The following is a 57671-nucleotide window of genomic DNA, read 5'->3' as shown; positions in this document are numbered from 1 at the left end:
AGCGCCTCGACCTGCTGCACCGTGGTCATTTCCTGCAGCCCCAGCTCCAGCCCGGTGTCGCCGCGCAGCTCGCGGATCAGCTCGGGCAGCCCGTCATACAGCGTCGAGGGCGCGAAGCCGATGCCGAACCACTGGCGTTCGCCGCGGCCGATGCGCCGGGTGCTCTCGCAGATGCCTTCCAGCTGCGCCAGCAGGGTGCCGGTCTGCTCGTGGAAGTAGCGCCCGGCGTCGGTCAGGCGCAACGGCCGGCCACGCTCCAGCAGGGGCACGCCGAGCAGTTCCTCGAGCTGCTGGATCTGCCGGCTCAGCGGCGGCTGGGCGATGTGCAGGCGCTCGGCGGCTCGGGTGAAGTTGAGGGTGCCGGCCACTTCGCGGAAGTAGCGCAGGTGTCGCAGCTCCATGATACCTCCAGGGTATGCAACAAGATGGCAACGATATTGGACTGCCTGCAGGCCCCGGCGCAATCCTTCGTCAATCGTGAAAAGACCTTCCGGGTATCGCCACTGCGCTGCCCGGCCCATTCAGAAATCCCACACCGGAACGCCGTCCATGAGTAGCCCCGTCATCGAACGCATCGAGTCGATCATCGTCGACCTGCCGACCATCCGCCCGCACAAGCTGGCCATGCACACCATGCAGCAGCAGACGCTGGTGATCATCCGCCTGCGCTGCTCCGACGGCGTCGAGGGCATCGGCGAAGCCACCACCATCGGCGGCCTGGCCTACGGCAACGAGAGCCCGGAAAGCATCAAGGCCAACCTCGACGCGCACTTCGCGCCGCTGCTCAAGGGCCAGGACGCCAGCAACATCAACGCCTGCATGCAGCGCCTGGACAAGTCGATCAAGGGCAACACCTTCGCCCGCTCCGGCATCGAGAGTGCGCTGCTGGACGCGCAGGGCAAGCGCCTCGGCCTGCCGGTCAGCGAACTGCTCGGCGGCCGCGTGCGCGACAGCCTCGAAGTGGCCTGGACTCTGGCCTCCGGCGACACTGCCCGCGACATCGCCGAAGCCGAGCAGATGCTGGACATCCGCCGGCACCGCATCTTCAAGCTGAAGATCGGCGCCAACCCGCTGGAGCAGGACCTCAAGCACGTGGTGGCGATCAAGAAGGCGTTGGGCGAGCGCGCCAGCGTGCGCGTGGACGTCAACCAGGGCTGGGACGAATCCCAGGCCATCCGCGGCTGCCAGGTGCTCGGCGAGAACGGCATCGACCTGATCGAACAGCCCATCGCGCGCATCAACCGCAGCGGCCAGGCGCGCCTGAACCAGCGCAGCCCGGCGCCGATCATGGCCGACGAATCCATCGAGAGCGTGGCCGATGCCTTCAGCCTCGCCGCTGACGGGGCGGCCAGCATCTTCGCCCTGAAGATTGCCAAGAACGGCGGCCCGCGCGCCGTGCTGCGCTCCGCGCAGATCGCCGAAGCCGCCGGCATCGCGCTGTACGGCGGGACCATGCTCGAAGGCGCGGTCGGCACCCTGGCTTCGGCCCACGCCTTCCTCACCCTGGAGAAGCTGACCTGGGCCACCGAGCTGTTCGGTCCGCTGCTGCTCACCGAGGAAATCGTCACCGAGCCGCCGGTCTACCGCGACTTCCAGCTGCACGTGCCGCGTACTCCCGGCCTGGGCCTGACGCTCGACGAAGAGCGCCTGGCGCGCTTCCGCCGCCACTGATTTGCAACCTTTCCCGACTGCCCGATAGAGGAGAAGACCCGATGCTGTTCCACGTGAAGATGACCGTGAAATTGCCCGTCGACATGGATCCGGCCAAGGCCGCCCAGCTCAAGGCCGACGAGAAGGAACTGGCCCAGCGCCTGCAGCGCGAGGGCAAGTGGCGCCACCTGTGGCGCATCGCCGGGCACTACGCCAACTACAGCGTGTTCGACCTGGCCAGCGTCGAGGAGCTGCACGACACCCTGATGCAGCTGCCGCTGTTCCCCTACATGGACATCGAGGTCGACGGGCTCTGCCGCCATCCGTCCTCGATCCATTCCGACGACCGCTGATTTCCGTCCCGAACGAATCAACAAGAACAAGACTTGAGGATCGCATCATGACCGTGAAGATTTCCCAGACCGCCGACATCCAGAAGTTCTTCGAAGAGGCCAGCGGCGCCCTGAACGATCAGGGCAACCCGCGCGTGAAGAACCTCGTTCTGCGCATCCTGCAGGACACCGCCAAACTGATCGAAGACATGAACGTCACCCCCGACGAATTCTGGAAGGCGGTGGATTACCTCAACCGCCTCGGCGCCCGCCAGGAAGCCGGCCTGGTCGTTGCCGGCCTGGGCATCGAACACTACCTCGACCTGCTGCTGGACGCCCAGGACGCGGCGGCCGGCATCGGCGGTGGCACCCCGCGCACCATCGAAGGCCCGCTGTACGTGGCCGGAGCACCGCTGTCCGAGGGTGAAGCGCGGATGGACGACGGCAAGGACGCGGGCACCGTGATGTTCCTCTCCGGCCGCGTCTTCGACCCGCAGGGCAAGCCGCTGGCCGGCGCTGTGGTCGACCTCTGGCACGCCAACACCCAGGGCACCTACTCGTACTTCGACAGCACCCAGTCCGAGTTCAACCTGCGCCGGCGCATCGTCACCGACGCCGAAGGCCGCTACAAGGCGCGCAGCATCGTGCCCAGCGGCTACGGCTGCCCGCCGGATGGCCCGACCCAGGAACTGTTGAACCAGCTCGGCCGCCACGGCCAGCGCCCGGCGCACATCCACTTCTTCATCTCCGCGCCGGGGCATCGCCACCTGACCACGCAGATCAACCTGGCCGGTGACCAGTACCTGTGGGACGACTTCGCCTACGCCACCCGTGACGGGCTGATCGGCGAGGTGCGCTTCGTCGAGGACGCAGCCGCCGCCAAGGCCCGCGGTGTGGAAGGGCGCTTCGCCGAGATCGAGTTCGACTTCCAGCTGCAGCAGGCCGTTTCCGCCGACGCCGAAGACCGCAGCAACCGTCCTCGTGCGTTGCAGGAAGCCTGATTCCCGCCAACGTCCGGCCTTGCCGGTAACCCCGCCGTAGGATGGCGTGGAGCGAAGCGATACCCATCAATCCGTACACCGACAGCATGGGTATCGCTGCGCTCCACCCATCCTACTCGGAGCGCCCTGTTGCTCCGCAGTTGGGGCTGTCGCAGGCATGGCCAGCTCCTACAACAGGCCGGCACGTCGCTTCCCTGTAGGAGCGGGCCATGCCCGCGATCCGCGGACAACGTCCGCGCCCACCTCAAATACTCCTCACACCACGAAAACCAGCCGTTAGCCCCCTAAGAGAAGTGTTCGATATTCGCACCAATAGTCGATTATCGCATTGTTCGCCCATCCCCCCGACGGTACTGTTTTCCCATCGGCACCCCCTACACAACGAGACCGACCATGGCTGAACTCCTGACTCTCCGCGAAGCGGTCGAGCGCTTCGTCAACGACGGCGACACCGTCGCGCTCGAAGGCTTCACCCACCTGATCCCGACCGCCGCCTCCCACGAGCTGATCCGCCAGGGCAAGAAAGACCTGCACCTGGTGCGCATGACCCCCGACCTGGTCTACGACCTGCTGATCGGCGCCGGCTGCGTGCGCAAGCTGACCTTCTCCTGGGGCGGCAACCCTGGCGTCGGTTCGCTGCATCGCCTGCGTGACGCGGTGGAGAAGGGCTGGCCGCGCGCGCTGGAGATCGACGAGCACAGCCACGCCGACCTCGCCAACTCCTACGTCGCCGGCGCCTCGGGCCTGCCGTTCGCCGTGCTGCGCGCCTACGCCGGTTCCGACCTGCCGAAGGTCAACCCGAACATCAAGTTCATCAACTGCCCGTTCACCGGCGAGCAACTGGCCGCCGTGCCTTCGGTGCGCCCGGACGTCACCGTGATCCACGCGCAGAAGGCCGACCGCAAGGGCAATGTGCTGCTGTGGGGCATCCTCGGCGTGCAGAAGGAAGCCGCCCTGGCCGCCAAGCGCTGCATCGTCACCGTGGAAGAAATCGTCGACGACCTCAACGCGCCGATGAACTCCTGCGTGCTGCCGACCTGGGCGCTGTCCGCCGTCTGCCTGGTGCCCGGCGGTTCGCACCCGTCCTACGCCCACGGCTACTCCGAGCGCGACAACCGCTTCTACCAGGCCTGGGACCCGATCGCCCGCGACCGCGACACCTTCAACGCCTGGATCGATACCTACATCCGCGGCACGAAAGATTTTGCTGAGTTCAAAGCCAAACTCGCGGAGGCCAAGTAATGAGCGCCTACAGCACCAATGAAATGATGACCGTGGCCGCCGCCCGCCGCCTGAAGAACGGCGCCGTCTGCTTCGTCGGCATCGGCCTGCCGTCCAAGGCCGCCAACCTGGCGCGCCTGACCGCCTCGCCCGACGTGGTCCTGATCTACGAATCCGGCCCCATCGGCGCCAAGCCCAGCGTACTGCCGCTGTCCATCGGTGACGGCGAGCTGGCCGAAACCGCCGACACCGTGGTGCCCACCGGTGAGATCTTCCGCTACTGGCTGCAGGGCGGACGTATCGACGTCGGCTTCCTCGGCGCGGCCCAGGTCGACCGCTTCGGCAACATCAACACCACCGTCATCGGCGATTACCACTCGCCGAAAGTGCGCCTGCCCGGCGCCGGTGGCGCGCCGGAGATCGCCGGTTCCGCCAAGGAAGTGCTGATCATCCTCAAGCAGTCCCACCGCACCTTCGTCGACAAGCTGGCCTTCATCACCTCGGTCGGTTTCGGCGAAGGCGGCGACCACCGCCAGCAGCTCGGCCTGCCCGGCAAGGGCCCGGTGGCGATCATCACCGACCTGTGCATCATGGAGCCGGAAGCCGGCAGCAACGAATTCATCGTCACCACCCTGCACCCGGGCGTGACCCGCGAGCAGGTGGTCGAGAACACCGGGTGGGCGATCCGCTTCGCCGAGCAGGTGAAGGAAACCGTCGCGCCGACCGAAATGGAGCTGGAAGCCCTGCGTGCCCTCGAAGCCCGCACCGCCGCCGCCCACGGCCAGCTCGGAGGTGAGGAATGAGCCGCGAGGTCTTCATCTGCGACGCCGTGCGTACGCCCATCGGCCGCTTCGGCGGCTCGCTCTCCGGCGTGCGCGCCGACGACCTCGCCGCCGTGCCGGTGAAGGCGCTGCTGGAACGTAACCCGCAAGTCGACTGGGCCGCGCTGGACGAGGTCTACCTCGGCTGCGCCAACCAGGCCGGAGAAGACAACCGCAACGTCGCGCGCATGGCGCTGCTGCTGGCCGGCCTGCCGGAAAGCGTGCCGGGCGTGACCCTCAACCGTCTCTGCGCCTCGGGCCTGGACGCGGTGGGCACCGCCTTCCGCGCCATCGCCAGCGGCGAGGCTGAACTGGTCATCGCTGGCGGCGTGGAATCCATGTCCCGCGCGCCCTACGTGATGGGCAAGGCCGACAGCGCCTTCGGCCGTGGCCAGAAGATCGAGGACACCACCATCGGCTGGCGTTTCATCAACCCGCTGATGAAGGCGCAGTACGGCGTGGATGCCATGCCGCAGACCGCCGACAACGTGGCCGACGATTACCACGTCAACCGCGCCGACCAGGACGCCTTCTCCCTGCGCAGCCAGCAGCGTGCCGGCGTCGCCCAGGCCAGCGGCTACTTCGCCGAGGAAATCGTCCCGGTGGTGATCAAGGGCCGCAAGGGCGACACAGTCGTCGATACCGACGAACACCCGCGCCCGGACACCACCCTGGAAGCGCTGGCCAAGCTCAAGCCAGTCAACGGCGAAGGCAAGACCGTCACCGCCGGCAACGCCTCGGGCGTCAACGATGGCGCCGTGGCGCTGATCCTCGCCAGCGCTGAAGCCGTGAAGAAACACGGCCTGACGCCGCGCGCGAAAGTGCTCGGCATGGCCAGCGCCGGCGTCGCCCCGCGCGTAATGGGCATCGGCCCGGTGCCGGCGGTGCGCAAGCTGCTGGAGCGGCTGAACCTGTCGATGGATCAGTTCGACGTCATCGAGCTGAACGAAGCCTTTGCCGCGCAGGGCCTGGCGGTGACCCGCGAACTCGGCATTGCCGATGACGACGCGCGGGTGAACCCCAACGGCGGCGCCATCGCCCTCGGCCACCCGCTGGGCGCCAGCGGCGCACGCCTGGTGCTGACCGCTGTGCACCAGTTGCAGAAGTCCGGCGGCAAGCTCGGCCTGTGCACCATGTGCGTGGGCGTAGGGCAGGGCGTGGCGCTGGTGGTCGAGCGCGTATAGCTCCTTGCTCTTCGTAGGAGCGAGCTTGCTCGCGAACCTGAGCCCCGCAGCGGGGTTTGTTCGCGAGCAAGCTCGCTCCTACAGAAAGCAACTCTCCGGTCATACTGTCCGACTACGCCTGCCGATCTCCGGAGCCACCCCAGTGAGCACCAACCTTCTGTTCGACGCCTACTTCACCCAGCCCGCCATGCGCGCGATCTTCAGCGACCACGGCCGGGTACAGGGCATGCTCGACTTCGAGGCCGCATTGGCCCGTGCCGAGGCCCGCGTCGGCGTCATCCCGGCGAGCGCCGTGGCGCCCATCGCCGCCGCCTGCCGTGCCGAACTCTATGACTTCGAGGCGCTGGCCCAGGCCATCTGCAGCGCCGGCAATTCCGCGATCCCGCTGGTGAAGGCGCTGGGCAAGCGCATCGCCGCCGAGGACGCCGAAGCCGAGCGCTACGTGCATCTGGGCGCCACCAGCCAGGACGCCATGGACTCCGGGCTGGTCCTGCAACTGCGTGCCGCCATCGAGCTGCTGGAAAGCGATCTCGCCCAACTGGCCGATGCACTCGCCGTTCAGGCACAAGCCCACGCCGGCACGCCCATGGTCGGCCGTACCTGGCTGCAACACGCCACGCCGGTCACCCTGGGCATGAAGATCGCCGGCTGGCTGGGCGCGATCACCCGCCATCGCCAGCGCCTCAACGAACTCAAGCCGCGCCTGCTGTGCCTGCAATTCGGCGGCGCGTCCGGCAGCCTCGCCGCCCTGGGCGAGCAGGGCTTTGCCGTGGCCGAAGCGCTGGCCGAGGAACTCGATCTGCAATTGCCCGAGCAACCCTGGCACACCCAGCGCGACCGCCTGGTGGAGTTCGCCAGCCTGCTCGGCCTGATCGCCGGCAGCCTCGGCAAGCTGGGCCGTGACCTCAGCCTGCTGATGCAGACCGAGGCCGGCGAAGTCTTCGAGCCGTCCGCGCCGGGCAAGGGGGGTTCCTCCACCATGCCGCACAAGCGCAACCCGGTGGGCGCCGCCGTGCTGATCGGCGCGGCCGCCCGTGCGCCCGGCCTGGTCTCGACCCTGCTTGCCGCCATGCCCCAGGAACACGAGCGCAGCCTCGGCCTGTGGCACGCCGAATGGGAAAGCCTGCCGGAGCTGTGCTGCCTGGTTTCGGGCGCGCTGCAACAGGCGCTGAGCCTGGTGCCGGGGCTGGAAGTGGATGCCGGGCGCATGCTCGCCAATCTCGATCTGACCCGTGGCCTGGTGCTCGCCGAAGCCGTGAGCATCGCCCTGGCCCAGCGCATCGGCCGCGACGCCGCGCACCACCTGGTGGAGCAATGCTGCAAGCAGGCGGTGAAGGAGGGCGCGCACCTGCGCGCGGTGCTCGGCGCCAATGCCGAGGTGGCCGCTCAACTGAATGCCGAAGAACTGGATCGCCTGCTCGATCCCGCCCATTACCTGGGCCAGGCGCGCCGCTGGGTCGAGCGCGCACTGGCCGAACATCTACAACTTTTCTCGCGCAAAGAGTGCCGATAGGAGCCTTGCATGCCTGCCGTACGTCTCGTCGATGGCGACCTGAACTATCAACTGGAAGGCCCGGCCGGCGCGCCGGTGCTGGTGCTGTCCAATTCCCTGGGCACCGACCTGCACATGTGGGACGCGCAGGTTGCGGCCTTCGCCGAGCACTTCCGCGTGCTGCGTTATGACACCCGTGGCCACGGTGGTTCGCTGGTCACCCCTGGCCCCTACAGCATCGAGCAGAACGGCCGCGACGTGCTGGCCCTGCTGGACGCGCTGGACATCCCGCGCGCGCATTTCTGCGGCCTGTCCATGGGCGGACTGATCGGCCAGTGGCTGGGCATCCATGCGCCGGAGCGCATCGGGCGTCTGGTGCTGTGCAACACCGCCGCCAAGATCGGCACCCCGGAAGTCTGGAACCCGCGCATCGAGACCGTGCTCAGCGGCGGCGCCGAGGCCATGCGCAACCTGCGCGATGCGTCGATCTCGCGCTGGTTCAGCGCCGACTTCGCCGAGGCTGAGCCGGGCAAGGTCGAGCCCATCGTCGGCATGCTGGCGCAGACCTCACCCGAAGGTTACGCGGCCAACTGCGCGGCTGTACGCGATGCGGATTTCCGTGGCGAGATCGGTGCGATCAGCGCGCCGACGCTGGTGGTCTGTGGCGTCGCCGATCCGGTGACTACGACTGAAGATGGCCGTTTCCTGCAGGCGCGCATTTCAGGTGCCGAGCTGGTGGAGTTCCGTGCCGCGCACCTGTCCAACGTGCAGGCCGCCGATGCCTTCAGCCAGCGCGTGCTGGACTTCCTGCGCGCCTGATTGCTTTTCCTTGTAGGAGCGGGCCATGCCCGCGATCGCGCGCATGGCGCGCTCCTACAGGCTCACTTCGGAGTTAGAGATGGACGAAAAAGAACGCTACGAAGCCGGCATGCAGGTGCGCCGTGCGGTGCTGGGCGATGCCCATGTCGACCGCAGCCTGCAGAACCGCACGGCCTTCAACGAAGAGTTCCAGGAAATGATCACCCGCCACGCCTGGGGTGACATCTGGACCCGCCCGGGCCTGCCGCGCCACACCCGCAGCCTGATCACCATCGCCATGCTGATCGGCATGAACCGCGAGGGTGAGCTCAAGCTGCACCTGCGCGCCGCGCGCAACAACGGCGTGAGCCGCGAGGAGATCAAGGAAGTGCTGCTGCAGAGCGCGATCTACTGCGGCATTCCCGCTGCCAATGCGACGTTCCACCTTGCCGAGGAAGTGTGGAGCGAGCTGGGCACCGAGTCGCTGGGCGACGCCTGATCAGCACCGCCCGGACCACGCATCCGGGCGGTGTCTGATTGGCTGACGTACGGTCCGCTCTGGTAGGGCGGATAACGCGTCAGCGTTATCCGCCGCAGGATTGCCGGCGGATAACCTGTTCCAGGTTATGCGCCCTACGACGCTGCGGGCAGGGTTCGCGAGCAATAACGATGGCGTCCCCCTCGCTCCTACAGACATACGCCGCGGCGCTCTTCGTAGGAGCGAGCTTGCTCGCGAACCAGAGCCTGCATGGCGTTGCGGCCTGAAAACGATCGCGGACGGAGTCCGCTCCTACGAGAGCAAGAGCCCCTCACCCTAACCCTCTCCCGCACGCGGGAGAGGGGACCGTTCGGTGCAGTGAGCGGCCATGGTGTCAGTCGGCACAATCTGCCCCCTCTCCCTCTGGGAGAGGGTTGGGGTGAGGGGATAGCGTCGGCACCGCGTCACCTGAGAACCTCAGCTCTCCAACTCCTTCCGATCCCTGAACAGCTCCAGCGCCTGCGGGTTGGCCAGCGCGTCGGTGTTCTTCACCGGTCGCCCGTGCACCACGTTGCGCACTGCCAGTTCGACGATCTTGCCGCTCAAGGTGCGTGGGATGTCCGCCACTTCGAGGATCTTCGCCGGCACATGGCGCGGGGTGGTGTTGGCGCGAATGGTCTGGCGGATGCGCTCCTGCAACGCTTCATCCAACGCCACGCCCTCGCGCAGGCGCACGAACAGCACCACGCGCACGTCGCCCTGCCACTCCTGGCCGATGGCGATGGATTCCAGCACCTGCTCGATCTTCTCCACCTGGCGGTAGATTTCCGCCGTGCCGATGCGCACGCCGCCGGGGTTGAGGACGGCATCGGAGCGGCCGTGGATCACCAGGCCGCCGTGCTCGGTCTCCTCGGCGTAGTCGCCGTGGGCCCAGACGCCGGGGAAGGTAGCGAAGTAGGCGTCGAGGAATTTCTCGTTGTTCTCGTCGTTCCAGAAGCCCACCGGTATTGACGGGAAGTGCCGCACGCAGACCAGCTCGCCTTTCTCGCCGTGCACCGGTTTACCGGCCTCGTCCCAGACTTCCACCGCCATGCCCAGGCCCTTGCACTGCAACTCGCCACGCCATACCGGCGCAGTCGGGTTGCCCAGGGCGAAGCAGGAGACGATGTCGGTGCCGCCGGAGATCGACGACAGGCAGAGGTCGGGTTTCACGTCGCGGTAGACGTAGTCGAAGCTCTCGTGGAGCAGCGGCGAGCCGGTGGTGAGCAGGGTCTTCAGGCGCTCCAGCGAATGGGTCTGGCGTGGCCGTACGTTGGCTTTTTCCAGCGCGGAGACGTACTTGGCGCTGGTACCGAAGACGCTGATGCCCTCGGCGTCGATCAGGTCGATCAGCCGCTCCGGGCCGGGGTGGAAGGGCGAGCCGTCGTAGAGCACCAGGCTGGCGCCCTGGGCAAGGCCCGAGACCAGCCAGTTCCACATCATCCAGCCGCAGGTGGTGTAGTAGAACAGCGTGTCGTTCGCTCCCAGGTCCGCGTGCAGGCCATGTTCCTTCAGGTGTTGCAGCAGCACGCCGCCGGTGCCGTGGACGATGCACTTGGGCACGCCGGTGGTGCCGGAGGAATAGAGGATGTACAGCGGGTGGTCGAAGGGCACCGGGGTGAACACCGGTTCGCCACCGGGTTGGTAGAAGTCCTGCCAGAGATCCACCCGGGCCAGGGTCAGGTAATCGGCCGGCCGCGCCTCCGGGTGGGCGTAGGGCACGATCAGCAACTGCTCCAGGCTGTGCAGCTGGGAAAGGATTTCGTTGAGCTTGGCCGTCAGGTCCAGGGTCTTGCCGGCGTAGCGGTAGCCGGCGCAGGCGATCAGCACCTTGGGTTCGATCTGGCCGAAGCGGTCGATCACGCCGTGGGTGCCGAAGTCCGGCGAGCAGCTCGACCAGGTGGCGCCCAGGCTGGTGGTGGCGAGCATGCCGACCACGGTCTGCCAGGTGTTGGGCATGAAGGCCGCGACGCGGTCGCCGACACCCACCCCGGCCTCGCGCAGGGCGCGCTGCAGGCCGGCGACATGGGCGGCCAGGTCGGCGTGGCTGAGCACCTCGCGCTGTTCGTCCTCGCTGATGGCGATCAGCGCCGGCTTGTGGTCGCGGCGGCGCAGCAGATGTTCGGCGAAGTTCAGGGTGGCGCCGGGGAACCAGTGCGCATCGGGCATCTCCGGGCCCTCTTCGAGCACCGCCGTGGGCGCTTCGTGGAACTGCACGCCGAAGGTGTCGACGATGGCCAGCCAGAAGGCCTCGCGCTCGGCGACGCTCCAGGCGTGCAGGGCGGCGTAGTCGGGCAGGTCGAGCCCGTGCTCCTGCGCCACCTTGCGGCGGAAGGCGTCCATCCGGGTGGCGGCGACGCGTTCGGGGGAGGGTGTCCAGAGCGGTGGGTTCATTGACGACTCCAGCAAGGATCGGTGGGCGCCGTTTGTCGGACGACGCCAGGCAACTTGACCGGAGGCCTTCGCGGTCATTGGGCGACCCAGCCGCCATCCATGTTCCAGGCGGCGCCACGGACCTGAGCGGCAGCCTCACTGCACAAGAATAGCGCCAGCTCGCCGAGCTGGTCGGCGGTGACGAATTCCAGCGACGGCTGTTTTTCCGCCAGCAGGTCGTGGCGCGCCTGCTCGGGGCTGGCTCCGGCCGCGATGCGCGCATCGATCTGCTGCTGGACGAGCGGCGTCAGCACCCAGCCGGGGCAGATGGCGTTGCAGGTGATGGCGCTGGTGGCGGTTTCCAGGGCGGTGGTCTTGGTCAGGCCGATCACCCCGTGCTTGGCCGCCACGTAGGCGCTCTTGCCGGCGGAGGCGACCAGGCCGTGGGTGGACGCGATGTTGAGGATGCGCCCCCAGCCGCGCTGGCGCATGCCCGGCAGCGCCAGGCGGGTGGTGTGGAACACCGAGGAGAGGTTGATGGCGATGATCGCGTTCCAGCGCTCCACGGGGAACTCTTCCAGAGCCGCGACGTGCTGGATGCCGGCGTTGTTGACCAGGATGTCGAGGCCGCCGAACTCGCGCTCGACGTAGGCGATCATCTCGGCGATCTGCTCGGGTTGTGCCATATCGGCCCCATGGTGGCCGATGCGCGTGCCGTGCACCGACAGCTCGCGCACCGCAGCATCGATATCGCCGAAGCCGTTGACCACCACGTTGGCGCCCGCCTGCGCGAGGCGCGCGGCGATGCCCAGGCCGATGCCGCTGGTGGAGCCGGTGACCAGTGCGGTCCTGCCTTTGAGAGTCATGCAAATCTCCTCTGGAACGGGGCGGTCGCCGCGCGGCGACCGCTTGAAGACAACCGGCTTATACAATCCCGGTGGCATAGAAAGTGCCGATCACCACGAACACCGCGAGGGTCTTGATCAGGGTGATGGCGAAGATGTCCTTGTAGGCTTCGCGGTGGGTCAGGCCGGTGACCGCGAGCAGGGTGATGACCGCGCCGTTGTGCGGCAGGGTGTCCATGCCGCCGGAGGCCATGGCCGCGACCCGGTGCAGCACTTCCAGCGGGATGTTGGCGGCGTGGGCGGCGGCGATGAACTGCTCGGACATGGCCGCCAGGGCGATGCTCATGCCGCCCGACGCCGACCCGGTGATGCCGGCCAGGCTGGTGACGGTGATGGCCTCGTTGACCAGCGGATCGGGAATCTTCTTCAGCGCGTCGGCCAGCACCAGGAAGCCCGGCAGGGAGGCGATCACCGCGCCGAAGCCGTATTCCGAGGCGGTATTCATGGCCGCCAGCAGCGCGCCGGACACGGCGGTCTTGCTGCCTTCGGCGATCCTGCTGCGGATCACCGCAAAGCTCGTCACCAGCACCAGCAGGATGCCCAGCAGCAGCGCCGCCTGCACTGCCCAGATGCCGGTCAGCTTGGCCACGTCGCTGGCCACCGGCGCGGCCATGCCGGCCAGTTGCAGGCTGTGGGTCTTGCCGTAGACCTGCGGAATCCAGTGGGTGAACAGCAGGTTGGCGATGCCCACCAGCACCAGCGGCGAGAGCGCCAGCAGCGGGTGGGGCAGCTTGATGTCGTCGGCGGTTTCCGGCTCGTTGCGCAGCTCGGTGCCATAGCCCTCGCCGACGGCGCGCGCCTTGCCGGCCTGGCGGCGGAGGAACAGCATGCCCACGGTGAACACGAACAGGCTGCCGATCAGCCCCAGCCAAGGCGCGGCCCAGCCGGTGGTATTGAAGAAGGCGGTGGGGATGATGTTCTGGATCTGCGGGGTGCCGGGCAGGGCGTCCATGGTGAAGCTGAACGCGCCCAGGGCGATGGTCGCCGGGATCAGCCGCTTGGGAATGTCGCTCTGGCGGAACATCTCGGCGGCGAAGGGGTAGACCGCGAACACCACCACGAACAGCGAGACGCCGCCGTAGGTGAGCAGGGCGCAGACCAGCACGATCACCAGCATCGCCTGGCTGGTGCCGAGCAGGCGGATGGCGGCGGCGACGATGGAGCGCGAGAAGCCCGACAGCTCGATCAGCTTGCCGAACACCGCGCCGAGCAGGAACACCGGGAAGTAGAGTTTGACGAAGCCGACCATCTTCTCCATGAACACCCCGGTGAAGGCCGGGGCGACGGCGGAGGGATCGGTCAGCAGCACCGCGAGCAGCGCGGCGATGGGGGCGAAGAGGATCACACTGTAGCCGCGGTAGGCGGCGAGCATCAGCAGGGCGAGGGCCGCGAGGGCGATGACCACGCTCATCGAAGTATCTCCAGGTTCAGCGCGGCCAGGGCCGCGCGTCGTTCTTGTTGTAATGGGAACGCGTGACGATCAGGCGGTTACCAGAGCGGCAGCACGTAGCTGACGATCAGGCGGTTCTCGTCCAGGTCGTTGCCGAAGTGGCTGGTCCGTACGGTTGCATTGCGCCATTTCACCCCGACGTTCTTCAGCGGGCCGCTCTGCACCACGTAGCCGATGTCGGTATCGCGCTCCCATTCCTCGCCTTCGGGGCGGTTCGCACCCAGGTCGATGCTGTCGCCGGACAGGTAGCGCGTCATGAAGGTCAGGCCGGGCACGCCGAGGGCGGCGAAGTCATAGTCGTAGCGGGCTTGCCAGGACTTCTCGTCGCGGTTGGCGAAGTCGCCGATCTGCACGAAGTTGACCAGGAAGGCGTCGGTGCCGCCGATATAGGCGAAACCGGTGTCGCCGCTCATGGACTGGTAGCCGGCGCCGAAGCCGTGGCCGCCCAGGGTGTAGGTGAGCATGGCGCCGAAGGCGCGGTTGTCGACGTTGCTGTGGCCGTCGTCGTCGGAGCGGGCGTAGCGCAGGTCGGTCTTCAGCGACTGGCCGGCGGCGACGGGCAGCACGTGCACCAGGTTGATGATGTGCTGATCGTAGAGCCCGTCGAGCTTGGCGTAGTTGTAGCCGGTGGTCAGTTGCGGCGTCCACTTGTAGCTCAGGCCGGCGAAGTCGAACTGGTCGCTGGTATCGGTGGCGACGATGCCGCGCGCGTTGCCGGTGGTGACGGTCATGTCTTCGCGGTTGGACGAGTCGCGCTGGCTCACCTGGCGCAGGCGGCCGCCGTCGAAGGTCAGGCCGGCGAACTCGGCGGAATTCAGGTGCGCGCCTTCGAAGGTCTGCGGCAGCAGGCGTGAATCGTTGGCCAGCACGGTGGGCAGCTTGGGCAGCAGGGTGCCGATCTTCAGTACGCTCTTGGAGGCGCGCAGCTTGGCGGTCAGGCCCAGTTCGCTGTAGTCGTCGGGCGCGCCGTTGACCTTCTGCCTGTCGCGCGGGAGCAGGCCGGAGCCGGCGCGGTCGGGGCTCGAATCGAGCTTCACGCCGAGCAGGCCGAGGGCATCGACACCCACGCCGATGGTGCCTTCGGTGTAACCGGATTCGTAGCGCAGCAGGAAGCCCTGGGCCCATTCGTCCTGCTTGGACTGCGCGGCGTTGTCCTGGCGGAAATCGCGATTGAAATAGAAGTTGCGCAGTTCGACGCTGGCCTTGCTGTCGGCGAGAAATTCGGCGAAGGCCTGGGGCGAAAGGGCGAGGGCGGAACCGAGGGCGGTCAGAACGGCGGCATGATTGAGCGTGGAACGGCTCATCGGTGATCTCCTGACGCGGCGCCGTGTGCGAAGCGGGACTGGCCGTGATGTCCGCTGGGGTGTGTTCGCGTTTGGGCAGCGTTGATTGTTGTTATGTCGGCTGTGCGGCGGGTGGCCGCGAAAGGCGACATAGCGAGTACCGTGCCAGGATTGTAACTATTTGATTTATAAGTCTTATTTTGAGATTGGCGGTTGCCGAGGCATGACATTTGTCTCTGAATGGAGACGGATGTCAGGAGGCTTTGCCAGAAGGTGCGAAATCCAGCGGGATAGGGCTTTGTCTCTATTTTGAGATATGTCTCTTTTTTGAGACTTCAGGTCAGGCTTGCAGGCCCAGGGCCGCCATCTTCTTGTAGAGCGTCGAGCGCCCCAGGCCAAGGCGCTGCGCGGCCGCGTCGACATTGCCGCCGTGCTCGGCCAGGGTGTTGGCGATCAGCTCGCGCTCGAAGGCATCCCGCGCGGCGTAGAAGTCCTGTCCTTCGGCCAGCCTGGCTGACGGCACTGTCGGGCCTGCCGGCAGCGGTTGCAGTTCGCCCAGAGCCGAGCGCAGGGCGGCGGCGTCGATCTGCGGGCGATCGCCCAGCAGCACGGTGCGTTCCAGCAGGTTGCGCAGCTCGCGCACGTTGCCTGGCCAGGCGTGCCGGGCGAGCAGCGCGAGGCCACCGGCATCCAGTTCATAGAGGGTCTGGCGGTCGTCGCGCAGGCCGTCGAGGATGGCTTCGCACAGCGCCGGCAGGTCTTCCAGGCGTTCGCGCAGCGGCGGGATCTCGATGGGCAGGACGTTGATGCGGTAGAACAGGTCGGCGCGGAAACGCCCTTCGCGCACGGCAGCGTCGAGGTCGATGGAGGTGGCGGCGATCAGGCGGATGTCGCTGCGCAGCACCTCGTTGGAGCCCACCGGTTCGAATTCCTTTTCCTGCAGCACGCGCAGCAGCTTGCTCTGCAGGGGCAGCGGCATGTCGCCGATCTCGTCGAGGAACAGCGTGCCGCCCTGGGCGATCTGCAGCTTGCCGGCGCGGCCCTTGCGGTCGGCACCGGTGAAGGCGCCCGGCGCGGTACCGAAGAATTCGGCTTCCAGCAGGGTTTCAGGGATGGCGGCGGCGTTGAGGCTGACGAAGGGCTTGTCCGCGCGAGGGGATGACGCGTGAATGGCATGGGCCAGCAGCTCCTTGCCGGTGCCGGTCTCGCCCAGCAGCAGGATCGGCGCCTCGCTGGCGGCGCCCCGGCGGGCACGGCGCTTCACTTCCAGGCTGGCCGGGCTGGTGCCGATGAAATGCGCGAAGCTGTACTTGGCCTGGCGCGCCTGCAGCAGCGAGCGGGTCGATGCGAGTTCGGCCTGCATTCGCTGGTAGCGGGTGAGCAGTGGCGATAGGGCGCGCAGCTCGTCGAACAGGGCGAAGCCGATGCCGCCGATGACAACGCCTGCGTCGTCGCGGATCGGCACGCGCATGACCACCAGCGGGTCCTTGGCCATGTCGAGGATGTCCAGCAGCATCGGCCGGCCGCTGCTGACCACCTCGCGCATCAGGCTGCCGGGGATCACCTGTTCCACCGGGCGGCCGATGGCCTGCTCGGCGTTGTCCAGGCCGAAGCGCTGGGCGTAGCGCTGATTGATCCAGACGATGCGCGCCTCGCGGTCGACGATCACCGTGCCTTCGCTGAACTGCTCGAAGATCTCGAACAGCGAGCGGATCGCCAGTTGGCGAACGCTGGGGTAGTCCTTGAGGCTGTCGGTAGCGGTCATAAGCGGGCCGTGCGCGAGGAGGGCAGAGGGCGCACTGTACCGGGATGCGGCGGCAGGGTCAGCAGTGATGAATGGGTGAGAGTTTCGTAGGAGCGGACTCCGTCCGCGATTGACCTGAAGCCGGCACCTTCCTGCCAGACGGTGCCGGGCCGACCCATCGCGGACAGAGTCCGCTCCTACGGTGTGCGCCGGCTCAGCGCTTGGACAGCTGCGCCTTGGCCACGCGCGAGCCGTTGGGTTTGTCCAGCACCGCGCAGATACGCTGGCCGGCGTCGATCAACTGGTCCAGGTCAATGCCGGTGTGGATGCCCAGGCCGTTGAGCAGGTAGAGCACGTCCTCGGTGGCGACGTTGCCGGTGGCGCCCTTGGCGTAGGGGCAGCCGCCCAGGCCGGCGACCGAGCTGTCGAACACGGCGATGCCTTCCAGCAGGCTGGCGTAGATGTTCGCCGTGGCCTGGCCGTAGGTGTCGTGGAAGTGCCCGGCCAGTTGCGCGCGTGGCACGCGCTGGCCGACCACTTCGAACATGCGGCGGGTGGCGCCGGCGGTGCCGACGCCGATGGTGTCGCCCAGGGAGACCTCATAGCAGCCCATGGCATGCAGTTCCGCGGCAACGGCGGCGACCTGTTCCGCGTCCACTTCGCCCTGGTAGGGGCAGCCGAGCACGCAGGAGACGTAGCCGCGCACGCGCACGCCGTGCTGGCGGGCCGCTTCCATCACCGGGACGAAGCGCTCCAGGCTTTCCTTGATCGAGCAGTTGATGTTCTTCTGCGAGAAGGCCTCGGAGGCGGCGGCGAACACCGCGACTTCCTTGACCTGGGACTCCAGCGCGGCTTCGAAGCCCTTCAGGTTCGGCGCCAAGGCGGCGTAGGTGACGCCGGCCTTCTGCTGGATGCCGGCGAAGACTTCCGCCGAGCCGGCCATCTGCGGCACCCATTTGGGCGAGACGAAGCTGCCGACTTCGATGTAGCTCAGGCCGGCGGCGGTCAGGTCGTCCACCAGGCGTACCTTGTCGGCGACGGCGATGGGCTGTTTCTCGTTCTGCAGGCCGTCGCGCGGGCCGACTTCGACCAGGCGGACGGATTGGGGCAGGGTCATGGAATGTCCTCGTTGGATTCGTGCGAAGGGCAGCTTTGGCTCTTCGTAGGACCGAGGGGGACGCCTAGTCCTTGCTCGCGAACGCATGGCACCCTGAGTGACCGGAGTGATGCGGGTTCGCGAGCAAGCTCGCTCCTACAAAAAGCGGCATCGGTATCAGGCGGAAGTCATGTAGGGCGCATAAAGCGGAACGCTTTATCCGCCGTAACTGCGCGGCGGATAACGCTGGCGCGTTATGCGCCCTACAAGAGCCGGCGTCAGGCCGGCGCTTCTTCCAATTCGACCAGTGCGGTACCTTCCGACACCAGTTCGCCTTCGCTGCAATACAGCGATTTCACCACGCCAGCGTGCGGCGCGCGAATGCTGTGTTCCATCTTCATGGCTTCGAGCACCACCAGCGCGGCGCCGGCTTCGACGCTCTGGCCGGGCTCGACCAGGATGCGCACGATGCTGCCGTTCATCGGTGCGCCCAGCCCGCCATGGTGGGCGTGGGCCGCTTCGGCTTCGGCAATCGGGTCGAAGCGCTGCACGCTGACCAGCTCGCCGTTCCATTCCAGGTAGAGGCTGTCGCCCCGGCGGATCACCTGGTGACGACGACGGATTTCGCCGTCCTTCACATCCAGCCACTGACCGTCGAGCTTGGCGATACGCTGGCCGTCGGCATGACGCAGGCGTACCACCTGCGATTCGCCCTTGGCCAGCAGGTGCAGGTCGGTTTCCCCCGGCAGGCCGCTGCGCCAGCCGCTCTGGGCGGACCAGGGCGAGTGGGCGTCGTCGCCACGCACGCGGGCGGCTTCGCTCTGCACCCAGGCCTCGGCGGCGAGCTGCCAGAAACGCTCGGGCAGGGCGGAGGGGGCGGGCAGCAGGTCTTCCTGGTAGCGGCCGATGAAGCCGGTATCCAGTTCGCCCGCGGCGAAGGCCGGGTGGGCCAGCACGCGGCGCAGGAACGCGAGGTTGGTCTTGAAGCCGCCAACGGCGGTTTCGCCGAGCATCGACAGCAGGCGCTGGCGCGCTTCCTCGCGGTTCTCGCCCCAGGCGATCAGCTTGGCCAGCATCGGGTCGTAGAACGGCGAGATGTCGTCGCCCTCGCGGATACCGCTGTCCACCCGGCGGCCGGGGCCGGCGGCGGGTTCTCGGTACAGCGCGAGGTGGCCGCTGGCGGGCAGGAAGCCGCCTTCGGGGTCTTCGGCGTAGAGGCGCACTTCGATGGCGTGGCCGATCAGCGGCACCTGTTCCTGGGTGATCGGCAGCGGCTCGCCACGAGCGACGCGAATCTGCCAGGCCACCAGGTCGAGGCCGGTGATGGCTTCGGTGACCGGGTGCTCCACTTGCAGGCGGGTGTTCATTTCCATGAAGAAGAACTGGCCGCTGCCTTCGTCGTAGAGGAATTCCACGGTGCCGGCGCCGACGTAGCCGATGGCCTGGGCAGCGCGCACGGCGGCTTCGCCCATGCCCTGGCGCAGTTCGAGGGAGAGGCCCGGAGCCGGCGCTTCCTCCACCACCTTCTGGTGGCGGCGCTGGATCGAGCAGTCGCGCTCGTTGAGGTACAGGCAGTTGCCGTGCTTATCGGCGAATACCTGGATTTCCACGTGGCGCGGCTTGGTCAGGTATTTCTCCACCAGCATGCGCGAGTCGCCGAAACCGGACTGCGCTTCACGCTGGGCGGATTCCAGCGCCTCGGCCAGTTCGGCCTCGCGCTCCACCACCTTCATGCCCTTGCCGCCACCGCCGGCGGCGGCTTTCAGCAGCACCGGGTAGCCGATGCGCTGCGCCTCGCGCTGGAAGGTGGCGTAGTCCTGGGCCTCGCCGTGGTAGCCGGGCACCAGCGGCACGCCGGCGGTTTCCATCAGCGCCTTGGCGGCGGACTTGCTGCCCATGGCGTCGATGGCGCTGGCCGGCGGGCCGAGGAAGATCAGCCCGGCCTCTTCGCAGGCGCGGGCGAAGCCGGCGTTCTCCGAGAGGAAGCCATAGCCGGGGTGGATGGCCTGGGCGCCGGCGGCTTTCGCGGCGGCCAGCACGGCGTCCGCGCGCAGGTAGCTTTCGGCCGGTTTGGCGCCGCCCAGGTCGATGGCGATGTCCGCCTCTTCGACGTGGCGGGCGTTGCGGTCGGTGGCGCTGTGCACGGCCACGGTGGTCAGGCCCAGGGCCTTGGCGGTGCGCATCACGCGGCAGGCGATCTCGCCGCGGTTGGCCACCAGCAGGGTATCGATCTTGCTCATCAGACTTGCTCCTGCCAGGCCGGTTTGCGTTTTTCCAGGAAGGCGCGCAGACCTTCCTGCCCCTCGGGGCTGATGCGGATGCGGGCGATGGCCGCTTCGGTGTAGCGGCGCAGTTCGGGGTTGAGCTCGGCCGCGCCGACTTCGTGGAACAGCGCCTTGCAGGCCACCAGGGCCGCCGGACTGTTGTTCAGCAGGTTGGCGATCCAGGCGTCGGCTTTCTCGTCCAGCTCGGCGGCCGGGAAGTGCTCGTCCACCAGGCCCAGTTCGCGGGCGCGGACGCCGCTGAAGCGTTCGGCGGTCATGGCGTAGCGGGTGGCGGCGCGCTGGCCGATGGCTTTGGTGACGAACGGGCCGATGGTGGCCGGGATCAGGCCGATGCGCACTTCGGACAGGCAGAACTGCGCGTCCTCGGCGGCCAGGGCCATGTCGCAGCAGGCCACCAGCCCCACGCCGCCTCCGAAGGCCGCGCCCTGGACGATGGCGAGGGTCGGCTTGTTCAGCTGGTGCAGGTTGTAGAGCAGTTCGGCGAGCTGCTGGGCGTCGTCGAGGTTGCCCTGGTAGTCCAGCTGCACGGATTCCTGCATCCAGGAAAGGTCCGCGCCGCCGCAGAAGTGCTTGCCGCGCCCGCGCAGCACCACGAGGCGCACGCGCTCGTCGTTGGCCACGGCGGCCAGCGCCTGGATCAGCTCGGCGATGGTCCGGGCGTTGAAGGCGTTGTTCTTGTCCGGGCGGTTCAGCCAGAGGCTGGCGACGCCGCGCGGGTCGATGTCGAGTTCTATGTTCTGGAAGTCGGTCATGGCGGCGGCCTTACATGCGGAAGACGCCGAAGCGCGTGGCTTCGATGGGCGCGTTGAGCGAGGCGGAGAGGGCGAGGCCGAGTACGTCGCGGGTCTGCGCCGGGTCGATCACGCCGTCGTCCCACAGGCGGGCGCTGGAGTAGTAGGGGTGACCCTGGCGCTCGTACTGTTCGAGGATCGGCGCCTTGATCTTCGCCTCGTCCTCGGCGGACAGCGCGTGGCCGGCGCGTTCGGCCTGCTCGCGCTTGACCTGGGCCAGCACGCCGGCAGCCTGCTCGCCGCCCATCACGCCGATCCGCGCGTTGGGCCACATCCACAGGAAGCGCGGGTCGTAGGCGCGGCCGCACATGCCGTAGTTCCCGGCGCCGAAGCTGCCGCCGATGATCACGGTGAACTTCGGCACCTGGGCGCAGGCCACGGCGGTGACCAGCTTGGCGCCGTGCTTGGCGATGCCGCCGGCCTCGTACTTCTGGCCGACCATGAAGCCGGTGATGTTCTGCAGGAACACCAGCGGGATGCCGCGCTGGCAGGCCAGTTCGATGAAGTGCGCGCCTTTCTGCGCGGCCTCGGCGAAGAGGATGCCGTTGTTGGCGAGGATCGCCACCGGGTAGCCGTGCAGGTGGGCGAAGCCGCACACCAGGGTGGTGCCGAACAGCGCCTTGAACTCGTCGAATTCGCTGCCGTCGACCAGGCGCGCGATGATCTCGCGCACGTCGAAGGGCTGCTTGCTGTCCACCGGGATCACCCCGTACAGCTCCTCGGCGGCGTACAGCGGCGCGCGCGGGGCGCGGGTGTTGAGCTGGCCCTGCTTGGTCCAGTTGAGGTTGGCGATGCAGCGGCGGGCGATGGCCAGCGCGTGTTCGTCGTCCTCGGCGTAATGGTCGGCCACGCCGGAGGTCTTGCAGTGCACGTCGGCGCCGCCCAGGTCCTCGGCGCTCACCACCTCGCCGGTGGCGGCCTTCACCAGCGGCGGGCCGGCGAGGAAGATGGTGGCCTGGTTGCGCACCATGATGGTCTCGTCGCTCATCGCCGGCACGTAGGCGCCGCCGGCGGTGCAGGATCCCATCACCACGGCGATCTGCGGGATGCCCTGGGCGCTCATGTTGGCCTGGTTGAAGAAGATGCGGCCGAAGTGTTCGCGGTCGGGGAACACCTCGTCCTGGCGCGGCAGGTTGGCGCCGCCGGAGTCCACCAGGTAGATGCAGGGCAGGCGGTTCTGCTGGGCGATGGTCTGGGCGCGCAGGTGCTTCTTCACGGTCAGCGGGTAGTAGCTGCCGCCTTTCACCGTGGCGTCGTTGCCGACGATCATGCATTCCACGCCTTCCACGCGGCCGATACCGGCGACCACGCCGGCGGCGGCGACGTCTTCGCCGTACACCTCATGGGCGGCGAGGGCTGAGACTTCGAGGAAGGGCGAGCCGGCGTCCAGCAGGCGATTGATGCGCTCGCGCACCAGCAGTTTGCCGCGCGCGGTGTGCTTGGCCTGGGCGGCAGCGCCGCCGCCTTCATGGACGCGGCCGAGCAGGGCGCGCAGGTCCTGGACGTTCTCCAGCATGGTCGCGGCGTTGGCGGCGTATTCCGGGGAGCGGGTGTTGAGTTGGGTGCCGAGGATGGTCATAGGGTCTCCACGAGCGAGTATCTTTTGTAGGAGCGAGCTTGCTCGCGAACAACCTCCGCTGCGGGGGCTGGTTCGCGAGCAAGCTCGCTCCTACAGAGGCGGAAGCGGGTGGGTTCAGCGGGTCTCGTTGAACAGCTCGCGGCCGATCAGCATGCGGCGGATTTCGCTGGTGCCGGCGCCGATCTCGTAGAGCTTGGCGTCGCGCAGCAGGCGGCCGGTGGGGAACTCGTTGATGTAGCCGTTGCCGCCGAGGATCTGGATGGCGTCCAGGGCCATCTGGGTGGCGCGCTCGGCGGTGTAGAGAATCACCCCGGCGGCGTCCTTGCGGGTGGTCTCGCCGCGGTCGCAGGCCTGGGCCACGGCATACAGGTAGGCGCGGCTGGCGTTGAGCTGGGTGTACATGTCGGCGACCTTGCCCTGGATCAGCTGGAACTCGCCGATGCTCTGGCCGAACTGCTTGCGGTCGTGGATGTAGGGGACGATCACGTCCATGCAGGCCTGCATGATGCCGATGGGGCCGCCGGCGAGCACCACGCGCTCGTAGTCCAGGCCGCTCATCAGCACCTTCACGCCGCCGTTGACCGCGCCCAGCACGTTCTCTTCCGGCACTTCCACGTCATCGAAGAACAGCTCGCAGGTGTTCGAGCCGCGCATGCCCAGCTTGTCGAACTTGCTGCCACGGCTGAAGCCCTTCCAGTCGCGCTCGACGATGAACGCGGTGATGCCGTGGGCGCCTTTCTCCGGCTCGGTCTTGGCGTAGATCACGTAGGTGTTGGCGTCCGGTCCGTTGGTGATCCAGGTCTTGCTGCCGTTGAGCACGAAGCGGTCGCCGCGCTTCTCGGCGCGCAGCTTCATCGACACCACGTCGGAGCCGGCGTTGGGCTCGCTCATGGCCAGGGCGCCGATATGCTCGCCGCTGATCAGCTTGGGCAGATACTTGGCCTTCTGCTCGGCATTGCCGTTGCGCTTGATCTGGTTGACGCACAGGTTGGAGTGCGCGCCATAGGACAGGCCGACCGAAGCCGAGCCACGGCTGATTTCCTCGATGGCGATGACGTGGGCCAGGTAACCCATGTTGGCGCCGCCGTATTCCTCCGCGACGGTGATGCCGAGCAGGCCCATATCGCCGAACTTCTTCCACATGTCCATGGGGAACAGGTTGTCGGCGTCGATCTGCGCGGCGCGCGGGGCAAGTTCGCTGGTGACGAAGCCTTGCACCTGCTCGCGCAGCATGTCGATGGTTTCGCCGAGGCCGAAGTTGAGGGAGGGGTAGCTCATGGGGTCACCTATTGTACTTGTAGTCGGAGTGAGGGAGCGGACCTGCTGCGCGTCGGTCAGGCTGCGTTGAAAGCCGCCTCGAACTGCTCATTAACAAGTGTTAACTCCGCGTTCTCGGCGTCTTGATTCGCTGGCGCTCTCCCTTCGGGCCAGCCTGCGGCTGTTACTCCCGTTGGTCGTTCGCCTTGCCTGCCTCTAGCTCGCAAGGTCCGGGCTTGTCTTAGTTCGTGGCCGGCTGCTTCCGGGGTTTGTCGGTCTCGGCCATGGCCGCCAGGCAGCGCTCCTCGGCCGTGTCCAGTTCCAGTTTCATCTGCTCGATGTCCAGCAGCTGCTGTTCCAGCTGCGCACGGCGGGCGGTGATCTTGCCGAGGAAGGTCTGCAGCTGCTTCTGGTTGCCGCTGCTGGGGTCGTAGAGGTCGATCAGCTCCTTGCACTCGGCCAGCGAGAAGCCGATGCGCTTGCCGCGCAGGATCAGCTTCAGGGCGACCAGATCCTTCGGGCTGTAGACGCGCTCCTGGCCTCGGCGCTCGGGGCTGAGCATGCCTTGCTCCTCATAGAAGCGGATGGCGCGGGTGGTGACGTCCAGTTCGCGGGCCAGCTCGGAGATGGTGTAGGTCGTGGACATGGGAATGCTCTTGCTTGGATGTTTACCTTTACGTTAACGTAAACCTGCCTTGAGTCACTGTCAACACACTCGAAGGCGGCGTAGGAAGAAGGGTAGGCGCAGGAATTGTCCCCGGTAGTGAAGACTATTCTTCCTGGCAGGGTCTTCCCCTTTACTGACGCTGCCGGGGGGTGTACACAGCCCTGACCAGCCTGCTAGTTCCGTAATTGAGCTTGGCGACGGAACCTACCGGAGCGATGCATGACCACAAGAACAATAAGCAGCGACCTGCTGCGCGAAGCCCACCTGGCCCGGGAACGCCTGCAACAGGAGGGCGAAGTCCCCAGCGGCGTGCTGCGCGAGGAAATCGACGCTTCCTGGCGGCGCAGCCTCGACCACGGTCTGGACTGCGCCAGCGGCACCGAGCAGGGCCTCGATACCCGCATCAAGCCGGACGTCCTGCTGGCCGGCAACCGCCTGCTGCTCGACGCGGCGACTCCCGAACTCGACTACCTGCAGCAGCGCCAGGGCCACGACGGCGTGATCATTCTGGCCAACGCCGACGCCACCATCCTGTCCGTCGAAGGCGCCCGCGACCACATGCAGAGCAGGGGCCTGGCCGATATCGTCCAGGGTGCCTGCTGGAGCGAAGCCGCCCGTGGCACCAACGCCCTGGGCACCGCGCTGGTGGAAAAGCGCGCCACGCAGATCGACTGCGGCGAACACTTCCTCGACCGCCTGAGCCGTTTCTCCTGCACCTCGGTGCCCATCGAGGGGCCGCAGGGCAATTTCCTCGGCGTGCTCGACATGACCCGCGAAGGCCCGCTCTCCGGCCCGCGGGAAAGTCTCTCGCTGCTCAGCCTCGCGGTGTTCCAGATCGAGGCGCGGCTGTTCGCCGTCAGCCATCCGGGGCAGGTGGTGATCGCCTTCCATTACCGCCGCCAGTACCTGGACTCCGCCTGGCAGGGCCTGCTGGCGCTGGGGCTGGACGGCAAGGTGCTGGCCGTCAGCGGCCAGGCCTGCCAGTTGCTCGGCGCCACCCGCGAAAGCCTGGTGGGCCGGCGCAGCGAAGACTTCCTCGGCCTGCGCGGCGACCAGCTGCTCGGCCGGCTCTACCAGGGCGGCGTCGGCAGCCTGCAGACGCCCAAGGGCGAGCTGTTCTACAAGACGCTGCAGGCGCCGCTGCGCAGCCATGGGGTGCCGGTCAGCAACCGCGCGCCGCGCCAGGCCGCCGGCCCCGACCTCGAAGCCCTGGCCGGTAGCCACCCGCGCTACGCCCGTGCCCTGCGCATGGCGCGCCAGGGGCTGGTCAACGAACTCCCGGTTCTGCTGCTGGGCGAAACCGGCAGCGGCAAGGAAGTGGTCGCCCGCGCCCTGCACCAGGCCAGCGCGCGCAGCGACAAGCCCTTCGTCGCGGTGAACTGCGCGGCGATCCCCGAGGGGCTGATCGAATCCGAGCTCTTTGGTTACCGCGACGGCGCCTTTACCGGCTCGCGGCGCGGCGGCATGGTCGGCCGGCTGCAACAGGCCCATGGCGGCACACTGTTCCTCGACGAAATCGGCGACATGCCCCTGGCCCTGCAGGCGCGCCTGCTGCGCGTGCTGCAGGAGCGCAAGGTGGCGCCGCTGGGCGCCGGCGAGGAGCAGGACATCGACGTCGCGCTGATCTGCGCCACCCACCGCGACCTCAAGCGCCTGGTGGAAGAGAAGCAGTTCCGCGAAGACCTCTACTACCGCGTCAACGGCATCAGCGTGAAGCTGCCGGCGCTGCGCGAGCGTGACGACCTCGCCGAGCTGGCCGCCAGCCTGCTGGCGCGCATGGGCGCGCCCAAGGTGAAGCTCTCCGCCGAGCTGCTCGGCCTGCTGCGCGAGTACCACTGGCCGGGCAACATCCGCCAGCTGGAGATGGTCCTGCGCACTGCGCTGGCCATGCGCGAGGAGGGCGAGGATGTGCTCGGGCTGGACCATCTGCCGGACAGCACCCTGGATGAACTCAGCGCCGGCGAGCGCCCGCAGAGCGGCAGCATTCGCGAGAACGAACTGGAGCTGATCCGCCAGGCGCTGGAACGCCACCAGGGCAACGTCTCCGCCGCCGCCGACGCGCTGGGTATCAGCCGCGCCACGCTGTACCGCAAGCTCAAGCAACTCAAGGTGGGATGATGTTCTTCACCCGCCTGATCGAGAGCGACGATCCGCAGGCGCTCAAGGCCTCGCTGCACTGGCTGTACGGCTTCGTGCGCCCGCACCGGCTGGCGATTGCCGGCTTGCTCGGGCTGTCGTTCTGCGCGTCCTTGCTGGTGCTGGCGCAACCCTGGCTGACCAAGACGCTGATCGACGACGGCCTGCTGGCGAAGGACTTCCCGGTACTGGTGATGGTGGCCGGGGCGATGATCGTCGTCGGGCTGGTCGGCACGGCGTTGTCCGGCCTGAACCGCTACCTGCACACACGCCTGTCCGGGCGCATCCTGTTCGCCCTGCGTGACGCGCTGTATCGCCACCTGCAGACCCTCTCGCCGAGCTTCTTCGGTCGCCGTCGCATCGGCGACCTGATGTCCCGGCTCGACGGCGACGTTGCCGAGATCCAGCGCTTCGCCGTGGACTCGCTGTTCTCCGCCGTCTCCAGCGCGATCGGCCTGGTCGGCGCGCTGGTGCTGCTGCTCACCCTGTCCTGGAAGCTCTCGCTGCTGGTGGCGCTGCTGATCCCGCTGGACGTGCTCTGGCTGCGCTGGATGCGGCGCAAGGTGGAGCGCGAGGCGCGCGGCCTGCGCGAGCGCTCGGCAGACCTTTCGTCGTTCTTCGTCGAGACGTTGCCGGCGATGAAGTTCATCCAGTCCGCCGGCCAGCAATCCCGCGAATCCGGGCGCCTGGAAGGGCTGGGGCAGGGCTACCTCGGCCAGCTGCTGCGCCTGCAACTCACCGAGTTCTTCACCCAGGCCGTGCCCGGCACGCTGATGTCGCTGTCCCGCGCCTGCGCCTTCCTGGTCGGCGGCTACTGGGTGGTGCAGGGCACCTGGCAGCTGGGTTCGCTGATCGCCTTTTCCACCTACCTCGGCATGGCCATCGGGCCGGTGCAGAGCCTGCTTGGCCTCTATGTCGCGCTACAGCGCATGACCGTCAGCCTTGGTCGGGTCATGGAATTGCGCGGCGAGGAAGCCACCATCGTTTCCCCGGCTTCGCCACGACCGATGCCGCACGACGGCGAGCTGCGCCTGGAGAATCTGCACTACGCCTGGCCGGGCCGCGCGCAACCGGTCCTGCAGAATGTGCAGGCGGTGATTCCCGCCGGCCTCAAGGTCGCGCTGAGCGGCCCGTCCGGCGTCGGCAAGACTACCCTGATCGACCTGCTGCAACGCTTCTACGACCCCGACCAGGGCCGCATCCTGCTCGATGGCGTGGACCTGCGCGAACTGGACCTGCACGCCCTGCGTCGGCGTGTGGCGGTGGTCAGCCAGGACATCGTGCTGTTCCGTGGCAGCCTCGCCGACAACCTCGCTTACAGCGCGCCCGAGTCGACGCGCGAAGCCATCGAGAAAGCCGCCCGCGCCGCGCAGCTCGACGGCCTGGTCGCCAGCTTGCCGGAGGGCTTCGACAGCCCATTGGGCGAGCGTGGCCAGCAGCTGTCCGGCGGGCAGAAACAACGCATCGCCATCGCCCGCGCGCTGCTGCAGGACCCGCTGATCCTGGTGCTCGACGAAGCCACCTCGCAGGTCGACGAAAGCACCGAGCGCGAGGTGATCGCCGCCATCGACCAACTGTTCGCCGGCCGCACGCGGCTGCTGATCAGCCACCGCGCCTCCACCCTGGCCGCTGCCGATCTGCATCTGGAATTGCAGGATGGGCAGATGCGGGTGCGCGAGGCTCAACCGGTACAGCGACATGAAGCCTGAACTGCGCATCGGCGTGATCGACAGTGGCCATTCCGAAAAGCAGGCGCGCTTCGTGCGCGGCGGGCAACGCTTCTGTCTTACCCATGACGGATTGGACCGGCTGCCACTGACGACTGATCTGCTGGGGCATGGCAGCGCGGTGTGCGAAGCGATCCTTTCCCGCGCGCCGGAGGCGCGCTTGTGCGTGGCCCAGGTGTTCGACGAACGCGGCGTGACCAGTCCGTTGCAGATCGCAGCGGCGCTGAACTGGCTGGCCGGGCAGGGCGTGCGCTTGATCAACCTGAGCCTGGGGGTGCGTCAGGACCGGCCGATCCTGCACGATGCCGTGGCTGATCTGGTGGCGGCGGGCGTGCTGATCTGCGCGTCGAGCCCGGCCCAGGGCGATCCGGTGTTTCCCGCCAGCTATCCGGGGGTGATCCGGGTGACGGGGGACGCGCGTTGCCGTGACGGGGAGTGGTCCTGGCTCGACAGCTCGCAGGCGGATTTCGGCGCGGCGGTGTCGCTGGCCGGGCGCTCGGGTGCGAGCCTGGGGTGTGCGGCGTTCTGTGGGCACCTGGCATCGATGCTGGCCGAGAGCCCGGAATTGTCGAACCTGGAGCTGATCGAGCTGATGCGTGAGCGGGCGCCTTATCACGGCGTCGAGCGGAAGATGGATATATGAGGGCCGTCCAGGCATGATCGACGCCGCCATCCTGATCCTTGGCGCCGGCCCTGCCGGAGCGGCGGTCGCCCTTGGCCTGCGGCGCCTGGGCCACGCCGTCATCGTCATCAGCGAATGGCGCCGCTTCGCCGCCGTGGAAGGAGTCTCCCAGCGTGTGCTGGAGGGCCTGCGCGGTGCCGGCCTGAACCATGCCCTGAGCTGCGCCGCACCGCCGTCGCAACGTCGCGTGCACTGGAACGGCGTGGAAAGCGCCCGGAACATTGAATGCATCCTCGACCGCCCGCGCTTCGATGCGGGGCTGCGTGAGGACCTGAAATCGGCCGGTGTGGAACTGATCGAAGCCCAGGTGCTGGCCGTCGACGCGGACGGCACCGGTTGGCGCGTGAGGCTCGAAGGCGGCCGAGAGGTGCAGGGTGCTTTCCTCGTGGAAGCCCGTGGCCGTCAGGCGCCGTTGAACCAGAAGGGGATGAAGGCGCGACGCGGCCCGGAAACCCTGAGCCTGCTCAACCGCTGGCAGGGCGAGCCCTGTCCGCTGGCCAGCGCGGTGGAAAGCCTGCCCGATGGCTGGGCCTGGATGGCGCGGCTGGCCGATGGGCGCTGCTATTGGCAGCTGACCCTGGATGTCGCCAGCAGCCAGTTGCCGCCGCGCGATCAACTGCTCGATTACTGCCGTGAGCGCCGCGCTGCTTCGGCCCTGGTGCGCGAGTTCTTCGCTGGCGCCGAGGAGCGCGAGCTGGACCTGCACGCCCGCAGCAGCACGGCGATCCTCTGCCTGGAAGCCTGCGGCGACAACTGGATTCGCGTGGGCGATGCGGCGATGGCGGTGGACCCGCTGTCCGGCAATGGCATCTTCCAGTCGCTGTCCTCTGCGTTGCAGGCGCCGGTGGTGATCAACACCCTGCTGCGTGCGCCGGAGCGCGCGGCCTTGGCCCGGCGTTTCCATCAGCAGCGGGTCGAGCAGCTGTTCCTGCGCTTCGCCCGTGTCGGACGCGACTTCTACGCCAGTGAAGAACAGTGGATCGACCAGCCCTTCTGGCGAGCCCGCCGGGCCTGGCCGGATGAGCAGCCGAGCCATCTGCCGAGCGATTTCGCCAGCCTGCGCATCGAGCGTGCGCCGGTGCTGCGCGGGGAGTTCGTCGATGAGGCCGAAGTGGTGGTCAGCGCCGACCAGCCGCTGGGCATCTGGCACCTCGATGGGCTGGAGCTGGCGCCCTGGTTGCGCCGCCTGCGTGCGGAGCCCGAAGCGAAGGTGCTGGCGGACCTGCCGCCGGAACGCCGCCGGGCGTTCCAGGGCTGGCTGCTGGCGCAGGGATATCGTCCAGGGTCGTAGGAGCGGGCCACGCCCGCGATCGCGCGCATGGCGCGCTCCTACAGTGGAATGTCCTCGGTTCACCCGCATCACGAATTGCCGATCCACGGAGAACCCCATGGCCCTGCTGCGACATACGTTTGCGCTCTTGCTGATCCTGCTGACGATGACCGATGCGTCGATGGCCGCTACCGCGCCTTCCGCGGTCGACAGCGCCAGTGCCGAGCAGTTTCTGCGCCGGGTCTATGCCAGTTACGCCAACGATGGGCCTGGTGTACCGAGCGACAAGCTGCAGGAGTCGGATGTCTATGACGCCTCCCTGATCGCCCTGATGGAGGCGGATCAGGACGCCGCCGATGGCGAGGTCGGCTTCCTCGATGGCGACCCCTTGTGCGATTGCCAGGACTGGGGCGACATCCGGATACAGTCGCTGGCCCTCACCGCTCTGGAGGGGGATCGGCTGAAGGCCAGCCTGGCGCTCAAGGACGCATCGACCGGCGAGGGCCGCAAGCTCGACCTGCTTCTGCATCGCACCGCTCAGGGCTGGCGGATCGAGGATTGCATCAGCGGGCAGGGCAGCCTGGCCGAGAACCTGCGGCGCAGTACGCGCAAACTGCTGCAGGAGAAGAAGGACGCGGCGCCGACCTGATCACCACCGTGTAGGAGCGGGCCATGCCCGGGATTCGCGCGCATGGCGCGCTCCTACAAGGTGGAATTTCGCACGAGTCTTTTGTGTAGGAGCGGATCTTATCCGCGAAATCCCGGCGAAGCCGGGACAAACATTGCCGCCAGTGAGTTCGAGGTTGGGCGGTTCGCGAGCAAGCTCGCTCCTACAAAAGCTGCGCGTCCACGTCAGTGCCATCCCGGCGCAGGCTCAGTCGTCCTTGCCCAGGCTCGCCGCCGTCTGCCCGAACAGGATCTTCTTGCCTTCCTCGGTCACCGAGGGGCGCGACTGGAAGGGTTTGCCCTGCTCGTAGGCGCGCACGGTGGCCGGGCGCGCGGCGATGCTTTCGAACCAGCGCTTGAGGTGCGGGAAGTCGTCGAGGTTCTGCTGCTGGCGCTGCCACGGCACCACCCACGGGTAGCTGGCCATGTCGGCGATGCTGTAGTGCTCGCCGCCGAGGAAGGGCACCTTCTTCAGGCGCCGGTCCAGCACGCCGTAGAGGCGGTTGGTCTCGTTGATGTAGCGCTGCATGGCGTAGGGCAGCTTCTCCGGCGCGTACTGCACGAAATGGTGGTTCTGCCCGGCCATCGGGCCGAGGCCGCCGACCTGCCAGAACAGCCATTCCAGCACCGTCTTGCGCCCGCGTACGTCGGCCGGCAGGAACTGCCCGGTCTTCTCGGCGAGGTAGACGAGAATGGCGCCGGATTCGAACACCGTGATCGGCTCGCCGCCATCGGCGGGCGCGGTGTCGATGATCGCCGGCATGCGGTTGTTCGGCGAAAAGGCGAGGAAGTCGGGCTTGAACTGGTCGCCGGCGCTGATATCGACCGGGTGGATGCGGTAGTCGAGGCCGGTTTCTTCCAGGAACAGGGTGATCTTGTGGCCGTTGGGCGTGGGCCAGTAGTACAGCTCGATCATGGAACCTCCTAGGGTGGAACGCCCCGACAGGGTGTCGGGGCGTACAACGCCCGCGCCGAGGAGAACGGCGTAGGGCGAGGGGCTGAGGATAAGCCTTTACTTGCGGTCGATCCAAACGGTCTGCGGGTTGAGGAACTCGCGCAGGCCGAAGTGCGACAGCTCGCGACCGAAGCCGCTCTTCTTCACGCCGCCGATCGGTACACGGGGATCGGAGGCGGAGAAGCCATTGATGAACACGCCACCGCTGACCAGGCGTCGGGCCATCTGTTGAGCCTTGGTCTTGTCGGCAGTCCAGATGGCGCCGGAGAGACCGAACTCGCTGTCGTTGGCCAGTTCCAGGGCGTGCTCGGCGTCGCGGGCGACGATCAGCGAGGCCACTGGACCGAAGATTTCCTTCTTGAAGGCGGTGTTGCCCGGCTTCACGTCGGCCAGCACGGTCGGCGCGTAGTAGTTGCCTTCGCCGTCGAGCTTGTGGCCGCCCAGCAGCAGGGTGGCGCCGTCGGCGATGGCCTGTTGCACCTGGCCGTCCAGCTCGTCGCGCAGGTCGAAGCGGGCCATGGGGCCGACGAAGGTGTCGTCCGCCAGCGGGTCGCCGATCTTCAGCGCCTTCACGGCGGCCAGCAGCTTCTCGGTGAAGGCCGGGGCGATGGATTCTTCGAGGATCATGCGCTTGGCGGCGATGCACACCTGGCCACAGTTGCCGAAGCGGCTGGCGACGGCGGCCTTGACGGCGGCGTCGAGGTCGGCGTCGGCCAGCACGATGAAGGCGTCGGAACCACCCAGCTCCAGCACGCATTTCTTCAGCGCTGCACCGGCCTGGGAGGCGATGGCGGCGCCCGCGCCCACGCTGCCGGTCACGGCGATGGAGGCGATGCGGTCATCGGCGATGGCCTTGGAAACCAGCGGCGGCTCGACGTTCAGCACTTCGAACACGCCTTCGGGCAGGCCAGCATCCCGCCAGGCTTTTTGCAACTGATAGGCGCAGCCCATGACGTTCGGCGCGTGCTTGAGCACGTAGGTGTTGCCGCCCAGGATGATGCTCACCGCGCCACGCATGACCTGCCAGGTGGGGAAGTTCCATGGCATCACGGCCAGCACCGGGCCCAGCGGCAGGTAGGAGATGTAGGCGCCGTCGATCGGGGTCTTCTCGTCTTCGAGCATGGCCGGGCCGTTTTCGGCGTACCAGTCGCACAGGTTGGCGCACTTGTTGATCTCGCCACGGGCCTGGGTGACCGGCATGCCCATTTCCTGGGCTTCCATGCGGGCCATCGGCTCGACGTTGGCGCGCAGGACTTCGGCCATCTTGCGCAGCACGGCGACGCGCTCGGCGATGCTGGTTTCGCGCCACTGGCGGAAGGCGGCGTCGGTGCGGGTCAGCGAGGCTTCCAGCTGGGCGGCGTCTTCGAAGGTGTAGCGGGCCAGTTCCTGGCCGGTGGCGGGGCTGCGGGAGATGGCAGCGGGGATGGCGGCGATCTGGTTCATGGTGAGTCCTGCTTGTTCTGTTGGGCCGCAAGGCCGGTCGTTCGTCCGGGCACGCTGGCGCCGGGATGGAGCAGAAATTAAGATGCGGACTCATTCATGTAAAATGAATAATCAAGAAAGACTCTTTCTCTCGGAGAGAATCATGGACCTCACCCAGCTGGAAATCGTCCGCGCCGTCGCCCAGGAAGGCAGCATCACCGCCGCCGCGGCCCGTCTGCACCGCGTGCCGTCGAACCTGACCACGCGGATCAAGCAGCTGGAAGCGGAGCTGGGCGCCGAGCTGTTCATCCGCGAGAAGCTGCGCCTCCGTCTGTCGCCTACCGGGCGCAGCTTCCTGGATTACGTCGAACGTATCCTCGACCTGGTGGATGAGGCCCGGCAGGTAGTGGTCGGCGCCGAACCCCACGGCAGCTTTTCCCTGGGCTCCATGGAAAGCACGGCGGCGGTGCGCATCCCCGAGATGCTGGCGCGTTACCACCAGCAATGCCCGAAGGTGCAACTGGACCTGTCCACCGGCCCCTCCGGCGAGATGATCGACGGCGTGCTCTCCGGGCGCTTCATCGCCGCCTTCGCCGACGGCCCGGCCAACCACCCGCAGCTCGACGGCCAGCCGGTGTACCGCGAGGAACTGGTGCTGATGAGCGCCAGGCACCACGCGCCGGTGTCTGACGCGCGGGATGTGGCGGGGGAGACGGTGTTCGCCTTCCGCGACACCTGCTCCTACCGCAAGCGCCTGGAGGCCTGGTTCGCCGAGCACAGGGTGGTCCCGGGCAAGATCGTCGAGATGGAGTCCTACCACGGCATGCTCGCCTGCATCGCGGCGGGAGGCGGCGTCGCCATCATCCCGCGGGCGATGTTCGACAGCCTCGCCGGCGGCCGCAACGTGGCGATCCACCGGCTGGCGCCGCACCATGCCGACGCTACCACCTGGCTGTTCTGGCGGCGCGGTACCGATACGCCGGCGCTGCGCGCGTTTATCGGACTACTGGACGACGTGCGGCCCGAAGCTGAAGTGGCCTGACGACGGGGCCTTCCGGGCGCTGTTTCAGCGGCGCTACGTTTCGCGGCGGATACAGTCGCGAAATACTCGCAATTGCCTCTTGCACAGCCACCGTGCTGCGCTAACGTGTGTTTCTCTGTCCGTCGTGCGAAGGCGGCAAACGCTCTTCGCGGCAGGGCGCTTTCCTCCCGTTGGGCCACTGCCCGGAGCGCATGATGGACACACGCAGCAAGAGCCGCCGTGCCAACTCGTTTCAGATCAGTGTCATGGGCGCGGGGCTGGTCTGCCTTGCGCTCCTGCTCGCCGGCCTGCTGGTCGCGCTATGGCCGCATTACTATCCGAAGTTCCCGCCGCCGGGTGTGCTCGGCGACCCCGACGTGCAGTGCCTGGCCGGCTGGTGTCCGGGGCCGGATGCGCGGCTGCTGGTGATGGTCATGGCCGCAGGCGGGCTGGGCAGCATCGTGCATGTCGCCAAGTCCTTCAGTGACTTCGTCGGCAACGAACGCTTCATGACCAGCTGGATCTGGTGGTACGTGCTCAAGCCGTTCATCGGCATGATCGTCGCCATGTTGCTGTACCTGTTCATCCGCGGCGGCTTTCTCACCGTCAGCGCCACCGGCGACGAGACCAACGTCAACCTGCACGGGCTGATGGGCATGGCCGTTCTGGCCGGCATGTTCGCCAAGCAGGCCACCGACAAGCTCGGCGAGGTCTTCGATACCCTGTTCCGCACCCGCCGCGCGGCGAGCGACGCCAAACGCAAGGACGTGCTGGAAAACCCGGTCGCCTACATCATCGAGGCGCAGCCGCCGATTGCCGGCCCGCACGCGACCTACATCTGTCTGCGCGGGGTGGGGTTCGCCCGTGGGGTGCGCGTGCAGGTGAATGGCACTGGCCGCGAGACGACGCTGGCCGACAGTACCCGGCTGGCCTTCCAGCTGCTGCCCGGGGACGTCGCGCAAGCGGGCGTCCTGAATGTGCAGGTAGTCAATCCGCCTCCCGGCGGCGGGCCCTCGGCGCCGCTCATGCTGGCGGTCGGCGAAGCGCCGGCCGTGGTTGACGACGCCACCGTGGTGCCCCTGAGGGCACCGGCACCCATCGAGGAAGAAATGGCGATCTACGATCACCGGTAGGGTCTGCCTGGGGCGAGTGGCTGTACGGTAGGAGCGAGCTCGCTCGCGAATTGGAATTTCCGGCAGCACCAGCATCAGGCGGTTCGCGAGCAAGCTCGCTCCTACAAGAGCCAAAGAAAAAGCCCCGCTGATGCGGGGCTTTTTCGTTCATGTCGCCAGGTCAGACGTGGCTGTTTTCCGCCTCGCGCACCTGCCGCTTATGACCGGGAGCGTGGTGGTCATCGTGGTCATCGTTGACCAGCGGGACTTCCTTGCCATCGCAGTCGTACAGCTTGCCGTTCTGGAAGTAGTCACCTTCGTTCAGCGCGGCGATGTCGCGGTAGCGCAGGGTGCGCTCCTCGGCGGCGACGAACACCGACTGCTGGTCCGAGTTACCGGTCTTGAAGTGGTTGAACAGCAGGTTCAGGCCGATGGCCATGATGGCCGCGGAGCTGATGCCGGAGTGGAAGATGGTGGCGAACCAGCTCGGGAAGTGCTCGTAGAAGCTCGGAGCCGCGATCGGGATCATGCCGAAGCCGATAGAGGTGGCGACGATGATCAGGTTCATGTTGTTGCGGTAGTCCACGGTCGCCAGGGTGCGGATACCACTGGCCGCCACGGTGCCGAACAGCACGATGCCGGCGCCGCCGAGGACGGAGGTGGGCACGGCGGCGATCACGCGGCCCATCACCGGCAGCAGGCCGAGGGTGACCAGGATCAGGCCGCCGGTGGCCACCACGTAGCGGCTCTTCACGCCGGTCACGGCGACCAGGCCGACGTTCTGGGCGAAGGCGCTCTGGGTGAAGGAACCGAAGATCGGCGCGATGATGCTCGACGCCATGTCGGCGCGCAGGCCGTTGCCCAGGCGCTTGGAGTCGACCTTGGTGCCGATGATCTCCCCGACCGCGAGGATGTCCGCCGAGGTTTCCACCAGGGTCACCATGATCACGATCAGCATCGAGATGATGGCGGAGATGTGGAAGGTCGGCATGCCGAAGTGGAACAGCGACGGCATTGCCACCATCGAGCCTTCGGCCACGCGGGAGAAGTCGGTCATGCCCAGTGCGGCGGCGATCAGGGTGCCGATGATCATCGCCAGCAGGATCGACAGGCGCGAGATGGTGGAACTGCCCAGCTTGCTCAGCAGCAGGACGATCACCAGGGTCATGGCCGCCAGGCCAATGTTGGCCATGCTGCCGAATTCCGGCGCCTTGGGATTGCCGCCCATGGCCCAGCGCGCCGCGACCGGCATCAGCGTCAGGCCGATGGTGGTGATCACGATACCGGTGACCAGGGGTGGGAAGAACTTGGTGATGCGTGAGAACACCGGTGTGATCAGGAAACCGATGAACGACGCCGCCATCACCGCGCCGAGCACGGCGGGCATGCCGCCGCCCTCGTAGCCACCGCCCAGGATGGCGATCATGGTGGCCACACCGGCGAAGGACACGCCTTGCACCAGCGGCAACTGACAGCCGAAGAAGGGGATACCGAGGGTTTGCAGCAGGGTGGCCAGGCCACCGGCGAAGAGCGAGGCGGCGATCAGCATGCCGATCTCGCTGGGTGAGAGCCCGGCCGCCTGGCCGAGGATCAGGGGCACGGCGACGATGCCGCCGTACATGGTCAGAACGTGTTGCAGGCCGTACGCCAGATTGGCGCCGATACCGAGGTTCTCGTCTTCCGGGCGTGCTCCGACGGACGCTACAGCTGAACGATCATTCATGACTGAGGACTCGCTTGTTTTTGTTGTGGAGCCACTGTAGACAAAATCCATGGGAAATATCTACTAGTTTGTATACATGTTTTTGTCCGGTGGTCCGAAAACTGACCGATCGGTTACACGATGGAGAATTGCGAGAGGCTCTGGAACGGGGATTCCGGACGGTCGATGGTATTGCTTATGCTGTACACGATGTGGATATTATTTTGTATCCAATGATCGAGGCGGATAGCGTGATCTGGCATACAGGCTGCTGTTTCCGGGCGCTGGCGAGGGCCTGCCCAGTACGTGCGTCGTTCGCTTTCCATCACGGAGAAGCGAAGGAATGGGTGTCCTGAAGGAGCGGCCAGGCCCGCGCTGATAGCCGTGCCGATCCCATCGGCCGACTCTTCGTGCCAGCGGACTGCGTCCATGACGTATCTGTGCCGGTTCTCCCGCAGACATGGCTCGCTGCTACGAGATATATCCGCGCTCGGGCTGGCCCTCACCCTAACTCTCTCCCAGAAGAAGACAGTTGCTCCTACAGGCTGCCCTTGTAGGAGCAACTGTCTTTTGGGCTATTCGCTGCGCTTACCCTTCGGGCCGCACTGAAGTGCGTTCAGCGCAAGCGCTGTCCCGCGTTCGCGGGAGTGACGGTGCAAGGTATCGTCCCCGCACACGTAATCCCCGCGAACGCGGAAGGTAGGAGCGGACTTTGTCCGCGATGCTTGGGGTTGGGCATTTCTGCGCCGCTTCGGCGTGTGCTGTGAGATTTTGTTTCGCCCCCTCGGGCGACCTACTTTGCCAAACGACGCAAAGTAGGCAAAAGTCTCTGCCCCATCATCCGGGTCCCGCTTCGCGGGACTTCCCTCGCTCCATCGAAGTTTCAGGGGCCCGCGTCGACGGGCCATCCATGGCCCAACGACGCTCTCGCGGCATCCATGCCGCTCAACCCCTGAAACTCCGATTTCACTCGGCCTCCTGAAGGGGCGCTCCGGCGCGTGCGGACGTTTCTCTGGAAATCCTCAAAGCGAAAGCCAGAGCAATGAGTGGAACTCCTGTAGGAGCGGGCCATGCCCGCGATCGCGCGCATGGCGCGCTCCTACGGTGGGGATCGGCGTCGGCCCCACGACTTGAATCGGACTGACTCGTTCGCCCCAGCTGGCCATGTTGCGCAAGTTTCGTGCGGTTGGAGTACAGGCCTTCTGAAGCCCGGTTCGACGCCATTAGCGCTCCTGATTTTTACCGGGCCTCATAAGCAGGACTAATCATTCATTCGGAGGTTTCATGGCAGCAGCGGGAAGCCCGGTGTTAGAAATGCCCGGACGAGCCCTGCAACACCCAACCAAGGACCCCGCCATGCAACCGGTCACTCCCATCATCGACTCCGCCATCACCGATATCGCACCGGGCTTTCGCGCCCTGAGCATCACGGTGGAGGCCGCTCCGATCACCCATCCGGAAGTGGCCGAAGCGGCGCTGCAGCGCGCCTGCCAGGAGCTGGCGGCGGACGCGCCGGCCTGGGCGGAGGCGCACCTGGAGGCCTGGGGCGAGGTGTTCCGCCGTTTCGGCGCCAAGCCCCAGCGCACACCTTGCTCGGCACTGGCCCTGCGCAAGCGCGTGCTGCGCGACGGCAGCCTGCCGAGCATCGACCCGGTGGTGGACCTGTACAACGCGGTGAGCCTGCGCTTCGCCATCCCGGTCGGTGGCGAGAACCTGGCGGCCTACGCCGGCACGCCGAGGCTGGTCGTCGCCGACGGCAGCGAAATGTTCGACACGATGAAGGAGGGTGTGCCGGCCCACGAATCGCCCGAGGCCGGCGAGGTGATCTGGCGCGACGAGGTGGGCGTCACCTGTCGCCGCTGGAACTGGCGTCAGGGTGTGCGCACCCGCCTGGACGCCGAGGCGCAGCGGATGTGGTTCATCCTCGAAAGCCTGCCGGAAATGCCGCTGGAGGCGCTGCGGGAGGCGGGGGATCAACTGATTGACGGGTTGCAGCGAATGATGCCCGGCATGAAAGCGGAATTGAGGTGGGTGGGCGCAGGCGTGGTCGACTGACCGAGTGCGCTCGCTTATATCCGCTTGATGCAAGGCATATTATTGGCGAACACGTTCGAAATATTGTCTGCGCTATTTCAATCTTCATTCAGCAATAAAGCTGCAACTCAACTCCATGGCGGTTGAAGTTTGCCCGAATTCTTTGAGCGAAAGTTTCGCTCAAAGAATTCGCGATGACTGATCCGTTTTGTTCGTCGTCGGCCTCGGAGCCTTGCAGGCCGGCATTTTTCCATGTTCGCAAGGCCATTTCCCGACTATCGAGAACCTACGATAGCCAGCCCGATACCTCGTTGGATTTAATTGCCCCCGCCTTGTGTTCCGGATAGAGAGGGTGATTCAAACGGGTTCGATGTTCTTCCGCTTATTCATTCGTTCCGCCATCTGGCGATAAGTGCGCGGTTTCCATTCGGGGAACGGCGCCTGTCCGAATCCAATTCATTTCAAGTTTGTACGGTGGCAGTGGTTGTCATCGGAAAGGAGTTTTCATGCGTGTCGCAAAAGTGATTTCCACCCTGTTCCTGCTGTCGGCCCCGGTGCTGGCGTTTGCCGATGACAGAGGCCTGTACGTGGGTGGCGGTGTCACGCAGGGCGAGATCGACGAGTCGCGCTTCGACGACAAGGACAACAGCTACAAATTCTATGCGGGCTATCGCCTGAACAATTACCTGGCTTTCGAAGGCGCGGTCGTCGATTTCGGCGAGATGAGCGACGGCGACAAGAAGTTCGAGGGCCAGTCGGTACAGGCCAACGTGCGCTTTGGCGTCCCGGTTGGCGAGCGCATTCGCCTGTTCGGTACCGCTGGTGTGCACGGCTGGCGCTCCGATGACGATGACGTGACCGGCAACTCCGAGGACCTGGACACCCTCTACGGCTATGGCGCGGAAATGGATGTGCTGGGCGGCCTGGGCGTGCGCCTGGAGCAGGAGTTCCTGAAGGTCGGCGACGTCGACCTCGACCAGACCACCCTGTCGGCCTACTTCCGCTTCTGATCCTCCCCCCAACAGCGCTCGGCTTGGCGATGCGCTGATCTCTATTCCATCGGGCGACCCCCAGGCGCCCATTCGCCCGCCGATTCCCCAGTCGGCGGGCGTTTTTTTTAATTTACGCGTGTTGTGTATTCTGATCGGACGTGCCAGTGTGTGCGCCCTGGCGGCCTTATTCGCCTTACTTGCCATACTTCAGCTCCCGGTCTGCCCTCCGGGTGACTGATGGACGCCGCCGGCCGACGGTACACTCACTCCCGTCGCGTAACAGAAGTACAAGAGAATAGAGATGAACACGCATTTTCTGACTTGCGACGTCTGGGTCCTTCGCGACGCAGACCTGTCCCTTCCCACCAACCTTCAGCCGACGGTGAAAGCATGATCGAGGTAACCGAAGTTTCCATTGCGCAGCTGCGTGAAGCCCTGGAGTCGGGCCGCACCACCGCGGTCGAACTGGTCAAGGCCTACCTCGCGCGCATCGATGCCTACGATGGCCCGACCAGGCTCAATGCCGTGGTCGTGCGCAATCCCGAGGCCCTGAAGGAAGCCGAAGCCTCCGACGCGCGCCGCGCCCGTGGCGAAACCCTCGGCCCGCTGGACGGCATTCCCTACACCGCCAAGGACAGCTACCTAGTGAAGGGCCTGACCGCCGCCTCCGGCAGCCCGGCCTTCAAGGACCTGATCGCCTACCGCGATGCCTTCACCATCGAGCGCCTGCGCGCCGCTGGCGCCATCTGCCTGGGCAAGACCAACATGCCGCCCATGGCCAACGGCGGCATGCAGCGCGGCGTCTACGGCCGCGCGGAAAGCCCGTACAACCGCAAGTTCCTCACCGCGCCCTTCGCCTCCGGTTCCTCCAACGGTGCCGGCACCGCGACCGCCGCGAGCTTCTCGGCCTTCGGCCTGGCGGAAGAAACCTGGTCCAGCGGTCGTGGCCCGGCCTCGAACAACGGCCTGTGCGCCTACACCCCGTCCCGTGGCGTGATCTCGGTGCGCGGCAACTGGCCGCTGACCCCGACCATGGACGTGGTGGTGCCTTATGCGCGCACCATGGCCGACCTGCTGGAAGTGCTCGACGTGGTGGTCGCCGAAGACGCCGACAAGCGCGGCGACCTGTGGCGCCTGCAGCCGTGGGTGCCGATCCCCGCCGTTTCCGAAGTCCGCCCGGCGTCCTACCTGGACCTCGCCGCTGGCCCTGAAGCCCTGAAGGGCAAGCGCCTGGGCGTGCCGCGCATGTACATCAACAAGGACGAACTGGCCGGCACCAGCGAGAAGCCCGGCATCGGCGGTCCGACCGGCCAGCGCATCAACACCCGCGCCTCGGTCATCGACCTCTGGGAACAGGCCCGCAAGGCCCTGGAAGCCGCCGGCGCCGAAGTCATCGAAGTGGACTTCCCGCTGGTCTCCAACTGCGAGGGCGACCGTCCCGGTGCGCCGACCGTGTTCAACCGCGGCATTGTCTCGCCGGAATTCCTTCACGATGAGCTGTGGGAACTCTCCGGCTGGGCCTTCGACGATTTCCTCCGTGCCAATGGCGATCCCAAGCTGAACAAGCTGGCCGACGCCGACGGTCCGAAGATCTTCCCACACGACCCCGGCACCCTGCCGAACCGTGAGGACGACCTGGTTGCGGGCATGGACGAGTACGTCAACATGGCCAAGCGCGGCCTGAAGACCTGGGACCAGATCGAGACCCTGCCGGACGGCCTGCGCGGCCTGGAAAAGACCCGCAAGCTGGACCTGGAAGACTGGATGGACGGCCTGAAGCTGGACGCCGTGCTGTTCCCGACCGTGGCCGACGTGGGCCCGGCGGACGCCGACGTGAACCCGGAATCGGCCGACATTGCCTGGAGCAACGGCATCTGGGTGGCCAACGGCAACCTGGCGATCCGTCACCTGGGTGTACCGACCGTCACCGTGCCGATGGGCGTGATGGCCGACATCGGCATGCCGGTGGGCCTGACCTTCGCCGGTCGCGCCTATGACGACTCCGCGCTGCTGCGCTTCGCCGCGGCCTTCGAGGCTACCGGCTCCCGGCGCATGGTGCCGCCGAGCACGCCGCCGCTGAGCTGATTGGTTCGTTGCTTCACGCAAGACAGAAAACCGCGCTCCGAAGGGGGCGCGGTTTTTTTTATGTGGTCGGAAGGCGTTGGCGCCGCGTTGTCGATGGCCAGGTGCATTGATGGGCAATGGTTCGCGAGCAAGGACTGGGCGTCCCCCTCGGTCCTGCTGGGTGTGCCGCGCCAGCTCTTCGTAGGAGCGAGCTTGCTCGCGAACCGATCCTGCACCGGCCTTGCCGGCGGATCGCGGCCGGAGTCCGCTCATGGGGCGCCGGCGTGATCCCGTAGGAGCGGGCCATGCCCGCGATCGCGCGCATGGCGCGCTCCTACAGGGTGTTCCTTCTGGTGGACCGGAGCACCGATTCGCTTTCGTAGGAGCGGACCTTGTCCGCGAAGAGGCGGCCTTGCAGAAGAGCATCGCGGAGAAGCTCCGCTCCTACGAGATCAAGAGCCCCTCACCCTAACCCTCTCCCGCAAGCGGGAGAGGGGACTGTTCGGTGCAGGAGGAAATCTCGGTCTCAGCCGGCACGATCTGCCCCCTCTCCCTGAGGGAGAGGGTTGGGGTGAGGGGGAAGCACAGGCACGGATTTAGTCCGGGACAAGACAGTGGCTCCTACGAGAGCCCATCCTCCCGTGTCTCTCTCGCTCACTTGGCCGATTTCACATTCCCGTAGCGCACTTCCTTGGACGGCGAGTAGCCGTAGAACGAGGTGTAGCACTTGCTGAAATGGCTGGGCGAGACGAAGCCGCAGGCCAGGGCCACCTCGTACATCGGCAGGTTGGAATGCTGCAGCAGGCGCCGGCTCTCGGTGATGCGCAGCTCCAGGTAATAGCGCACCGGCGTGGTCCCCAGTTGCTCCTGGAACAGCCGCTCGATCTGCCGCTTGGATCGCCCCACGTACTGCGAGAGCTGGTCCTGGCTGAGCGGTTCCTCGATGTTCGCACTCATCAGGTTTATCGCCTCGCGCAGCGGCTCGCTGAGCTTTTCGTGCAGGGCAGGGCGGGTGCGGCGGAAGCGCGACTCCTCGAAGGCGAGGATGTCGACGATGGCATCCACCAGTTCGCGGCCATGGCGCGCGTTGATCCACTCCAGCACCAGGTTGAAGGCGCCGGTGGGGCTGGCGGCGGTGAGGCGGTCGCGGTCGAGCTGGTAGCTTTCGCTGGTGACTTCGCTGTGCCGGGCGATCTCCGCCAGGGCCGCGCGGTGTTCGGGGTGGATGGCGCTGCGGTAGCCGTCCAGCAGCCCTGCCTGGCCGAGGAACCAGGCGCCATTCCACAGGCCGGCCAGGGTGACGCCCTTGTCGGCGGCGATCTGCAGCAGGCGGGTCAGTTCCGGCGTTGCCCGCAACGGTGTGCGCAGGCCGCCGCAGACCACCAGCAGGTCCAGCTCGGCGAGTTGCGCGGAGGTCAGCATCGCGCCGGGACAGATCACCAGGCCGAGGTCGCTGGTGACCGATTCGCCGTCGAGGCTGAAGGTCTGGGTGGCGAAGGTTTCGGCGCGGATCAGGTTGGCGGTGACCAGGGTATCCAGCGCCTGGGTGAAGGCCGGCAGGGAAAAGTGTTCGAGCAATAGAAAGCCCACCCGCGCCTGGCGGGTGGGCTCCTTCTGTTGCTCGCCGATGAAGCGCAGGTTGCGTCCCTGCATGGCACCACTGAATTGCCGCCGTTCGACCAATCGCCACCTCGTTCGTCAGATGCCGTCGCTGCGACGCGTCATGTCCGTATCAGTTGCCCGCGCCGGTCGCGGCGCGCTGGCCGAGTGCCGCTTGCGGCTCGCCGTGGCCCGCCGTGCGCCGGCTGGTCTGGCTGAGCAGAATGATCACCACGGTCAACGCCAGAGTAGAACCGACTTCCACGCGGTGCGAGGGCATGATGAACATCACCGTGAGGATCAGGCTGATCAGGCCAATCACCAGCCAGGTCAGCCAGGGGAACAGCCACATGCGGAATACCGGCAGTTGGCCGCGGCGACGCAGGATGCCGCGCATGCGCAGCTGCGACACGGCGATGGCCAGGTAGACGAGCAGGGCGATGGAGCCGGAGCTGGCGAGCAGGAAGTCGAACAGGCGGCCCGGGGCGAAGAAGTTCAGCAGGGTGGTACCCATGCCGATCAGGGTGCTGGCGATCACCGCCGCGCGCGGCACGCCGGCCGCCGAGGTGCGCTGGATGAAGGCCGGCGCGTCGTTGCGGCGGCTCAGCGAGTAGATCATCCGCGAGGCGATGTAGACCGAGGAGTTCAGGCAGCTGGCGACCGCGACCAGCACCACCAGGTCCATCATCAGCTTGGCGTGGGGGATGTTCATCAGTTCCAGGGCGCGCTGGTAGGAGCCCAGTTCGACCAGGCGCGGGTCGTCCCACGGTACCACGGAGATGATCACCAGGATCGACAGCAGGTAGAACACGCTGATGCGCCAGATCACCGAGCGGGTGGCCTTGGCGATGTTGCGGCTGGGGTCGCTGGATTCGGCGGCGGCGATGGTCACCGCCTCGGTGCCGATGAAGCTGAACAGGGTGGTGATCAGCGCGCTGAAGATGGCCGTCCAGCCGTTGGGCATGAAGCCGCCGTGTTCGCCCATGATCCTCTGCAGGCCGCTGACCTCGTGGCCGGGCAGCAGGCCGAGCAGGGCCGCCACGCTCAGGCCGATGAACAGGATGATGGCGGCGACCTTGAGCATGGCGAACCAGAATTCGAACTCGCCGTACTTGGCGACGCTGAACAGGTTGGTGAGGGTCAGCAGCAGGGTCATCGACAGGGCGAATACCCAGGTCTCGACCTGCGGGAACCAGGTGTTGAGGATCACCCCGGCGGCGATGGCTTCGATGGGGATGACCAGCACCCAGAACCACCAGTACAGCCAGCCGATGGTGAAGCCGGCCCAGCGGCCGATGGCCTGGTCGGCGTAGGCGGAGAAGGAGCCGGTGTCGGGGCTGGCCACGGCCATTTCCCCCAGCATGCGCATCACCAGTACCACCAGCAGCCCGGAGAGGGCGTAGGCCACTATGGCGGCGGGTCCGGCGGCGGCAATCGCGTGACCGGAGCCCACGAACAACCCTGCGCCGATGATTCCCGCGATGGAGAGCATGGTTACGTGGCGGGGCTTGAAGCCCTGCACCAGATCGCCATTGGCGCCTTTCACACTGGGTGCACTCATCTGTCGGCCTTCTTTTTGAAATTGTTCTTATGGAGGGCGCGTGGCCACGGGCCCCAACGGTATCCACCAAGCCACGATCCCGTTCCTCGCGGGTCGATGGGGGGCTTGGGAGTGTCGTGCAGGAACGCCAGCATCACGCGGGGCTCAAGCTATGCCAGATGGGCGTCCTGCCAGTTGTTCAGGATCGCCACGGGCATGGCCAAAAACGACATTGTGCGTCGACGGATACTGGCGATGGGCCGCTCTGCGCCGCGGATTCTGCACCGGATGACGGCTTTTGGGAATGTCGCTAATGCAGGGCACTCGGCCCTGCGGGCGGTCAAAAAAATCCCCCGGCCACTGTGGCAACCGGGGGATACGAGGGACCGGCGCAAGGGATCGCCGGTCGAGGTAGGCAGCAGGGTGTTACAGGCGGATCAGCACCGATTTCAGTTCGGTGTAGTGCTCGATGGCGGCGGCGCCCATTTCGCGCCCCAGGCCGGACATCTTGAAGCCGCCGAAGGGCAGCGCCGGGTCCAGGGCGCTGTGGCAGTTGACCCACACCGAGCCGGACTTGATGCGCGGCACCATGCGGTGCACGGCCGACAGGTCGTTGGACCAGATGCTCGCGCCCAGGCCGTAGGGGCTGTCGTTGGCCAGGCGCAGGGCGTCGTCGATGTCGTCGAAGGGCATGGCGACCAGCACCGGGCCGAAGATTTCCTCCTGCACCAGCGGGTTCTTCTGGTCGACGTCGACGATCACCGTGGGTTTGACGAAGTAGCCGGGGCCGAACTGCTCGCCGCCGCAGGCGATGGTGGCGCCCTTGTCGCGACCCAGTTCGATGTAGTCGAACACGCGCTTCTGCTGCTTGGCGGAGATCAGCGGACCCATGTCGATGCTCGGGTCCAGGCCGTTGCCCAGCTTCATGCCGTTGGCGATGCCGGCGATGTCGGCCACCACGTTGTCGAAGTGCTTGCGCTGCACGTACAGGCGCGAGCCGGCGCAGCAGACCTGGCCCTGGTTGAAGAAGATCGCCTGGGCGGCGCCCGCGGCGGCGGTGGCCAGGTCGGCGTCGGCCATGACGATGGTCGGCGACTTGCCGCCCAGCTCCAGGGTCACGCGGGTCATATTGTCCATGGCCGCCTTGCCGATCTCCTTGCCGACCGGGGTGGAGCCGGTGAAGGTCAGCTTGTCCACCAGTGGGTGGTGGGAGAGGGCGGCGCCGGCGGTGATGCCGGTGCCGGTGACGACGTTGAACACGCCTGTCGGGTAGCCGGCTTCGAGCACCAGCTCGGCGAGTTTCAGGGCGGACAGCGGGGTTTCGTCGGCGGGCTTGAGCACTACGCTGCAACCGGTGGCCAGCGCCGGGCCGAGCTTCCAGCAGGCCAGCAGCAGCGGGAAGTTCCAGGCGACGATGGCGCCGACCACGCCGACGGCTTCGCGGCGGATGTAGCCGTGGAAGTCGCCCTCGGGCATCAGCGGCATGGACACGTCCACGGTGGTGCCTTCGATCTTGGTGGCGTAGCCGGCCATGTAGCGCAGGAAGTCGATGGCCAGTTGCACGTCCATCACGCGGGCGACGGCGGCGCTCTTGCCGTTGTTCAGGCATTCCAGTTCGGCCAGCAGATCGCCGTCGCGCTCCATCAGGTCGGCGAGCTTCCACAGCAGGTTCTGCCGTTCGCGCGGACGGGTGCGGCTCCAGGCCGAGTCATCGAAGGCCTGGCGCGCGGCGCGCACGGCGCGGTCGACATCGGCGGCGGTGCCGGCCGGGACCTGGCAGAGCACTTCGCCGGTGGCAGGGTTGCGCAGGTCCATCAGGGCGCCGTCGCTGGCGGAGGTCCAGTCGGCACCGATCAGCATTTTCGGCGCGCGCTGCAGGAAGGCACGGGATTCGGGCTTGATGGGCAGGGAAGCGAGCATTGCAGTTGCCTCTTGTTGGTCTGTTCGTTCTGCTCGGGTCGGGAGCAGGTTGGGAGCGGACATCGCAACGGCTGTGCCAATGCTTGAATTGTTTTTCAAGTATTTGAAATTAAAGGAGTTTATAGATTGAGATGGTCATCGTGGAGCGAGCGGTTGTCGCACATTGCGACATTGGCTGAGACGGCAGGCAGGCCGGACGCTGGGCCTCCATCGACCGAACCCCGCACCTGAGGGAACTGTAGGAGCGCGCCGTGCGCGCGATCGCGGGCATGGCCCGCTCCTACAGGGGAAGACCCCAGGCACCGTACCCGCTTTCGTAGGAGCAACTGTCTCCTTCTGGGGGGCCGTGCCAATGCATCCCCCTCACCCCAGCCCTCTCCCTCAGGGAGAGGGAGCAGTCCGAGCCGACTGACGCCAAGGTTTCATCCTGCGTCGAACGGTCCCCTCTCCCCCTGGGAGAGGGTTAGGGTGAGGGCCAACCCGAGCGCAGATATATCTCGTAGGAGCGGACCTTGTCCGCGAATGGTCAACCTCGCAGAAGAGCATCGCGGAGAAGCTCCGCTCCTACGAGAGCCGATCCTCCCTGCGGGCGTACAACCGCGAACGGTTGCACGCCCTGCGGGACTCAGCCGTGGTGAATCTCTCGGTCCTTGGTTTCCGGGAGGAAGAAGGTGCCGAGGATCGCCGTCATCACCGCGATGACGATCGGGTACCAGAGGCCGTAGTAGATATCCCCGGTGGCCGCCACCATGGCGAAGGCCACGGTGGGGAGGAAGCCGCCGAACCAGCCGTTGCCGATGTGGTACGGCAGCGACATCGAGGTGTAGCGGATGCGCGCCGGGAAGAGTTCCACCAGCCAGGCGGCGATCGGTCCGTAGACCATGGTCACGTAGATCACCAGCACGGTCAGGAGCAGCAGCATGGCCAGGTGGTTGATCTTCGCCGGGTCGGCCTTCTCGGGGTAACCGGCGTCCTTCAGGGCACTGCCCATCTGCGCGGTGAGGGCATCGGACTGTGCCTTGAAGTCCGCTGCCGCCATGCCGCTGCCTTCGAAGCTGGCGATGACCTTGTCGCCGATGTGCACCTGGGCCACGGCGCCGGCCTCGGCCTTGACGTTCTCGTAGGGGATGGCCTTTTTCGCCAGCAGGCTCTTGGCCAGGTCGCAGGAGCTGACGAATTTCGCCTTGCCCACCGGGTCGAACTGGAACGAGCACTGCGCCGGGTCGGCGACCACGGTGACCGGGTTCCGCTCCTGGGCGGCGAACACCTCGGGGTTACCGAACTGGGTCAGCCCGTGGAAGATCGGGAAGTAGGTCACTGCGGCGAGGATGCAGCCGGCCATGATGATCGGCTTGCGGCCGATCTTGTCGGAGAGGCTGCCGAAGAACACGAAGAACGGCGTGCCCAGCAGCAGGGAGCCGGCGATCAGGAAGTTGGCGGTCTGCGCGTCGATCTTGAGGATCTGCAGGAGGAAGAACAGCGCGTAGAACTGCCCGGTGTACCAGACCACGGCCTGCCCGGCGGTGCCGCCGAGCAGCGACATGATCACCACCTTGAGGTTGTCCCAGCGGCCGAAGGATTCGGTCAGCGGCGCCTTGGACGCCTTGCCTTCTGCCTTGATGCGCTTGAACACTGGCGACTCGGAGAGTTGCAGGCGGATGTACACCGAGACGATCAGCAGCAGGATCGACAGCAGGAAGGGTACGCGCCAGCCCCAGGACTCGAACGCCTCGGTGCCCAGCGCGGTGCGGCAGGCCATGATCACCAGCAGCGAGAGGAACAGGCCGAGGGTGGCGGTGGTCTGGATCCACGAGGTGAAGAAGCCGCGCTTGCCTTGTGGCGCGTGCTCCGCCACGTAGGTCGCGGCACCGCCGTATTCGCCGCCCAGGGCGAGGCCCTGGAGCATGCGCAGGGTGATCAGGATGATCGGCGCCGCTACGCCGATGGTGGCGTAGGCCGGTAGCAGGCCGACCACGGCGGTGGAGAGACCCATGATCACGATGGTGATGAGGAAGGTGTGCTTGCGGCCGATCATGTCGCCCAGGCGGCCGAACACGATGGCGCCGAAGGGGCGCACCGCGAAGCCGGCGGCGAAGGCCAGCAGGGCGAAGATGAAGGCGGTGGTCTCGTTGACCCCGGCGAAGAAGTGTTTGGCGATGATCGCCGCCAGTGAACCGTACAGGTAGAAGTCGTACCACTCGAATACGGTGCCGAGGGAGGAAGCGAAGATGACCTTGCGCTCCTCCTTGGTGATGCCGCTGTGGGGGGCGTTGCCCGCGGCCGGGCTGTATGTCTGCGCCATGTTCTTCTCCGTCTTGTTCTTGTGAAAGGCCGGAGTCCCTTCATACCGCTGCCGTACTCTGGCCCTGGGGCTGATGCCATCGTCATACGGATTGCGCGAAGCGTGAAAACAGGCGGCCTTGCCGGGGGCAAGGTCATGAATAAGGATAACCGGCATGACTCGGGTATCCAGTCATATGACCGGCAAACCCACGGCTGGCGCGGATGAGGACGTTATTTCCGACGCACGGACTCGGATAAGGCCGCTGCCGCGGTATTTCCGGGCCCCCCGTTGCGGCGTGCGCGCCCGGGGCATTCGACCATCGTCTAAAACTGTCCGAGATGTCTCAGGCTGATACAGCCGTCGCGAATTGCCACGGCCTCGCGTCCTTCTGCGTGGGGCAATGGATTGTTTCCCAAGGGTTTTTGCCGCTGGCACGCAATGTGAGAGGGCAGGAGTCCGTACGCCTGCCAGGTCAGGCGCCGTCAGAAGGGAGGTTCGCTTGAAGAGGATGTCGTCATTGCTTGCAGGGCTGTGCGCCGCGCTGGCGGCTTGCGCATTGCTCTGGCTGTCGCCGTCGCTGGGGAACGCAATGCTCTGGGCGGTCGCCGCGCTGATCGCCCTGGGGGCGCTGCGACCGGGCTTGCGCCTGCCCGGCTGGCCGCTGGCGCTGGGGGTGTTGTGCGGAGCCTGCCTGGCTTTGGCGCTGCATCTGATGGCCGACCACTTCCAGCTGCGCTACGCGTGGCTGTACAGCAGCGCGGCGCTGCCGGCGTACCTGAAGTTCTCCAACCTCTGGGGCGGCGACGAAGGCACGGTGCTGCTGCTGGCGACCTTCTGCATGGTCGCCGCCTTGAGCGGTCGCACGCTGGACGGCTGGGCAGGACGCGGGATGGCGCTGATCGCCGCCTGGTACGCGGCCACCGCCGCCTGGCTCGGACCCTTCAGCGCAACGCCCGGCGAATGGCTGGCGCATCAGCCCAGCCAGGGCATGAACGCACACTTGCAGACCTTCTGGATGTCCTTCCACGCGCCGCTGATCCTGTGTGCCTACGCCTGGGCGCTGGCGCCGGCAGGCGCCGCGCTCGGCGCGCTGGGGCAGGGCAGTGGCGCCTATGCCTGGATCATGCCGCGCTACAGCCGGCGCGCCTGGCTGGTGCTCACCGCCGGCATCGGCGCGGGCATGGCCTGGGCCATGGAGGATTTCACCTTCGGCCAGCTCTGGCACTGGGACCCGGTACAGACCTCGGCCTTCGTCATCTGGGCGCTGCTCGGCGCGGTGCTGCACGGCGCCCGCCGCTGGCGCGCCGACGGCGCCAATCGCCGCCTGCTGCCCGTGCTCAGCCTGCTGGCGGCGGCCATGGCCTGCGTGGCGATGGCGGTGACCCGCAGCACGGTGCTGGCCAGCTCGCACCGCTATATCGGCACCACGTCGTGGCTCAGCCACCTGGCGCTGGCGCTGATCCTGTTGCTGCTGGCGGCGTTCTACCTGCTGGCCGGCCGGCGCGCGCAAACGGAGGCAGGGCGCCGGCGCGGCACGTCGGACTGGACGCTGGACGTGGCCATCTACCTGTTCGCCGGCAGCGGACTGCTGGCCCTTGGCGCACTGGTACAGGCACATCTGTACGAGTGGCTGGGGCTGGAGCGGCCGAGCGAGCTCAAGCCCTTCTTCGAGACCCTGACCGCCTGGGCCACCACCGAGGAAATGGCCAGCCTGCGCCGTGCCTTCGACCAGTGGGACGTCAACGGCTACGGCCTGGCCCATTGGCTGCTGCCGTTGCTGGGCGTGCTCGGGCTGATCGGCGGCTACAGCTTCCTGCGTCGCGGCGTACGGCCCCGGTTGGCGCTGCTGGCGACCCTGGCGATGGTCGGGGTGATGCTCTGGATCGGTTGGCGCGGCGGCTGGCTGAGCCGCGGTTACAACGGTGAGGGCATGCTCTCGCAAAGCGTGGTGGCGGTGTTGCCCTGGCTGGATGCTGCGCTGCTGGGCGGCGCCTTCCTGATGGGCTGCTGCCTGCTCTGGGGTGCGCTGAGCCTGTGGCGCAGCCGGCGCCTGGGCAACCTGCGCTACAGCGGCGGGGTGGCCCTGGTGCACGGCGGCGCGGTGATCGCCCTGGTCGGCGGATTGGCGGCGACGGCGCTCAATACCTACCAGCAGGTCAGCATTGCGCCGGGCACCTCGTTCGAGCAGTGGCATCCGGTGATCGGCGGCATGCAGTTGCGCGTCTCGCCCGACTCCAATCGCCCGGATTTCTCCGGCTACCACGCGCTGGCGAAGGTGGAGCTGCGCGATGGCGAACGCACGCTCGCCGGCCATGCGCTGTTCCAGGACAGCCGTGGCAATCCGCCGGCCTACCAGGGCCCGGTCCGCCAGCTCTGCGAGATTCTCGACTACCACTACGCGCGCTTCGCCTCGGATCGGGGCTACGTGCTGCACCCCTTCATCGTGCGCGGCTGGAGCGGCGACCTGCAGGTCTGGGTGCCGGCCTCGGCACGCTTGTTGTTGAAGCAGCAGGACGACGATATCGAAAGCGTGGTGGTGATCCGTCGCTACCCGTTTCTCTCGCTGGTCTGGGTCGGCCTGCTGACGATGCTGTTCGGCGCCCTGTTGCTGCCGGCGGGCGGCGCTTTGAAAAAGCGCGGCCATACTGCTTCAGACGGCGTCGCAGAGGCCGTGTCTCAGAGTTAGACAGCAATCGCGAAATTAGACGCATCGAACCTCGGCCGGATTGCCGACGGCTCCGCTAAAACCCGACGCAAGCCTGATGCGGCGGGCCCCGCAAAGGAATGGCACACAAACTGCTAAATCGCTACCAAGCGTTCGACGCAATCGCGCTTAGCCCATCGGTGGGCACGAATAACCAACAAGAATACCGAGGAGGCCTGACCTTGAAGATGACACGACTTCGGCACTGTCTGGGTGCCGGAACCCTGGCCGCTCTGGCCCTAGCGCTGCACCAGCCGGCGAATGCCGCCGATGGCCAGGCGATCATCAACGCCAAGTGCCAGGCGTGCCACACGCCCGAAGGCAACAACTCCCTGAGCCGCATCAGCCACCAGCGCAAGACCCCCGAGGGTTGGCTGATGAGCATCGGGCGGATGCAGGTGATGTACGGCCTGAAGATCACCGACGACGAGCGTCGCTCGGTGGTCAAGTTCCTCGCCGACAAGCAGGGCCTGGCGCCGAGCGAGACCGACGGCGTGCGCTACGCCCTGGAGCGCCGGCTGAACACCGTCGAGAAGTTCGATACCAACTTCGAACAGATGTGCGCCCGCTGCCACTCGGGTGCGCGCATCGCCCTGCAGCGTCGCCCGGCGGCGGAGTGGGAGAAGCTGGTGAACTTCCACCTGGGCCGCTGGCCGTCGCTGGAGTACCAGGCGCTGTCCCGCGATCGCGACTGGTTCGACCTGGCGAAGAAGGACATGGTCCCGGAACTGGCCAAGCGCTACCCGCTGGACAGCAAGGCCTGGAACGACTGGAAGCAGCACCGTCCGAAGGCCGAGTCGCTGGCGGGTGAGTGGAGCTTCGCCGGGCACATGCCGGGCCGGGGCGACCTCGCCGGCACCATGAGCGTGGCCAAGAGCGGCGACGATGCCTTCAAGGTCAGCGTGAAGGGCCAGTACGCCGACGGCGAGGCCTTCAACGGCGAAGGCAGCGCGGTGCTGTACAACGGCTACGAATGGCGCGGCAACGTCACCGTGGGCGACCTGAGCATGCGCCAGGTGTTCGCCGCCCTCGACGGCCAGATGCAGGGCCGCATGTTCGACAAGGCCCACGACGAGCGCGGCCTGGACTTCGTCGCGGCGAAGAGCGGCACCAGCCACGTGCTGGGCGTGCAGCCGGCGTACATCAAGGCGGGCGCGGAGACCGAGGTCACCGTGGTTGGTACCGGCCTGAAGGGCAAGCCGTCGTTCGGCAAGGGCGTGGACGTGGTCTCGGTGGTATCGCAGAGCCCTGAGCGCGTGACCGTCAGGGTCAAGGCCGACGATGCGGCGACGGTCGGCGAGCACGATGTCGCGGTCGGCACCGCCAAGGGCGGCAGCCTGGCCGTGTACAAGGACATTGCCGAAGTGAAGGTGGTGCCGGAGTTCTCCGTCGCCCGTATCGGCGGCAACGGTGGCTCCACACCCAAGGTCCAGGGCAGCTTCGATGCCGAGGCCTGGGGCAAGGGCGCCGACGGCAAGCCGTTCCGCATCGGCGTGTTCCCCGCGCAGTGGTCGGTGGAGCCGTTCGATGACCGCGCCAAGGAAGACCAGGACGTGAAGTTCGCCGGAGAGATGGACGCCGACACCGGCATCTTCACCCCGGGCGACGCCGGCCCGAACCCGGCGCGCAAGATGATGACCAACAACGCCGGCAACCTGAAGGTGATTGCCGCGGTGGACGACGCGGGCCAGTCGCACAAGGGCGAAGGGCACATGATCGTGACCGTGCAGCGTTGGAACAACCCGCCGATCCCGTAACCGTCGGAGTCGGATGAACTGAACGCGTGAGTCCCGCCTGCGGGCGGGCACATTCTGAGAGTTCCGGGAGGTCGCCATGGGCGCCATCTTGAATCTGGTCGAACGCAACCTGCACGAAGTGCGGGTGGACGCCGACCGCCTGTTGTTCCACATCCCCAGCTCCTCGTTGTTCGCCAGCGACGAGCTGACCGGTGGGATCATCGACGCACTGCGCGGGCATGCCTGCTCGCCGGACGAGCTGACCCAACGCCTGGGCGGGCGTTTCGCCGCCGAGGAAATCGACGAAACCCTGCGCGAGCTGATCGCGCTGGAGCTGGTCAGCGATGGCTCGCCGCTGACCCCTGAAATCGGCATCAAGAAGGTTGATCGCACCGCGCTCAACACCGTGGTGCTGAACGTCAACACCGGCTGCAACCTGAGCTGCACCTACTGCTACAAGGAAGACCTGGACAAGCCCTCCGCCGGCAAGAAGATGGGCGCGGAGACCGCCGAGGCGTCGGTGGAAATGCTGATCAAGGAGTCGCCGGACGAGCAGCGCTACACCGTGGTGTTCTTCGGCGGCGAGCCGCTGTCCAACCGCCCGCTGATCGAGCACATGGTCGCCTACTGTGAGCGCCGCTTCGGCGAGCTGGGCAAGACGGTGGACTTCGTCATGACCACCAACGCCACGCTGCTCACCGAGGAGATCGTCGACTGGCTCAACGCCCATCGCTTCGGTCTCTCCATCAGCATCGACGGGCCGAAGACGGTGCACGACCGCAACCGCATCACCGTGGGCGGGCAGGGCACCTATGACGTGGTGCGGCGCAAGGCCGACATGCTCCTTTCGCGCTACACCTCGCGGCCGGTCGGTGCGCGGGTAACCCTGACCACCGGCGTCACCGACGTCGAGACCATCTGGGACCACCTGTTCAACGAGATGGGCTTTGCCGAGGTCGGATTCGCCCCGGTCACCTCCGGCGACATCAGCAGCTTCAACCTCACCGGGGAGGAGCTGAAGGATGTCTTCGCCAACATGAAGGCGCTCGGCCGGCGTTACCTGGACGAGGCGCTGGAAGGGCGCAACATCGGCTTCTCCAACCTGCACCAGCTGATCACCGACATCCACGAAGGGCAGAAGAAGGCCCTGCCGTGCGGCGCCGGCCTGAAGATGCTGGCGGTGGACCACAAGGGCGAGCTGAACCTCTGCCACCGCTTCACCGGTTCATCCTTGCCGACCTTCGGCAACGTGCACGAAGGGGTGAAGCAGGCCGAGCTGAACGACTTCCTGTCGCAGCGCCTGGACCGCACCGACACCGGCTGCGCCAGTTGCCGTATCCGCAACCTCTGCTCCGGCGGCTGCTACCACGAGAGCTATGCCCGCTACGGCGATCCGGCGCATCCCACCTACCACTACTGCGAACTGATGAGGGACTGGGTCGACTTCGGCATCGAGGTCTACAGCCGGATCATGGCTGCCAACCCCGGCTTCATCGACCGCCACATCACTCCGCGGAAGGCGCACTGACATGAAACATCTGAAAGCCATCAACAACAAAGCACAGAAGCTTGAACAGGCCGCCGCCGAAGATCGTATCGAAGACGTGGTGGCGATGAACTCCGTGGCCGGTTGCGCCTCGACCACCGACCCGGGCTGGGAGATCGACGTGTTCGGCGGTGTGTCCTCGCTCTGCCAGCCGATGGAAGCGGACCTCTACGGCTGCTCCGACCCCTGCTGGTGGCCAGCCCAGGTGCCGGACATGATGAGTACCTACCCCGACTGGAACAAGGATGCGCAGGCCTCGGCCGAGAACTGGCGCAACCTCGGCACCGTATTCCCGGACGACAAATGAGCGGACAGAAGAACAAGAGGAAAACCTGCATGTCCAGAAAAGCATTCGCCGCCGCGCTCGGCGGCCTCTCGTTGGCCTGCGCGCTGCAAGCGGTCGCCGCTGACGAGGGCAAGGCGCTGGAAAGTGGCCACGAGTACCTGATCAGCACCAACTATCCGAACAACCTGCACGTCATCGACATGCAGACCGACAAGCTGTTCAAGACCTGCACCATCCCCGGCGCCTATGGCCCGGGCATGACCCAGCTGTCGCCGGACCGCAAGGTGGTGTACATCCTGAGCAACCACTACGCGGACATCTACGGCATCCAGCTCAGCGACTGCCAGCCGGTGTTCCATGCCACCATCGCGCAGAAGCCGGGCGAGAACGCGCGGGCGATGTTCTCCATGACCGTCAGCCATGACGGCAAGGAGATCTACGCCATCGCCAACCCGACCAAGATCCTCGCCGAGCACTACGAGGTGCAGCAGCCGCGCCTGCAGGTGTACTCGGTGGCCGACGGTATGAACGCCAAGCCGGTGCGCACCTTCCCGGCGCCGCGCCAGCTGACCATCATGCAGACCGGCGACGACGGCACCCTCTACGTGGCAGGCCCGGACATCTACAAGGTGGACGTGAAGACCGGCAAGTTCGACGTGGCCATCCCCAGCCGCAACTGGAAGCGCCCCAACTACGCGCCGCCAGATGTGCTCTACGTGTGGAACCAGCAGACCTATCCGCGTGACTTCTCGCTGTTCTACACCACCGCGAAGTTCAAGGACGCCAAGCAGGACCCGGCCACCGCCGACTTCCTCTACGGCTTCTTCAACATTGACCTCGCTACCGGCAAGACCGAGACCGTCGACTTCGGCCCGGTCACCGAGGTGTACTTCAGCGGCATGCGCTCGCCGACCGACCGCAACATCATCTACGGCGTGCTCAACCGCCTGGCGAAGTACGACATCAAGGAGCAAAAGCTGGTCAAGGCCGCCAACCTGGATCACTCCTACTACTGTCTGACCGTCAACAAGGCCGGCAACAAGCTGTACCTGACCGGTACCTTCAACGACGTGGCGATCTTCGACGCCAACAGCCTGGAGCGCCTCGGCGATCTGAAGCTGCCCGGCGGCGACATGGCGATCACCACCAGCCAGGCCTTCGTGGCCAACTGATAGCTCCCCGGCGACACCCCGATGCCCGGAGCACCTGCGTGCTCCGGGCATTTCTTTCGGGTGGGTTTCAGATTTCCGGCTCCGGGCTCGGGCTTCTGGGGGCCAGGTAACGCTGCGCGCCGCAGCGCGCACAGCGCTGGCACAGCATCGACAGGTGACCGACATCGGTCAGACTTCCTTCATCCCACAGGCATCCCAGGAAAAAGCAGCGCAATCGCATGTGTCCTCCTCCGGATCGCTCCGGTTCATAGACAGGCAGAAGGTGCAGGTGACGCTCCTGGCTTGTTCTTGTGCGGAGACGGGTAGCAGCCTCGCGCTGGACGTCTAGAATGGACAATCTAAAGTGCTGGATGGTCTCTGGCAGCCGCCGCTCGTGAACTCTCGCCTGTGCTGGATACAGCGCAAGAGGCTGCGGAAGGCGCGTCGTATCAAGTGACAGCGCGCTAGAGTCAGTGTTGTATGACGGTAAATTACCGCCAATAATCTGGCGAAAAATACCGTTTTACAATTGCTGCGACAAATTAACGCCGCGCTCCTGATGTGTTTTTGCTATGATTGACTGCCAGGTTAAGGACAACTCGCAGAGATTTTTCATGAATACCGCGTCACCCCTGGCCGCAGTTGTTGGCACCCTTTCTTCCCGCTACAGCGGCGC

Annotated in this window: 46 protein-coding genes (2 of these 46 cut by a window edge); 25 read left to right on the top strand and 21 right to left on the bottom strand. The window is 66.5% G+C overall.

Annotated elements, in window-relative coordinates:
- A protein-coding gene (locus J5M67_RS12190; RefSeq protein WP_207885576.1) for a LysR family transcriptional regulator crosses the window boundary here: on the bottom strand, positions 1 to 401 show its start. 472 nt of this gene lie to the left of the window's left edge; only the first 401 of its 873 coding nucleotides appear in the window; it begins with the start codon at positions 399 to 401; its stop codon lies beyond the left edge, outside the window.
- Between the two features lie 148 nt (positions 402 to 549).
- Here J5M67_RS12190 and J5M67_RS12185 point away from each other — a divergent pair, with 148 nt between their 5' ends.
- From J5M67_RS12185 to pcaC, 9 genes are all read left to right on the top strand, one after another.
- Positions 550 to 1671, top strand: coding sequence for a muconate cycloisomerase family protein (locus tag J5M67_RS12185; protein ID WP_207885575.1), 1122 nt, complete (start codon positions 550 to 552; stop codon positions 1669 to 1671).
- Between the two features lie 41 nt (positions 1672 to 1712).
- On the top strand, positions 1713 to 2003 hold the full coding sequence (gene catC / locus J5M67_RS12180) for a muconolactone Delta-isomerase (protein ID WP_017519458.1): 291 nt from the start codon (positions 1713 to 1715) through the stop codon (positions 2001 to 2003).
- Positions 2004 to 2050: 47 nt separating this feature from the next.
- The gene (catA, locus tag J5M67_RS12175; protein ID WP_207885574.1) at positions 2051 to 2983 is read left to right on the top strand and encodes a catechol 1,2-dioxygenase; all 933 of its coding nucleotides are present in this window, start codon (positions 2051 to 2053) and stop codon (positions 2981 to 2983) included.
- Between the two features lie 393 nt (positions 2984 to 3376).
- Positions 3377 to 4225: a CoA transferase subunit A gene (locus J5M67_RS12170; RefSeq protein ID WP_207885573.1), complete on the top strand. Its 849-nt coding sequence runs from the start codon at positions 3377 to 3379 to the stop codon at positions 4223 to 4225.
- Positions 4225 to 5007, top strand: a complete 783-nt coding sequence (locus J5M67_RS12165) for a CoA-transferase subunit beta (protein ID WP_207885572.1) — start codon at positions 4225 to 4227, stop codon at positions 5005 to 5007. Before J5M67_RS12170 ends, J5M67_RS12165 begins: the two co-directional genes overlap by 1 nt.
- Complete coding sequence (gene pcaF, locus J5M67_RS12160) at positions 5004 to 6209, top strand: 3-oxoadipyl-CoA thiolase (RefSeq protein WP_207885571.1); 1206 nt, start codon at positions 5004 to 5006, stop codon at positions 6207 to 6209. The genes J5M67_RS12165 and pcaF overlap by 4 nt, the downstream gene beginning before the upstream one ends.
- Positions 6210 to 6351: 142 nt before the next feature.
- Complete coding sequence (locus tag J5M67_RS12155; RefSeq protein WP_207885570.1) at positions 6352 to 7722, top strand: 3-carboxy-cis,cis-muconate cycloisomerase; 1371 nt, start codon at positions 6352 to 6354, stop codon at positions 7720 to 7722.
- A gap of 9 nt (positions 7723 to 7731) precedes the next feature.
- A complete protein-coding gene (gene pcaD, locus J5M67_RS12150; RefSeq protein WP_207885569.1) occupies positions 7732 to 8520 on the top strand; it encodes a 3-oxoadipate enol-lactonase in 789 nt (262 codons plus the stop codon).
- 79 nt (positions 8521 to 8599) lie between these two features.
- Positions 8600 to 8998 (top strand): 4-carboxymuconolactone decarboxylase, encoded by a 399-nt coding sequence (gene pcaC, locus J5M67_RS12145; protein ID WP_207885568.1) that lies wholly within the window; start codon positions 8600 to 8602, stop codon positions 8996 to 8998.
- A 456-nt stretch (positions 8999 to 9454) separates the two neighbouring features.
- Here pcaC and J5M67_RS12140 read toward each other — a convergent pair whose 3' ends face one another.
- The 11 genes from J5M67_RS12140 to J5M67_RS12090 form a co-directional block, all read right to left on the bottom strand.
- A complete protein-coding gene (locus tag J5M67_RS12140; protein ID WP_207885567.1) occupies positions 9455 to 11410 on the bottom strand; it encodes an acetoacetate--CoA ligase in 1956 nt (651 codons plus the stop codon).
- A gap of 74 nt (positions 11411 to 11484) precedes the next feature.
- Positions 11485 to 12255 (bottom strand): 3-hydroxybutyrate dehydrogenase, encoded by a 771-nt coding sequence (locus tag J5M67_RS12135; protein ID WP_207885566.1) that lies wholly within the window; start codon positions 12253 to 12255, stop codon positions 11485 to 11487.
- A 58-nt stretch (positions 12256 to 12313) separates the two neighbouring features.
- A complete protein-coding gene (locus tag J5M67_RS12130) occupies positions 12314 to 13705 on the bottom strand; it encodes a GntP family permease (RefSeq protein WP_207885565.1) in 1392 nt (463 codons plus the stop codon).
- Positions 13706 to 13782: 77 nt separating this feature from the next.
- Positions 13783 to 15048 (bottom strand): OprD family porin, encoded by a 1266-nt coding sequence (locus J5M67_RS12125; protein WP_207885564.1) that lies wholly within the window; start codon positions 15046 to 15048, stop codon positions 13783 to 13785.
- Between the two features lie 319 nt (positions 15049 to 15367).
- A complete protein-coding gene (locus J5M67_RS12120) occupies positions 15368 to 16792 on the bottom strand; it encodes a sigma-54-dependent Fis family transcriptional regulator (protein ID WP_207885563.1) in 1425 nt (474 codons plus the stop codon).
- Between the two features lie 193 nt (positions 16793 to 16985).
- A complete protein-coding gene (locus J5M67_RS12115) occupies positions 16986 to 17888 on the bottom strand; it encodes a hydroxymethylglutaryl-CoA lyase (RefSeq protein WP_207885562.1) in 903 nt (300 codons plus the stop codon).
- A 257-nt stretch (positions 17889 to 18145) separates the two neighbouring features.
- The gene (locus J5M67_RS12110; protein WP_207885561.1) at positions 18146 to 20107 is read right to left on the bottom strand and encodes an acetyl/propionyl/methylcrotonyl-CoA carboxylase subunit alpha; all 1962 of its coding nucleotides are present in this window, start codon (positions 20105 to 20107) and stop codon (positions 18146 to 18148) included.
- A complete protein-coding gene (locus tag J5M67_RS12105) occupies positions 20107 to 20904 on the bottom strand; it encodes a gamma-carboxygeranoyl-CoA hydratase (protein ID WP_207885560.1) in 798 nt (265 codons plus the stop codon). The genes J5M67_RS12110 and J5M67_RS12105 overlap by 1 nt, the downstream gene beginning before the upstream one ends.
- Before the next feature lie 10 nt (positions 20905 to 20914).
- Complete coding sequence (locus tag J5M67_RS12100; protein ID WP_207885559.1) at positions 20915 to 22522, bottom strand: carboxyl transferase domain-containing protein; 1608 nt, start codon at positions 22520 to 22522, stop codon at positions 20915 to 20917.
- 114 nt (positions 22523 to 22636) lie between these two features.
- Positions 22637 to 23800: an isovaleryl-CoA dehydrogenase gene (locus J5M67_RS12095; protein ID WP_207885558.1), complete on the bottom strand. Its 1164-nt coding sequence runs from the start codon at positions 23798 to 23800 to the stop codon at positions 22637 to 22639.
- A 220-nt stretch (positions 23801 to 24020) separates the two neighbouring features.
- The gene (locus tag J5M67_RS12090) at positions 24021 to 24425 is read right to left on the bottom strand and encodes a MerR family DNA-binding transcriptional regulator (protein WP_207885557.1); all 405 of its coding nucleotides are present in this window, start codon (positions 24423 to 24425) and stop codon (positions 24021 to 24023) included.
- A 240-nt stretch (positions 24426 to 24665) separates the two neighbouring features.
- Here J5M67_RS12090 and J5M67_RS12085 point away from each other — a divergent pair, with 240 nt between their 5' ends.
- The 5 genes from J5M67_RS12085 (at position 24666) to J5M67_RS12065 (ending at position 30910) form a co-directional block, all read left to right on the top strand.
- Positions 24666 to 26564, top strand: coding sequence for a sigma-54-dependent Fis family transcriptional regulator (locus J5M67_RS12085; RefSeq protein ID WP_207885556.1), 1899 nt, complete (start codon positions 24666 to 24668; stop codon positions 26562 to 26564).
- Entirely contained in the window at positions 26564 to 28291 is a 1728-nt protein-coding gene (locus J5M67_RS12080; protein ID WP_207885555.1) for an ABC transporter ATP-binding protein, read from the top strand. The genes J5M67_RS12085 and J5M67_RS12080 overlap by 1 nt, the downstream gene beginning before the upstream one ends.
- Positions 28281 to 28952 carry a S8 family serine peptidase gene (locus tag J5M67_RS12075; RefSeq protein ID WP_207885554.1) on the top strand — a complete coding sequence of 224 codons (672 nt, stop codon included), beginning with the start codon at positions 28281 to 28283 and terminating at the stop codon, positions 28950 to 28952. Before J5M67_RS12080 ends, J5M67_RS12075 begins: the two co-directional genes overlap by 11 nt.
- Positions 28953 to 28965: 13 nt before the next feature.
- The gene (locus tag J5M67_RS12070; RefSeq protein ID WP_207885553.1) at positions 28966 to 30282 is read left to right on the top strand and encodes an NAD(P)/FAD-dependent oxidoreductase; all 1317 of its coding nucleotides are present in this window, start codon (positions 28966 to 28968) and stop codon (positions 30280 to 30282) included.
- A 97-nt stretch (positions 30283 to 30379) separates the two neighbouring features.
- The gene (locus J5M67_RS12065; protein WP_207885552.1) at positions 30380 to 30910 is read left to right on the top strand and encodes a DUF3828 domain-containing protein; all 531 of its coding nucleotides are present in this window, start codon (positions 30380 to 30382) and stop codon (positions 30908 to 30910) included.
- 225 nt (positions 30911 to 31135) lie between these two features.
- On the opposite strand, the gene J5M67_RS12060 is transcribed toward J5M67_RS12065, so the two are convergent.
- Both J5M67_RS12060 and J5M67_RS12055 read right to left on the bottom strand, forming a co-directional pair.
- Positions 31136 to 31843, bottom strand: a complete 708-nt coding sequence (locus J5M67_RS12060; protein WP_207885551.1) for a glutathione binding-like protein — start codon at positions 31841 to 31843, stop codon at positions 31136 to 31138.
- 96 nt (positions 31844 to 31939) lie between these two features.
- Positions 31940 to 33325 carry an NAD-dependent succinate-semialdehyde dehydrogenase gene (locus J5M67_RS12055; protein ID WP_207885550.1) on the bottom strand — a complete coding sequence of 462 codons (1386 nt, stop codon included), beginning with the start codon at positions 33323 to 33325 and terminating at the stop codon, positions 31940 to 31942.
- Between the two features lie 142 nt (positions 33326 to 33467).
- Between J5M67_RS12055 and J5M67_RS12050 the strand changes: the two genes are divergently transcribed.
- Positions 33468 to 34346, top strand: a complete 879-nt coding sequence (locus J5M67_RS12050) for a LysR family transcriptional regulator (protein ID WP_207885549.1) — start codon at positions 33468 to 33470, stop codon at positions 34344 to 34346.
- Positions 34347 to 34540: 194 nt separating this feature from the next.
- Positions 34541 to 35458, top strand: coding sequence for a hypothetical protein (locus J5M67_RS12045; protein WP_243434633.1), 918 nt, complete (start codon positions 34541 to 34543; stop codon positions 35456 to 35458).
- Positions 35459 to 35618: 160 nt separating this feature from the next.
- Here the strand turns inward: J5M67_RS12045 and J5M67_RS12040 are convergent, their stop codons facing one another.
- Positions 35619 to 37160, bottom strand: a complete 1542-nt coding sequence (locus tag J5M67_RS12040) for a nucleobase:cation symporter-2 family protein (protein ID WP_207885547.1) — start codon at positions 37158 to 37160, stop codon at positions 35619 to 35621.
- 113 nt (positions 37161 to 37273) lie between these two features.
- Positions 37274 to 37570 carry a hypothetical protein gene (locus tag J5M67_RS12035; protein ID WP_207885546.1) on the bottom strand — a complete coding sequence of 99 codons (297 nt, stop codon included), beginning with the start codon at positions 37568 to 37570 and terminating at the stop codon, positions 37274 to 37276.
- A gap of 925 nt (positions 37571 to 38495) precedes the next feature.
- Between J5M67_RS12035 and J5M67_RS12030 the strand changes: the two genes are divergently transcribed.
- The 3 genes from J5M67_RS12030 to J5M67_RS12020 all read left to right on the top strand — a co-directional run bounded on the left by J5M67_RS12030 (position 38496) and on the right by J5M67_RS12020 (position 42250).
- Positions 38496 to 39194: a B3/4 domain-containing protein gene (locus J5M67_RS12030; protein WP_207885545.1), complete on the top strand. Its 699-nt coding sequence runs from the start codon at positions 38496 to 38498 to the stop codon at positions 39192 to 39194.
- Positions 39195 to 39679: 485 nt separating this feature from the next.
- Positions 39680 to 40183, top strand: a complete 504-nt coding sequence (locus tag J5M67_RS12025) for an outer membrane beta-barrel protein (RefSeq protein ID WP_207885544.1) — start codon at positions 39680 to 39682, stop codon at positions 40181 to 40183.
- A 372-nt stretch (positions 40184 to 40555) separates the two neighbouring features.
- Positions 40556 to 42250, top strand: a complete 1695-nt coding sequence (locus J5M67_RS12020; protein ID WP_207885543.1) for an amidase — start codon at positions 40556 to 40558, stop codon at positions 42248 to 42250.
- Positions 42251 to 42883: 633 nt separating this feature from the next.
- Here J5M67_RS12020 and J5M67_RS12015 read toward each other — a convergent pair.
- From J5M67_RS12015 to J5M67_RS12000, 4 genes are all read right to left on the bottom strand, one after another.
- Positions 42884 to 43882 carry a GlxA family transcriptional regulator gene (locus tag J5M67_RS12015; protein ID WP_207885542.1) on the bottom strand — a complete coding sequence of 333 codons (999 nt, stop codon included), beginning with the start codon at positions 43880 to 43882 and terminating at the stop codon, positions 42884 to 42886.
- Between the two features lie 79 nt (positions 43883 to 43961).
- Positions 43962 to 45389, bottom strand: coding sequence for a GABA permease (gene gabP / locus J5M67_RS12010; RefSeq protein WP_207885541.1), 1428 nt, complete (start codon positions 45387 to 45389; stop codon positions 43962 to 43964).
- A 405-nt stretch (positions 45390 to 45794) separates the two neighbouring features.
- Positions 45795 to 47288, bottom strand: a complete 1494-nt coding sequence (locus J5M67_RS12005) for an aldehyde dehydrogenase (protein WP_207885540.1) — start codon at positions 47286 to 47288, stop codon at positions 45795 to 45797.
- Positions 47289 to 47913: 625 nt separating this feature from the next.
- Positions 47914 to 49590, bottom strand: a complete 1677-nt coding sequence (locus tag J5M67_RS12000) for an MFS transporter (RefSeq protein ID WP_207885539.1) — start codon at positions 49588 to 49590, stop codon at positions 47914 to 47916.
- A 490-nt stretch (positions 49591 to 50080) separates the two neighbouring features.
- On the opposite strand from J5M67_RS12000, the gene ccsA reads away from it, so the two are divergent.
- The 5 genes from ccsA (at position 50081) to peaD (ending at position 57016) form a co-directional block, all read left to right on the top strand.
- Positions 50081 to 52258: a cytochrome c biogenesis protein CcsA gene (gene ccsA / locus J5M67_RS11995; RefSeq protein ID WP_207885538.1), complete on the top strand. Its 2178-nt coding sequence runs from the start codon at positions 50081 to 50083 to the stop codon at positions 52256 to 52258.
- Between the two features lie 206 nt (positions 52259 to 52464).
- On the top strand, positions 52465 to 54033 hold the full coding sequence (gene peaA / locus J5M67_RS11990; RefSeq protein WP_207885537.1) for a quinohemoprotein amine dehydrogenase subunit alpha: 1569 nt from the start codon (positions 52465 to 52467) through the stop codon (positions 54031 to 54033).
- A 76-nt stretch (positions 54034 to 54109) separates the two neighbouring features.
- Positions 54110 to 55540, top strand: a complete 1431-nt coding sequence (gene peaB, locus J5M67_RS11985) for a quinohemoprotein amine dehydrogenase maturation protein (RefSeq protein WP_207885536.1) — start codon at positions 54110 to 54112, stop codon at positions 55538 to 55540.
- 1 nt (position 55541) lies between these two features.
- Positions 55542 to 55865 (top strand): quinohemoprotein amine dehydrogenase subunit gamma, encoded by a 324-nt coding sequence (qhpC, locus tag J5M67_RS11980; protein WP_152223974.1) that lies wholly within the window; start codon positions 55542 to 55544, stop codon positions 55863 to 55865.
- Between the two features lie 29 nt (positions 55866 to 55894).
- A complete protein-coding gene (gene peaD, locus J5M67_RS11975) occupies positions 55895 to 57016 on the top strand; it encodes a quinohemoprotein amine dehydrogenase subunit beta (protein WP_207885535.1) in 1122 nt (373 codons plus the stop codon).
- Positions 57017 to 57083: 67 nt separating this feature from the next.
- On the opposite strand, the gene J5M67_RS29765 is transcribed toward peaD, so the two are convergent.
- Positions 57084 to 57236: a PSPA7_2676 family Cys-rich small protein gene (locus J5M67_RS29765; RefSeq protein ID WP_279381565.1), complete on the bottom strand. Its 153-nt coding sequence runs from the start codon at positions 57234 to 57236 to the stop codon at positions 57084 to 57086.
- 373 nt (positions 57237 to 57609) lie between these two features.
- Between J5M67_RS29765 and J5M67_RS11970 the strand changes: the two genes are divergently transcribed.
- On the top strand, positions 57610 to 57671 hold the 5' portion of the coding sequence (locus J5M67_RS11970) for a diguanylate cyclase (protein ID WP_207885534.1). Its footprint extends 1333 nt past the window's final position; 62 of the gene's 1395 nt are visible here — the first part of the coding sequence; its start codon is at positions 57610 to 57612; its stop codon lies off the right edge, out of view.

The sequence above is a fragment of the Pseudomonas sp. 30_B genome, from assembly GCF_017491605.1.
In the GTDB taxonomy this organism is placed as follows: domain Bacteria; phylum Pseudomonadota; class Gammaproteobacteria; order Pseudomonadales; family Pseudomonadaceae; genus Pseudomonas.
Note: the sequence above shows the minus strand (reverse complement) of the source record. Positions and strands in the feature narration are given on the sequence as shown.

Bases quoted from the DNA above. Each gene is read 5' to 3' on its own strand.
- J5M67_RS12015 (WP_207885542.1), bottom strand. From the start codon at position 43,882: ATGCAGGGACGCAACCTGCGCTTCATCGGCGAGCAACAGAAGGAGCCC.
- J5M67_RS12185 (WP_207885575.1), top strand. From the start codon at position 550: ATGAGTAGCCCCGTCATCGAACGCATCGAGTCGATCATCGTCGACCTG.
- J5M67_RS12165 (WP_207885572.1), top strand. From the start codon at position 4,225: ATGAGCGCCTACAGCACCAATGAAATGATGACCGTGGCCGCCGCCCGC.
- pcaF (WP_207885571.1), top strand. From the start codon at position 5,004: ATGAGCCGCGAGGTCTTCATCTGCGACGCCGTGCGTACGCCCATCGGC.
- peaA (WP_207885537.1), top strand. From the start codon at position 52,465: ATGACACGACTTCGGCACTGTCTGGGTGCCGGAACCCTGGCCGCTCTG.
- ccsA (WP_207885538.1), top strand. From the start codon at position 50,081: ATGTCGTCATTGCTTGCAGGGCTGTGCGCCGCGCTGGCGGCTTGCGCA.
- J5M67_RS12085 (WP_207885556.1), top strand. From the start codon at position 24,666: ATGACCACAAGAACAATAAGCAGCGACCTGCTGCGCGAAGCCCACCTG.
- J5M67_RS12020 (WP_207885543.1), top strand. From the start codon at position 40,556: ATGATCGAGGTAACCGAAGTTTCCATTGCGCAGCTGCGTGAAGCCCTG.
- J5M67_RS12120 (WP_207885563.1), bottom strand. From the start codon at position 16,792: ATGACCGCTACCGACAGCCTCAAGGACTACCCCAGCGTTCGCCAACTG.
- J5M67_RS12045 (WP_243434633.1), top strand. From the start codon at position 34,541: ATGGACACACGCAGCAAGAGCCGCCGTGCCAACTCGTTTCAGATCAGT.
- J5M67_RS12110 (WP_207885561.1), bottom strand. From the start codon at position 20,107: ATGAGCAAGATCGATACCCTGCTGGTGGCCAACCGCGGCGAGATCGCC.
- J5M67_RS12030 (WP_207885545.1), top strand. From the start codon at position 38,496: ATGCAACCGGTCACTCCCATCATCGACTCCGCCATCACCGATATCGCA.
- J5M67_RS12040 (WP_207885547.1), bottom strand. From the start codon at position 37,160: ATGAATGATCGTTCAGCTGTAGCGTCCGTCGGAGCACGCCCGGAAGAC.
- peaB (WP_207885536.1), top strand. From the start codon at position 54,110: ATGGGCGCCATCTTGAATCTGGTCGAACGCAACCTGCACGAAGTGCGG.
- J5M67_RS12080 (WP_207885555.1), top strand. From the start codon at position 26,564: ATGTTCTTCACCCGCCTGATCGAGAGCGACGATCCGCAGGCGCTCAAG.
- J5M67_RS12170 (WP_207885573.1), top strand. From the start codon at position 3,377: ATGGCTGAACTCCTGACTCTCCGCGAAGCGGTCGAGCGCTTCGTCAAC.
- J5M67_RS29765 (WP_279381565.1), bottom strand. From the start codon at position 57,236: ATGCGATTGCGCTGCTTTTTCCTGGGATGCCTGTGGGATGAAGGAAGT.
- J5M67_RS12090 (WP_207885557.1), bottom strand. From the start codon at position 24,425: ATGTCCACGACCTACACCATCTCCGAGCTGGCCCGCGAACTGGACGTC.
- J5M67_RS12075 (WP_207885554.1), top strand. From the start codon at position 28,281: ATGAAGCCTGAACTGCGCATCGGCGTGATCGACAGTGGCCATTCCGAA.
- J5M67_RS12005 (WP_207885540.1), bottom strand. From the start codon at position 47,288: ATGCTCGCTTCCCTGCCCATCAAGCCCGAATCCCGTGCCTTCCTGCAG.
- J5M67_RS12035 (WP_207885546.1), bottom strand. From the start codon at position 37,570: ATGGACGCAGTCCGCTGGCACGAAGAGTCGGCCGATGGGATCGGCACG.
- qhpC (WP_152223974.1), top strand. From the start codon at position 55,542: ATGAAACATCTGAAAGCCATCAACAACAAAGCACAGAAGCTTGAACAG.
- catA (WP_207885574.1), top strand. From the start codon at position 2,051: ATGACCGTGAAGATTTCCCAGACCGCCGACATCCAGAAGTTCTTCGAA.
- J5M67_RS12055 (WP_207885550.1), bottom strand. From the start codon at position 33,325: ATGAACCAGATCGCCGCCATCCCCGCTGCCATCTCCCGCAGCCCCGCC.
- J5M67_RS12095 (WP_207885558.1), bottom strand. From the start codon at position 23,800: ATGAGCTACCCCTCCCTCAACTTCGGCCTCGGCGAAACCATCGACATG.
- J5M67_RS12130 (WP_207885565.1), bottom strand. From the start codon at position 13,705: ATGAGCGTGGTCATCGCCCTCGCGGCCCTCGCCCTGCTGATGCTCGCC.
- catC (WP_017519458.1), top strand. From the start codon at position 1,713: ATGCTGTTCCACGTGAAGATGACCGTGAAATTGCCCGTCGACATGGAT.
- J5M67_RS12125 (WP_207885564.1), bottom strand. From the start codon at position 15,048: ATGAGCCGTTCCACGCTCAATCATGCCGCCGTTCTGACCGCCCTCGGT.
- J5M67_RS12115 (WP_207885562.1), bottom strand. From the start codon at position 17,888: ATGACCCTGCCCCAATCCGTCCGCCTGGTCGAAGTCGGCCCGCGCGAC.
- pcaD (WP_207885569.1), top strand. From the start codon at position 7,732: ATGCCTGCCGTACGTCTCGTCGATGGCGACCTGAACTATCAACTGGAA.
- J5M67_RS12025 (WP_207885544.1), top strand. From the start codon at position 39,680: ATGCGTGTCGCAAAAGTGATTTCCACCCTGTTCCTGCTGTCGGCCCCG.
- peaD (WP_207885535.1), top strand. From the start codon at position 55,895: ATGTCCAGAAAAGCATTCGCCGCCGCGCTCGGCGGCCTCTCGTTGGCC.
- J5M67_RS12105 (WP_207885560.1), bottom strand. From the start codon at position 20,904: ATGACCGACTTCCAGAACATAGAACTCGACATCGACCCGCGCGGCGTC.
- J5M67_RS12140 (WP_207885567.1), bottom strand. From the start codon at position 11,410: ATGAACCCACCGCTCTGGACACCCTCCCCCGAACGCGTCGCCGCCACC.
- pcaC (WP_207885568.1), top strand. From the start codon at position 8,600: ATGGACGAAAAAGAACGCTACGAAGCCGGCATGCAGGTGCGCCGTGCG.
- J5M67_RS12060 (WP_207885551.1), bottom strand. From the start codon at position 31,843: ATGATCGAGCTGTACTACTGGCCCACGCCCAACGGCCACAAGATCACC.
- J5M67_RS12100 (WP_207885559.1), bottom strand. From the start codon at position 22,522: ATGACCATCCTCGGCACCCAACTCAACACCCGCTCCCCGGAATACGCC.
- gabP (WP_207885541.1), bottom strand. From the start codon at position 45,389: ATGAGTGCACCCAGTGTGAAAGGCGCCAATGGCGATCTGGTGCAGGGC.
- J5M67_RS12070 (WP_207885553.1), top strand. From the start codon at position 28,966: ATGATCGACGCCGCCATCCTGATCCTTGGCGCCGGCCCTGCCGGAGCG.
- J5M67_RS12135 (WP_207885566.1), bottom strand. From the start codon at position 12,255: ATGACTCTCAAAGGCAGGACCGCACTGGTCACCGGCTCCACCAGCGGC.
- J5M67_RS12050 (WP_207885549.1), top strand. From the start codon at position 33,468: ATGGACCTCACCCAGCTGGAAATCGTCCGCGCCGTCGCCCAGGAAGGC.
- J5M67_RS12000 (WP_207885539.1), bottom strand. From the start codon at position 49,590: ATGGCGCAGACATACAGCCCGGCCGCGGGCAACGCCCCCCACAGCGGC.
- J5M67_RS12065 (WP_207885552.1), top strand. From the start codon at position 30,380: ATGGCCCTGCTGCGACATACGTTTGCGCTCTTGCTGATCCTGCTGACG.